Annotated in this window: 40 protein-coding genes and 1 tRNA gene; 27 read left to right on the top strand and 14 right to left on the bottom strand. The window is 55.8% G+C overall.

Features of this window, described 5'->3' with window-relative positions; all coding sequences use genetic code 11:
- Positions 1–9: 9 nt before the first annotated feature.
- On the bottom strand, positions 10–972 hold the full coding sequence (locus ABNH18_RS13375; protein WP_349383309.1) for a carbon-nitrogen hydrolase family protein: 963 nt from the start codon (positions 970–972) through the stop codon (positions 10–12).
- On the opposite strand from ABNH18_RS13375, the gene ABNH18_RS13370 reads away from it, so the two are divergent.
- Entirely contained in the window at positions 952–2,109 is a 1,158-nt protein-coding gene (locus ABNH18_RS13370; RefSeq protein WP_349383308.1) for an AraC family transcriptional regulator, read from the top strand. The two genes, ABNH18_RS13375 and ABNH18_RS13370, sit on opposite strands and share 21 nt — an antisense overlap.
- Before the next feature lie 35 nt (positions 2,110–2,144).
- Here ABNH18_RS13370 and ABNH18_RS13365 read toward each other — a convergent pair whose 3' ends face one another.
- From ABNH18_RS13365 to ABNH18_RS13350, 4 genes are all read right to left on the bottom strand, one after another.
- Entirely contained in the window at positions 2,145–2,666 is a 522-nt protein-coding gene (locus tag ABNH18_RS13365; RefSeq protein ID WP_349383307.1) for an NlpC/P60 family protein, read from the bottom strand.
- Between the two features lie 208 nt (positions 2,667–2,874).
- On the bottom strand, positions 2,875–3,549 hold the full coding sequence (gene rpe, locus ABNH18_RS13360; protein ID WP_349383306.1) for a ribulose-phosphate 3-epimerase: 675 nt from the start codon (positions 3,547–3,549) through the stop codon (positions 2,875–2,877).
- Between the two features lie 166 nt (positions 3,550–3,715).
- Positions 3,716–4,381: an N-acetylmuramate alpha-1-phosphate uridylyltransferase MurU gene (gene murU / locus ABNH18_RS13355; RefSeq protein ID WP_349383305.1), complete on the bottom strand. Its 666-nt coding sequence runs from the start codon at positions 4,379–4,381 to the stop codon at positions 3,716–3,718.
- Entirely contained in the window at positions 4,378–5,382 is a 1,005-nt protein-coding gene (locus tag ABNH18_RS13350; protein ID WP_349383304.1) for an aminoglycoside phosphotransferase family protein, read from the bottom strand. The genes murU and ABNH18_RS13350 overlap by 4 nt, the downstream gene beginning before the upstream one ends.
- A gap of 91 nt (positions 5,383–5,473) precedes the next feature.
- On the opposite strand from ABNH18_RS13350, the gene ABNH18_RS13345 reads away from it, so the two are divergent.
- The 6 genes from ABNH18_RS13345 to ABNH18_RS13320 all read left to right on the top strand — a co-directional run bounded on the left by ABNH18_RS13345 (position 5,474) and on the right by ABNH18_RS13320 (position 12,351).
- Positions 5,474–7,753, top strand: coding sequence for an LPS-assembly protein LptD (locus ABNH18_RS13345; RefSeq protein ID WP_349383303.1), 2,280 nt, complete (start codon positions 5,474–5,476; stop codon positions 7,751–7,753).
- A complete protein-coding gene (locus tag ABNH18_RS13340; RefSeq protein WP_349383302.1) occupies positions 7,746–9,074 on the top strand; it encodes a peptidylprolyl isomerase in 1,329 nt (442 codons plus the stop codon). The genes ABNH18_RS13345 and ABNH18_RS13340 overlap by 8 nt, the downstream gene beginning before the upstream one ends.
- A gap of 56 nt (positions 9,075–9,130) precedes the next feature.
- Positions 9,131–10,126: a 4-hydroxythreonine-4-phosphate dehydrogenase PdxA gene (pdxA, locus tag ABNH18_RS13335; protein WP_349383301.1), complete on the top strand. Its 996-nt coding sequence runs from the start codon at positions 9,131–9,133 to the stop codon at positions 10,124–10,126.
- Positions 10,127–10,192: 66 nt separating this feature from the next.
- Positions 10,193–11,035 (top strand): 16S rRNA (adenine(1518)-N(6)/adenine(1519)-N(6))-dimethyltransferase RsmA, encoded by an 843-nt coding sequence (gene rsmA / locus ABNH18_RS13330; protein WP_349383300.1) that lies wholly within the window; start codon positions 10,193–10,195, stop codon positions 11,033–11,035.
- Positions 11,032–11,448, top strand: a complete 417-nt coding sequence (gene apaG / locus ABNH18_RS13325; protein WP_349383299.1) for a Co2+/Mg2+ efflux facilitator ApaG/CorD — start codon at positions 11,032–11,034, stop codon at positions 11,446–11,448. The genes rsmA and apaG overlap by 4 nt, the downstream gene beginning before the upstream one ends.
- 96 nt (positions 11,449–11,544) lie before the next feature.
- A complete protein-coding gene (locus tag ABNH18_RS13320) occupies positions 11,545–12,351 on the top strand; it encodes a symmetrical bis(5'-nucleosyl)-tetraphosphatase (protein ID WP_349383298.1) in 807 nt (268 codons plus the stop codon).
- A gap of 10 nt (positions 12,352–12,361) precedes the next feature.
- Here ABNH18_RS13320 and ABNH18_RS13315 read toward each other — a convergent pair whose 3' ends face one another.
- Positions 12,362–13,306 (bottom strand): DMT family transporter, encoded by a 945-nt coding sequence (locus ABNH18_RS13315; RefSeq protein ID WP_349383297.1) that lies wholly within the window; start codon positions 13,304–13,306, stop codon positions 12,362–12,364.
- Between the two features lie 580 nt (positions 13,307–13,886).
- Between ABNH18_RS13315 and ABNH18_RS13310 the strand changes: the two genes are divergently transcribed.
- The 4 genes from ABNH18_RS13310 to ABNH18_RS13295 are packed head-to-tail and all read left to right on the top strand — an operon-like array spanning position 13,887 to position 17,243.
- Positions 13,887–15,119, top strand: coding sequence for a multifunctional CCA addition/repair protein (locus ABNH18_RS13310; RefSeq protein WP_349383296.1), 1,233 nt, complete (start codon positions 13,887–13,889; stop codon positions 15,117–15,119).
- A complete protein-coding gene (locus ABNH18_RS13305) occupies positions 15,119–15,856 on the top strand; it encodes a pteridine reductase (RefSeq protein ID WP_349383295.1) in 738 nt (245 codons plus the stop codon). The genes ABNH18_RS13310 and ABNH18_RS13305 overlap by 1 nt, the downstream gene beginning before the upstream one ends.
- Before the next feature lie 35 nt (positions 15,857–15,891).
- Positions 15,892–16,329, top strand: a complete 438-nt coding sequence (locus ABNH18_RS13300; RefSeq protein ID WP_349383294.1) for a DUF4124 domain-containing protein — start codon at positions 15,892–15,894, stop codon at positions 16,327–16,329.
- Positions 16,317–17,243, top strand: a complete 927-nt coding sequence (locus tag ABNH18_RS13295; RefSeq protein ID WP_349383293.1) for a DUF4124 domain-containing protein — start codon at positions 16,317–16,319, stop codon at positions 17,241–17,243. The genes ABNH18_RS13300 and ABNH18_RS13295 overlap by 13 nt, the downstream gene beginning before the upstream one ends.
- Before the next feature lie 300 nt (positions 17,244–17,543).
- Here ABNH18_RS13295 and folK read toward each other — a convergent pair whose 3' ends face one another.
- Positions 17,544–18,065, bottom strand: coding sequence for a 2-amino-4-hydroxy-6-hydroxymethyldihydropteridine diphosphokinase (folK, locus tag ABNH18_RS13290; RefSeq protein ID WP_349383292.1), 522 nt, complete (start codon positions 18,063–18,065; stop codon positions 17,544–17,546).
- On the bottom strand, positions 18,058–18,420 hold the full coding sequence (gene folB / locus ABNH18_RS13285) for a dihydroneopterin aldolase (RefSeq protein ID WP_349383291.1): 363 nt from the start codon (positions 18,418–18,420) through the stop codon (positions 18,058–18,060). The genes folK and folB overlap by 8 nt, the downstream gene beginning before the upstream one ends.
- Positions 18,421–18,615: 195 nt before the next feature.
- Here folB and plsY point away from each other — a divergent pair, with 195 nt between their 5' ends.
- On the top strand, positions 18,616–19,230 hold the full coding sequence (gene plsY, locus ABNH18_RS13280) for a glycerol-3-phosphate 1-O-acyltransferase PlsY (RefSeq protein WP_349383290.1): 615 nt from the start codon (positions 18,616–18,618) through the stop codon (positions 19,228–19,230).
- Positions 19,231–19,386: 156 nt separating this feature from the next.
- Here the strand turns inward: plsY and tsaD are convergent, their stop codons facing one another.
- Positions 19,387–20,412, bottom strand: coding sequence for a tRNA (adenosine(37)-N6)-threonylcarbamoyltransferase complex transferase subunit TsaD (tsaD, locus tag ABNH18_RS13275; RefSeq protein WP_349383289.1), 1,026 nt, complete (start codon positions 20,410–20,412; stop codon positions 19,387–19,389).
- 158 nt (positions 20,413–20,570) lie between these two features.
- On the opposite strand from tsaD, the gene rpsU reads away from it, so the two are divergent.
- The 5 genes from rpsU to ABNH18_RS13250 all read left to right on the top strand — a co-directional run bounded on the left by rpsU (position 20,571) and on the right by ABNH18_RS13250 (position 25,676).
- Complete coding sequence (rpsU, locus tag ABNH18_RS13270; RefSeq protein ID WP_007148705.1) at positions 20,571–20,786, top strand: 30S ribosomal protein S21; 216 nt, start codon at positions 20,571–20,573, stop codon at positions 20,784–20,786.
- 14 nt (positions 20,787–20,800) lie between these two features.
- Positions 20,801–21,247 carry a GatB/YqeY domain-containing protein gene (locus ABNH18_RS13265; RefSeq protein WP_349383288.1) on the top strand — a complete coding sequence of 149 codons (447 nt, stop codon included), beginning with the start codon at positions 20,801–20,803 and terminating at the stop codon, positions 21,245–21,247.
- Positions 21,248–21,415: 168 nt separating this feature from the next.
- Positions 21,416–23,371, top strand: coding sequence for a DNA primase (gene dnaG, locus ABNH18_RS13260; protein WP_349383287.1), 1,956 nt, complete (start codon positions 21,416–21,418; stop codon positions 23,369–23,371).
- Positions 23,372–23,505: 134 nt separating this feature from the next.
- Positions 23,506–25,416: an RNA polymerase sigma factor RpoD gene (gene rpoD, locus ABNH18_RS13255; protein WP_349383286.1), complete on the top strand. Its 1,911-nt coding sequence runs from the start codon at positions 23,506–23,508 to the stop codon at positions 25,414–25,416.
- Between the two features lie 183 nt (positions 25,417–25,599).
- Positions 25,600–25,676 (top strand) — tRNA-Ile (locus ABNH18_RS13250).
- Positions 25,677–25,761: 85 nt separating this feature from the next.
- Here ABNH18_RS13250 and ABNH18_RS13245 read toward each other — a convergent pair.
- Positions 25,762–26,736, bottom strand: coding sequence for a tyrosine-type recombinase/integrase (locus ABNH18_RS13245; RefSeq protein ID WP_349383285.1), 975 nt, complete (start codon positions 26,734–26,736; stop codon positions 25,762–25,764).
- A gap of 14 nt (positions 26,737–26,750) precedes the next feature.
- Entirely contained in the window at positions 26,751–26,963 is a 213-nt protein-coding gene (locus ABNH18_RS13240) for a DUF4224 domain-containing protein (protein ID WP_349383284.1), read from the bottom strand.
- Between the two features lie 260 nt (positions 26,964–27,223).
- Between ABNH18_RS13240 and ABNH18_RS13235 the strand changes: the two genes are divergently transcribed.
- The 6 genes from ABNH18_RS13235 to ABNH18_RS13210 all read left to right on the top strand — a co-directional run bounded on the left by ABNH18_RS13235 (position 27,224) and on the right by ABNH18_RS13210 (position 35,426).
- The gene (locus tag ABNH18_RS13235) at positions 27,224–27,481 is read left to right on the top strand and encodes a type II toxin-antitoxin system ParD family antitoxin (RefSeq protein ID WP_349383283.1); all 258 of its coding nucleotides are present in this window, start codon (positions 27,224–27,226) and stop codon (positions 27,479–27,481) included.
- Positions 27,482–27,533: 52 nt separating this feature from the next.
- Positions 27,534–29,258 carry a type I restriction-modification system subunit M gene (locus ABNH18_RS13230; RefSeq protein ID WP_349383282.1) on the top strand — a complete coding sequence of 575 codons (1,725 nt, stop codon included), beginning with the start codon at positions 27,534–27,536 and terminating at the stop codon, positions 29,256–29,258.
- The gene (locus ABNH18_RS13225) at positions 29,251–30,498 is read left to right on the top strand and encodes a restriction endonuclease subunit S (protein ID WP_349383281.1); all 1,248 of its coding nucleotides are present in this window, start codon (positions 29,251–29,253) and stop codon (positions 30,496–30,498) included. Before ABNH18_RS13230 ends, ABNH18_RS13225 begins: the two co-directional genes overlap by 8 nt.
- A gap of 91 nt (positions 30,499–30,589) precedes the next feature.
- The gene (locus ABNH18_RS13220) at positions 30,590–31,573 is read left to right on the top strand and encodes a virulence RhuM family protein/type II toxin-antitoxin system death-on-curing family toxin (protein WP_349383280.1); all 984 of its coding nucleotides are present in this window, start codon (positions 30,590–30,592) and stop codon (positions 31,571–31,573) included.
- Between the two features lie 29 nt (positions 31,574–31,602).
- Positions 31,603–34,707 carry a type I restriction endonuclease subunit R gene (locus ABNH18_RS13215; protein ID WP_349383279.1) on the top strand — a complete coding sequence of 1,035 codons (3,105 nt, stop codon included), beginning with the start codon at positions 31,603–31,605 and terminating at the stop codon, positions 34,705–34,707.
- The gene (locus ABNH18_RS13210) at positions 34,707–35,426 is read left to right on the top strand and encodes a M48 family metallopeptidase (RefSeq protein WP_349383278.1); all 720 of its coding nucleotides are present in this window, start codon (positions 34,707–34,709) and stop codon (positions 35,424–35,426) included. Before ABNH18_RS13215 ends, ABNH18_RS13210 begins: the two co-directional genes overlap by 1 nt.
- 16 nt (positions 35,427–35,442) lie before the next feature.
- Here ABNH18_RS13210 and ABNH18_RS13205 read toward each other — a convergent pair whose 3' ends face one another.
- Together ABNH18_RS13205 and ABNH18_RS13200 are read right to left on the bottom strand one after the other, a co-directional pair.
- A complete protein-coding gene (locus tag ABNH18_RS13205; RefSeq protein ID WP_349383277.1) occupies positions 35,443–35,628 on the bottom strand; it encodes a hypothetical protein in 186 nt (61 codons plus the stop codon).
- Positions 35,629–35,841: 213 nt separating this feature from the next.
- Complete coding sequence (locus tag ABNH18_RS13200; RefSeq protein WP_349383276.1) at positions 35,842–36,504, bottom strand: hypothetical protein; 663 nt, start codon at positions 36,502–36,504, stop codon at positions 35,842–35,844.
- A gap of 1,123 nt (positions 36,505–37,627) precedes the next feature.
- Between ABNH18_RS13200 and ABNH18_RS13195 the strand changes: the two genes are divergently transcribed.
- From ABNH18_RS13195 to ABNH18_RS13180, 4 genes are all read left to right on the top strand, one after another.
- A complete protein-coding gene (locus ABNH18_RS13195; protein WP_349383275.1) occupies positions 37,628–38,062 on the top strand; it encodes an Xre family toxin-antitoxin system antitoxin in 435 nt (144 codons plus the stop codon).
- A gap of 723 nt (positions 38,063–38,785) precedes the next feature.
- The gene (locus ABNH18_RS13190) at positions 38,786–39,364 is read left to right on the top strand and encodes a recombinase family protein (RefSeq protein WP_349383274.1); all 579 of its coding nucleotides are present in this window, start codon (positions 38,786–38,788) and stop codon (positions 39,362–39,364) included.
- Positions 39,365–39,581: 217 nt separating this feature from the next.
- Positions 39,582–40,172, top strand: a complete 591-nt coding sequence (locus ABNH18_RS13185; protein ID WP_349383273.1) for a TetR/AcrR family transcriptional regulator — start codon at positions 39,582–39,584, stop codon at positions 40,170–40,172.
- Positions 40,169–41,125 (top strand): DMT family transporter, encoded by a 957-nt coding sequence (locus ABNH18_RS13180; RefSeq protein ID WP_349383272.1) that lies wholly within the window; start codon positions 40,169–40,171, stop codon positions 41,123–41,125. Before ABNH18_RS13185 ends, ABNH18_RS13180 begins: the two co-directional genes overlap by 4 nt.
- A gap of 1,707 nt (positions 41,126–42,832) precedes the next feature.
- On the opposite strand, the gene ABNH18_RS13175 is transcribed toward ABNH18_RS13180, so the two are convergent.
- A complete protein-coding gene (locus ABNH18_RS13175; RefSeq protein ID WP_349383369.1) occupies positions 42,833–57,655 on the bottom strand; it encodes a DUF5801 repeats-in-toxin domain-containing protein in 14,823 nt (4,940 codons plus the stop codon).
- Positions 57,656–57,671 lie beyond the last annotated feature (16 nt).

Raw genomic sequence — 57,671 nt, 5'->3', positions numbered from 1 at the left:
ATTACCTCGTTAAAGCTTTTTCACATGTTTTTTGTACCATCGCCTGCCGAAATAGCCATCCAGATGCCATGACAGAGCAGGCAACACTCCCCGCTTGCGCAGCCAGAAACGGGAAGGGATTTGCCTATCCGTTCCGACATAACCAAGAGTAATTAATGCCGTAACAACGCCTTCCCCCTGCGCTTTATTCCTGTGCGCGAGCAGATTACCGTAACCATCAACAATAGCAGTATGCCCTTCAAGGCTGCCACGATAGACAAATCCCGGCATGCCAGGTGAACCCGACTCGATGGAATTGCAATGGGAAGCATGAACAACCGGAACACCAATTAACCTGGCGTTTTCCTTTACTACAGCAAGCAAGTTACTCAAATTATGCGTTTCCATTTTCCGGGTCAGCCAGGACGGCCAATCTTCAGGCATACTCCACCAATGCGAGCCGCCCAATAAAACATCTACCTTGCCCTGCAGGCGGCGGGCCGTCTGGCTGCGCATGAACTCCCAACAAACCGCAGTACCCACTCGAACACCCGCGATCTCACCCAGCTCCCCGGTATCATCGGATTCACCTGGCTCATAAAAAGCGTTTTCCCACATAGTGGGAAGATCCTTGTCATGTGTACCAACCAGTTCACCGTTATTGAAACAGAAATAACGGTTGCGAACCCCACCCTCTGCTACCCGGCACATCAGTGAGCCTCCGATCACCACCCCATGCTGATGAGAAAACGCCTGCAAAAACCTCACTGAGGGGCCATCGTCGGTTTCGATGGCGCGAACCAGTGAAGGATCAAAGTTCACTCCAGTATTAAAGAATTCCGGCAAGGCAATCCATCCCGCGCCCATCTCCACTGCCCGCTCTGACAATCGCCGGCAGGCCGCCAGATTATGTTGCGTATCGCCAACCCGCGTATCCAACTGAATGGCCGCAGCAGTGACCTCATCAGAAACATGTATCGTCTTATTTTCCATGTTCAAACCCTGTCCTTTATCCATATATCCACCCTAAACACCGGCCGGAAACGCCACCATTGCCGGCTCAGACAGAGCCATGGTATTTTCAGACACAATTATCAGGAACGTATCCTTGTGCAGCATATATCCACGATCTACGCACGCTTCATTTGCCGCGAACTCCAGCTGCCAACCTCTGAGATTGATGCACTACTGGACAACTCATCACTGTCACACAGTGATATCGTCAATAGCGCAACTATGCCTTACCTGGACTTTTTCGCATTTCTGGACCGTGTCATTGTTACAAAGTCCGCGGCAGATCTTGGCTTGAAAATCGGTGCCCAACTCACTCCGCCCTCATTGGGTGAACTCGGCAACGCGATGCTTTGCGCACCCACATTTTGGGAAGCATGCAAGCTCGCAGAGACATTTATTTCAGTGCATGTTGGGTACATACGACTGCAAGTGGACCATCATGACAATGGCGTGATATTAAGCTTCTTCGAATTGGCAAATCTTGGAGACACCCGCCGCTTCCAGACAGAAGTGCTTATGCTCTTGGTGCAAAACCTGATTGAAGCGGCCACCTGCCAGCCATTTGATCAGGGCCGTTTATTGTTTCCTTACCCTGCACCTGATAACCATGAACAATACGCCGACTATTTTCATAGCCCGGTGGAGTTTTCTTCCCCCTGTACGGCAATGGAAATCCCCCATCATTATCTGGAGACCTCGTCACCGTTTTATGACCCTGTCGCCTGGAAAAGCACTCAACTCACGCTGAAAACCCGCAAACAACAACTGCAATACACCGAGCGATCTCCTTACACCCAACAGGTCATTCACCTTCTGCACGAACAGGGCGAGCCCTGGCCCAGCGCCAGTCAAACAGCACACCGCCTTAACATGACGGAACGCTCACTCAGCCGACACCTGAAACAGGAAAGCACAAGCTACCGATCCATCCGCAATCGACTCCTGCAAGAACGGGCACAATTCTACCTTCACCACACTGGGCTATCGGTGGATGCCATCGCAAGTCAGCTAGGCTACCGGGACTATTCCAGTTTCAGACGCGCTTTCAAGAAATGGCAGGGGTGTACCCCCAGCCACTTTCGGCAACAGAAAAGCCCCCCCCGCTCAGAAACCTGACGGGGTAAGGTCGCACGAGTAAGACCGAACTTTCGCTACCGATTCACCAACCGCCTGGCCTTCCAATACCGCTGACTCCAATAGGGATTATTAAGCGACGACTGCATGACACCGCTACTCACCGAGGCATGCATAAATTCATCCTCCCCCATATAGATCCCCACGTGGCGATTGCCCGGGCCGGTTTTGAAAAACACCAGGTCGCCCACTTCCAGTTCGTTGCGGGCGACGGGTTCGCCTTCTTGCATCAGGGCGGAGGTGGTGCGGGGGACTTTCATGTTCAGCTGCGAGAGGAAGGTGAGGTAGACAAAGCCGGAGCAGTCCACGCCTTTGGGGCTGAGGCCGCCGTATTGATAAGGCACGCCCTGCCAGTCTTCTTTCTGGGCGAGCAGACTATCGAGTATCAGGGTCTGCCGGGGTGGCAGCTCCTGTGGAGTTTCGGCTATTTCCGGTTGCCGAGATTCCCGTTCGGGGGGCACCAGGCTGCAGGCTGCCAGGCTGGTTAATACCAGAAGCAGGTAGGGAAGCCGGACAGGAATGGCGGTATAGCGGGACATAGGGTGATAGTGATGGCTGACTTAAGGAGTCAGGCAGCCGGGCGGCGGGAAGGTTCCATAAGGCAGTTGAAAGTTCAAAGTGGAAAGTTGAAACGCGCACAAGCTTGCGCCATCCGAACTCGAAGAGACCGCACCCAGCGTTCTGGGCGCGGCCTCCATACGATCGGAATCGAGAACATCCGGCGCGCTTCAACTTTGAACTTTCAACTCACGCCTGGGCCAGCTCGTCGCGCATTTGCTGGATGACGGCGGCGTAGTCGTCTTTGCCGAAGATGGCGGAACCGGCCACGAAGGTATCAGCACCAGCGGCGGCCACTTCGCGGATGTTCTTCTCGGACACGCCACCATCCACTTCCAGACGAATGTCATAGCCGCTGGCGTCGATCAGCTGGCGCACTGCGCGGGTCTTGTCCAGCGTGGAGGGAATGAACTTCTGCCCGCCGTAGCCCGGGTTCACGCTCATCAGCAGGATCATGTCCAGCTTGTCCATCACGTATTCCAGGCAGTCCGGGCGGGTGGCCGGGTTGAGGACCAGGCCGGCTTTGCAGCCGTAGCTCTTGATCAGCTGCAGGGAGCGATCCACGTGTTGGCTGGCTTCCGGGTGGAAGGTGATGTAGCTGGCGCCGGCTTCGGCGAACATGCTGATCAGTTCATCCACCGGGCTGACCATCAGGTGCACGTCGATGGGAGCGGTGATGCCGTGATCGCGCAGAGCCTTGCAGACCATGGGGCCGATGGTCAGGTTGGGCACGTAATGGTTATCCATCACGTCGAAATGGATCACATCGGCTCCGGCCGCCAACACCGCGTCGCACTCCTCACCCAAGCGGGCAAAGTTGGCGGCAAGGATGGAGGGAGCGATCAGATAGTCCTGCTTGGGCATGGGGCATCCTCAGTGTAAAGACAGTTGCGAGTGACGAGTTTCGAGTTGCGAAAACCCAAGATCAAAGGCGAATATTTTGCCTTTCGAAACTCGTTACTCGCAACTCGTCACTTTCGATTCATCGCGGTGGAACCACCGCTCCTACAAAACCGGTTTCGGCTTTGGATCAGGTGCTCTTGAGTAACCGATCCAGTTCATCCAAGCGCTCCGGGGTGCCGATATCCCACCACTGGCCTGTGTGATGCTCGCCGCTGACGGCGTCATCCGCCATGGCGGCCCGCAATATCGGCGCCAGCTTGGCTTCGCCCTCTGGCAGACCTGTAAATACAGCCGGATCAAAACGGCCAATGCCGGCATAGGTGAGCCTAGGCTCGGCATTATCGCGCAAGCGGCCCGCCTCTGTCAGATGAAAATCCCCTTGCGGGTGATGTTCAGGGTTATCCACCAATACCAGATGCACCGGGTCCGGGCGCCCCTGCACCAGCCGAGCAAGATCAAAATCGGTCCAGATATCACCGTTAATCAGTAAAAACGGTTGATCACCCAACAATGGCAGCGCCCGCTTGATGCCCCCGGCGGTTTCCAACGGCGTACCTTCATGGGAGTAAACAATGGGAATGCCGTAGCGGGCACCATCCCCCAGAAAGGCTGCCAGCTTCTCGCCTTGCCAGCCGGTGTTGATCACCAGAGATTCGATACCGGCGTCACGCAGGGCCTCAATGTGGTATTCAATTAATGCTTTACCACCGGCCTGCAGCAACGGTTTGGGGGTGTGGTCGGTGAGTGGCCGCATGCGTTTGCCGTAGCCGGCGGCCAGAATCATCGCCTTCACTCGTTATCCTCGATCTGGTCCAGAATCCATTGCAGGTCCGCCAGCTCCGGGCGGCGAGCAATGACGGTACGCAGATAGGCAAAGAACCGTGGCACATCGCCCAGGTACTTGGGCTTGCCATCGCGGTGACAGATGCGGGCAAAGATACCGATGACCTTGATGTGGCGCTGGGCACCCATCAAATCGCAATCGCGCAGGAAGTCCTCAAAGTAGGATGGCACCGGCAAGCCTGCCGTTGTTGCCTTGTCGAAATACTCGCGCAGCCAGGTAAGCACGCGCTCTTCCGGCCAGCTCAGAAAGGCATCCTTGAACAGGCTGATCACGTCATAGGTGATCGGCCCGGCCACCGCATCCTGAAAATCAATCACGCCCGGATTCGGGTCGGACACCATCAGGTTGCGCGGCATGTAATCGCGATGCACGAACACTTGCGGCTGCGCCAACGCAGAACGGATCAGCACATGGAACACGCGGTCCAACCGTTGGCGCAGTTCGCCAGTGACTACCTTTTCCCGGTGGCGAAACAGGTACCATTGTGGAAACAGCTCCAGCTCTCGCTGCAGCAACGCTTCGTCATACTGCGGTAAGCCGGCGGTATCGGTATGCAATTGCTGGGTGATCAGGGCGTCGATGGCAGCGCTGTACCAATCGTTGGCATTGGCTTCGTTCAAGGCGGTCAGCCAGGTTTCTGTGCCCATGTCGCTGAGCAATAAAAAGCCCTGCTGCAAATCCTGATGAAGAATATCCGGCACATGCAGGCCCGCCAGCTTCAGGCGCCCGGCAATATCCACGAAGGGACGGCAATCTTCCTGTTCCGGCGGCGCATCCATGGCCACCAGGCTGGTATCGCCGTGAAAATAACGGAAGTAGCGACGAAAACTGGCATCCGCGGACGCAGGCTCACCGGCCACTGACTCACCCAGATAAGCGCTTACCCACTGGTCAAGGGCGTGCTTTCTCGGGTCCGGGCTTACTTCGGATTTACTTTTATCAGGCTGCATTGCCTTCCTTGTTCGATTACACTGCCGCTTTTGGTGGACGGAAAGTCCGACCGCGCCATAAAGCGGCCTTTTTACCTGTTCTGAGCAGCTGATGCCACTGCCCATACCTCGATTATTGATTCCTGCCCTGCTGCTTGCCTCAGGGGCCAGCCTTGCGGAAAATGACCTGAACTGGGTTGACCGCGAAGAGATGGCCACGTTCCCTGCCGTGCAACAGCGGCCGATACCCGAGTGGTGCGGCGGCATTTACTATAACCCCCGTGTCGGCATGCCCGTGGATGGCAGCGATACCGTGGTGACCGCGGATCACTCCACCCTGACCCAGGATGGCCTGATCAACCTGGACGGCGACGTACTGATTGAACAGCCCGGCCGTCGCATCACCACCGACATTGCCGAGCTCGATCAAACCACCGGCAAGTTCGAGCTAGAAAGCGGCATGCGCCTGGAAAGCGACAGAGCCACCTTTATCGCCGACAACATGAGCGGCCAGACTCGACGTAAAGAAGGCAGCCTGCAAGGCGTACGCTACTCTCTGTTCGACAACGGCGCCCGTGGCAACGCCGATTATATCTTCCTGAACCAGAACACCACCACCATCACCAATGGCTCTTACACCACCTGTGCGCCCGGCTCCAATGGCTGGGTCATGCAAGGCGACCGTATCTTCCTGGACCGGGACAAGGGCTGGGGCGAAGCCAACAACGTGGTGCTCAAGGTCAAGAGCATGCCCATTTTCTGGCTACCCTGGATGACCTTCCCCATTGATGACCGGCGCAAGAGCGGCCTGCTGTTTCCCACTCTCTCCGTGGGCGATAGCGGTGGGCTGGATATCTCCCAGCCCATCTACCTGAACCTGCACCCACAGTTCGACGCCACCATCGCACCGCGCTATATCGATGGCCGGGGCAGCGGCGTGGACAGCGAATTCCGCTATCTGTCCCCGTGGGGCGAAGGCAGCCTCAGCTATGGTGTGCTGTTCAACGACCGCAAATTCGATGACGAAAACCGCCAAGTGGGCCGCTGGAGCCATAATGGCAACATCAACCGCTGGAGCCTGGAGACCGATTTCACCTACGTCTCCGACGATTTCTACTTCAAGGATCTGGATACCGGCCTGGAAATTAGCTCCCAGACCCACCTGCCCCGGCTGGCGGAAGCCCGCTACTACGGGCGCACCTGGCAAGTCCTGGGCCGACTGCAATCCTGGCAGACCATCGACCCCACCCTGGACGACGCGGACCTGCCCTACCGACGGCTTCCCCAACTGCAATTAACCGGGGACCCGACTCTGGTCGGCCCGGTGAAGGGCCTCTGGCTGTCTGATATTACCGCCTTTGACCGCAGCGATTCCGACGACAGCGGCAAAGCCACCGGGTTGCGCGGCCACATGGCTCCCGCCCTGAGCATGCGCCTGCAAGAACCCTGGGGTTATGTGGAACCCCGCACCCGGCTGTACCATACGCAGTACCGGCTCGATAACGTGGACGCCACTGCCGAGGACAACCCGGACATGACCACTTGGGGCGCCAGCCTGGACTCCGGCCTGTTCTTCGAGCGCCCCGGTAACTGGTTCGGCTCCAGCTTCACCCAGACCTTGGAGCCACGCCTGTTCTTGAACAAGGTGGCCTACGAAGACCAAGACGAACTCCCCAACTTCGATTCCGGCGAACTGACCTTCTCCTACAATTCCCTGTTCCGGGAAAATCGCTTTATCGGTTACGACCGTATCGGCGATGAAGAAAAATTGGCGGTGGGCCTGACCAGCCGCTTCCTGCATGATGGCACCGGCCGCGAGCAGCTGCGCCTGCGAGTGGCTCAAGGCTTCTATTTTGAAGACCGTAAAGTGATCACCGAACGGGCCGTGGAAGACCCCACTGACGACCAGACCCCGGTTGTTGGTGACGCTCGCTGGAACTTTGCGCGCGATTGGTACCTCTACTCAGAGGCCCAGTGGGATACCGAAGAAAACAAACGCGAGCGCTCCAATTTTCAGATTGGCTATAACGACCGGGAGCGACGCGTCATCAACTTGGGCTATCACGACCGCCCGGCAGACGACATCCGCGCATCGGAAGTCAGCGCCATTTTGCCGGTTCACCGGCACTGGCGACTGATTGGACGCTGGGCATACGACTTGGACAACCAACGCTCACTGGAAACCATGGCCGGTGCTGAATACCGCAATTGCTGCTGGAAACTGCGTCTGTTGAGCCAGCGGGAGCTGGTAGACGACAACGGCGACGGCAATCTCGAAGCGGATAGCACCATCTCATTCCAGATCCAGATGATCGGCCTGGGCGGCTTTGGCGGCCAGATAGATTCCCTACTGGAACGCAGCATTCCGGGATACAGGAGAGAATATGATTGATAGAACGCTGCACGCGGCACGTTTCACGCTGCAGGCAAAACACACCCTGCTTGGCCTGTTCGCCATGGCCGTGCTGATGGTACCCGCCTGGAGTCAGGCCAAGGTGCAGATGCTTGATCGCATTGTGGCCGTGGTTAACGATGGTGCCATCATGGCCAGCGAGCTGGATGAGCGGATCAACACCATCGCTTTGCAGTTCCAGGAAAAGGGCCAACAACTGCCCCCTCCCGCCGTGATGCGCGAGCAAGTCCTCGACCGCATGGTGCTGGAACGCCTGCAGCTACAGCTGGCCGAACGAGGCGGCATCAAGGTCGACGACGCCAGCCTTAACCAGGCCCTGGCCGGCATCGCCCGCCAGAACGGCATGAGCCTGGAAGACTTTGCCGCCGCCCTGCGCGAAGACGGCTACGACTGGCCCCAGTTCCGCGAACAGATTCGCGAAGACATGGTGATCTCCCGCCTGCAGCAACGTAGCGTGGCCTCGCGCATCCAGGTGACCGACCGGGAAGTGGATCGCTTTCTGGGCTCCGAGATGGGCAAACAGATGTTCCAGGAAGACTTTCACCTGGGCCACATTCTGGTACGCGTTCCCGCTGAAGCCAGCCCGGAAGACATCACCCAGGCCCGCACCAAGGCCGAAGGCATCATCGAAAAGCTAAAGAACGGCGATGACTTCCAGCAACTGGCCGTGGCCGAATCCGATGGCCCCAAAGCTCTGGAAGGCGGCGACCTGGGCATGCGCTCGGCCGCCCAGTGGCCCACCCTGTTTGCGGAAAATGCCATCGACCTGAACAAGGGCGAGGTTTCCGAACCGCTGCGCTCCGGTGCCGGTTTCCATATTCTGAAAATGATCGACCGCAAAGGCGGTTCAGAGAAAGTCGTTACCCAGTATCAGGTACGCCATGTACTGATCAAAACCGACGCTCTAACCAGCGCCGAGCAAGCTCAGCAAGAAGCTGTTCGCCTTCATGATGAGATTGCGGCGGGCAAGCGCCAGTTCAGCGACACCGCTGCCGAATTCTCTGACGACCCGGGCAGCGCCCGCAGTGGCGGCGAACTGGGCTGGGTCAACGAAGGCGAAATGGTGCCGGAATTCGAGGACATGATGCTCAACACCCCCGTGGGTGAGCTGTCCCCGGTATTCGAAAGCCAGTTCGGGTGGCACTTCCTGCGCGTCGATGACGTGCGCGACGCGGACATGAGCGCCGAATTTCGCCGCATGCAAGCCACCCAGGCCCTGCAGAAGCGCCGCTTTGAAGAAGAGCTGGAAACCTGGGTGCAGGAAAAACGCAGCGAATCCTATGTGGATATCAGGCTATGACGCTTGCAGGCAGCACGCAGCACGCAACATGCCTGCCCGGCAGTGGGCAATAAACCGTGCCTGCTCCTATCGCCATCACCTATGGTGACCCGGCAGGGATCGGGCCGGATCTGGTCCTGACTCTGCCTGATACCTTTGCCGATGCCCCGTTGGTGGTGATCGGCGACCGTCAGGTGCTGGCCGAACGAGCACAACAGCTGGGCCTGACGGTGGCTCTGGCCGACTGGCAACCCGGCCAGCCCCTGCCAGCAGGGAGCCTGCCCGTCTGGCACACACCAGCAGGCGCGCCAGTAATCGCCGGCCAGCCAAACCCGGCCGCCGCCACCGGCACCCTCACCATGCTTACCCGCGCCGCTCAGGGCTGCCTGGACGGCACCTTCTCGGCCATGGTCACTGCCCCGGTCGCCAAAAACGTGATTTGCGAGGGCGCCGATCCGGCCTTCACTGGCCATACCGAGTTTCTTGCCGAACAGGCCGGTGTGGCGCAGGTGGTAATGATGCTCACCGCCCCGGCCCGGACGCAGGATCTTCGGGTGGCCCTGGCCACCACTCATCTGCCCCTGAGCCAGGTTCCGGCGGCGATTACCCCGGCGGGCCTGATACGCACCCTGAGCATTCTCCGTGACGACCTGATCAGCAAATACCGGATTGCCGAGCCTCACATCATGGTACTGGGGCTCAACCCCCATGCCGGCGAAGGCGGACATCTGGGTCGCGAAGAACTGGATGTGATCATCCCCACACTGGAACAGCTACGCGCACAAGGCATGGCGCTCACCGGCCCCCTGCCCGCCGACACCGCCTTCCAGCCACACCTGCTGGAACAGCATGATGCGGTGCTGGCCATGTATCATGACCAAGGCCTGCCGGTGCTCAAATACGCCGGTTTCGGCGAAGCCATCAACATTACCCTGGGGTTGCCTTTCATACGCACTTCCGTGGACCATGGCACCGCCTTCGACTTGGCAGGCCGCGGCACCGCCAGCGCCAGCAGCCTGATCGCCGCCACACGCCAGGCATTGGTGCTGGCGTCACTGCACAGCGGTAGCTGACACTGATTACCGCATTGATAGCGCATTAATTCAGATACACCACCCGGCCCCGACCTGAGACCTGCTATGACAGAACACCGCACCCGTAAACGCTTTGGCCAGCATTTCCTGCACGACCGCAACCTGGTCGACCGCATGATCCGCACCCTGGGCCTGCAAACGGGCGACACCTTGGTGGAAATCGGCCCGGGCCGGGGCGCACTGACCTATCCCTTGCTGGAAGATGTCCCCCATTTGCATGTGGTCGAGCTGGACCGGGACCTGATTGCCCTGCTGCGCCAGGAAAACAGCCCCGAGCGGCTAACCATTCATGAGAGCGATGCGCTGCGCTTTGATTTCCGCAGCCTGAAACCGGCGGACAAGCCCCTGCGGGTGATCGGCAACCTGCCCTATAACATCTCCACCCCGCTGATTTTCCACCTGCTGGCCCAGGCCGACGCCATCAGCGACATGACCTTCATGCTGCAAAAAGAAGTGGTGGAACGGCTAACCGCCAGCCCTGGCACCCGCGACTGGGGGCGGCTGTCGATCATGGTGCAGTACCACTGTCAGGCAGATTACCTGTTCTTTGTGCCGCCAGAAGCGTTCAGCCCGCCTCCCAGAGTGGATTCTGCCGTGGTCAGGTTGATCCCCCACGCCAGCCCACCTCACCCGGCTGACGACGAGAACCACCTGCGTAAACTGGTGGCCCAGGCGTTCACACAACGACGCAAGGCCATCCGTAATGGGTTAAAATCCTGGGTGAGCCTCGAACAATTCGAAGCACTTGGCATCGATGCCGGCTTGCGCCCGGACCAACTGTCCGTGGCCGACTACGTGGCCTTGGCCAATATCAGTCGCCCGGTATCAGATGCTGAACAAGCCGAGACACCAGACACCCACGAAGGCAAGGGAGACAGCACCCCATGAGCGTCACCGAACAAGGCAGCAGCGACACCGCCAACGACGACTCCCGCCACGATATTCAAGTGTCTGTGGAAACCGAATTCCTGCCAGATCAGAGCGACGCAGAAGGCGAGCGCTGGGTGTTTGCTTACCATATCAGCATCCACAATCAGGGCTCCGTTAGCGCACGCCTGCTCACCCGTCACTGGGTGATCACCGATGGCGAAGAACGGGTACAGGAAGTCCATGGCGAAGGCGTCATTGGCGAACAACCGCATATTGCCCCCGGCCAGACCTTCCGCTACACCAGCGGCGCCATACTGGAAACCGAAGTCGGCAGCATGCGCGGCAGCTACCAGATGATCGGCGAAGATGGCATCCACTTTGACGCACAAATCCCCGCCTTCACCCTCGCAGCACCGCATGCATTGCATTAACGCCAGCACGCTTCACGTACCACGCAACACGCAAACTGCGCCTCTGAGCGTGCCGCGAGTGGCGTGCTGCATGCAAGCGGGCGCCGGAGGCGCCTTGTGACTGATTATGCGATTGGGGATCTGCAAGGCTGTCTGGGGGCGTTTGACTGTCTGCTGGAGAAAATTGGCTTCAACGCTGACTGCGACCGTCTGTTTCTGGCCGGGGATTTGGTCAATCGCGGGCCGGACTCGCTGGGCACCCTGCGCCGGGTCCACGCCCTGCGTGACAACGTCCATACCGTGCTGGGCAACCACGACCTGCATCTGCTGGCGGTGGCCAACGGCACCACCCGCAGCAAACGCAAAGACACCCTCAGCGAGATCCTCGACGCCCCGGACCGGGCCGAATTGCTGGGCTGGCTGCAACAGCAACCCCTGCTGATTCCCCTGCCGGAACACAACGCGGTAATGACCCATGCGGGCATCCCGCCACTGTGGTCACAGGAACAGGCCAGCCAGCGGGCAGCAGAAGTGGAAACCGTGCTGCGCAGTGACCAGGCGAGCGCCTTTTTTGCCCACATGTACGGCAACACCCCCGCCGGCTGGGACAAACAACTCAGCGGCCCGGATCGCTGGCGCGTCATCACCAACCATTTCACCCGCATGCGCTTTGTGGATCAGGCCGGCGAACTGGACCTGACCAGCAAAGGCGAGCCCGACCAGCCCCCCGCCGGCTTCATGCCCTGGTTCCAGCACCCCCAACGGGCACTCACCGGCACCCGTATCCTGTTCGGCCACTGGGCCGCCCTGGAAGGCCACAGCGGGGTCGATAACGTAGAGGCACTGGATACCGGATGTGTTTGGGGTGGTTCATTAACCGCGCTACGGCTGGACGACCTGGTCCGCGTCGCCTGCGACTGTTAGCTACGCCCGCTCACCCAAACGAATCCCGTGCTCCCCTGGTATCAGCTTCCGCCAGTTGTTTCAGCTGGCGACGCACCTTGTGGTCCCCCAGCAAAAAAAGCGACAACGCGAGCACAATCAATGCGGCGCCCGCCAGCACCAGAGCCCCCAGGCTTTCGCCATTGAGCACGCTACCCAGCGAGAGCGCCAGTACCGGTGTTATCAGCGTCACCAACGCCACGGTGGCGGCGGGCAAGCGAGCCAGCACCTGGTAGTAACAGTAAAAGCCCAACAGCGAGCCAAACACCGCCAGATACAGGATGGCGGACAAACCCCGATAGTCACCGCTAAAACTCAACGTCTGCCCGGTAATCAACATGCCAACGGCATAGCAGGGTAACGACAACAGCAAGCCGCCCACAGTCTGCTGCATGGGCTGAAGCCCGGCGCCAACCCGTTGCACCGCTATGCCACTGCCAGCGAACAGAGTCACCGCACTTAGCATCCACAGCAAGCCCACGCCACGGTCCCCCATGCCTTGCCCTGCGGCCAGCACTTGCAGGCTGTCATCGAACACCAACGCCAACCCGACCAGACCGATCAGGCAGGCACTCCAATGCCAGCGGTTAAGGCGCATCCCACCCGGCAATGCTTGTAGCATCAACCCGGATAACAAAGGGGCCAACCCAAAGATCACTGAAATCAGCCCGGAAGGCAGGTGGGCCGCCGCCATGTAGCTACAACCCATGGCGCCAAAAATACCCGGCAGGGAAGCCAAATAACTGAGCCGCGCCCGAGCATGCAACGGTAAAGACTGGCGCTTGACCCATAACCAACACAGCCCCAGCAGTGCAGCGATACCCATACGCACACCGGCGGCGGCCAGCGGCGCCATCGCATCACCACTCCATTTAATCCCCAGCGGCGTGGTTGCCCACACCGCCACCACGATCAAATACGCTGCCAGGGTTGGCATGCCGTTCTCCTTGGTTAAAAAGGAGCGAGTTTCGAGAACCGAGTCACGAAAGGCAGAAAACACGACGGTTAAAAGCTCTTCGCAACTCGAAACTCGTTACTCGCAACTAAAACAGACCTGCAAACCCCATAAACGAAAAAAGGCCGCAGGTCGGGGGACGCTGCGGCCTTCTTGCAGAACTGAAACTTTCAGTCACACAGCCGTCGTCCCTGCGCACGCCATTTGCGTGCACAGCGGTCGACGACCAGCATGAGAGGGGCTGAAGACGGTGCATACTCGCCTCTGTTGCGCCTGAAAGAGCGGCAATCTAGGCGCGAGGCGCGATGTTTGGCTTGCCCAAATGAGTAACGAGCAACAACGAGTGCCGCTCTTTCAGGCGCAACCCGAAGGGCTGGGCCCCTTTTTCCATCTGACTGCGCTGACTGAGGCTCACATAGATGACTATGCCACGCATCATTCAACGCATTCAGACAAAAAAATGAACTCCAGCAGAGACGAGGATGCACCGCCTTTAGCCCCTTAGTTTCAGTACGATAGAAAGCATGCGACCATTCTGCTCAAGAACTCATAGGTAAACAAGATGAAAGTGTATCTGGTGGGCGGCGCGGTGCGGGACTCTCTGCTCGGCCTCCCCGTGATGGAAAAGGACTGGGTCGTGGTCGGCGCCACACCGGAAGAAATGGAAGCTGACGGGTTTCGCCCCGTAGGTAAGGATTTCCCGGTATTCCTGCATCCAAACACGCAAGAGGAATACGCCCTGGCCCGAACCGAACGAAAATCCGGCCATGGCTACGGGGGCTTTACCTTCCACGCCGCCAGTGATGTTTCTCTGGAAGAAGATTTGATTCGTCGCGATCTGACCATCAATGCCATGGCAAAAGCCAAGGGCGGCAAGGTCATCGATCCGTTCAGTGGCCGGATTGATCTCAAGGCCCGGCTGCTGCGTCATGTCTCTCCCGCCTTTGCGGAAGATCCGTTACGCGTCCTTCGTGTCGCCCGCTTTGCGTCTCGCTATCACTGGCTGGGGTTTCGTGTCGCCGAGGATACACTAACGTTAATGAAGCAGCTGACCGATTCCGGTGAGCTAGGCTACCTGGTTCCCGAGCGAGTTTGGAAAGAAACCAGTCGCGCACTCATGGAACGCGATCCACAGGTGTTCTTTCAGGTACTTCACCGCTGCGGCGCCCTTCATGCCCTGTTTCCTGAAGTCGCCGCTCTGGACGGTGTACCGCAACCGGAACAGCACCATCCCGAAATCGACACACTGGTTCACCAGTACCTGTGCCTTGAACAAGCCGCCAAGCTTGGATTAAGCCTTCACGCCCGCTACGCCCTGCTTTGTCATGATCTGGGCAAAGGGAAAACCCCGAAGGAAGAATGGCCTCGTCATATTGCCCACGAAATACGCAGTGCGAGAATGAGCAGCAAGGTTTCCAAACGTCTCAAGGTGCCGAGAGAGGCCGCGACGCTGGCAGCGCTGGTTGCTGAGTTTCATACTCACTGCCACCGAGCACTGGAGTTAAAGCCGGCCACGGTCTGGAAACTGTTCAAGGCGCTGGATATTCTTCGCCGCCCGGAACGGCTGACGGATTTTCTGGGCGCCTGCGAGGCCGACGCGCGCGGGCGCACCGGCTTCGAAGATCGAGAATATCCCCAGGCCAATTACCTGCGCGGAGCGGCCGATGCCGCCCGGCAAGTGGATGTACAAGCACTGCGAACTCAAGGCCACGAAGGGCCCGCATTAGGTGAAGCCATTGAAAGCGCCCGCATTGATGCCATCACCACCTTTAAACAACAGGAGCAGCCCCTCTGATGACCGCCCCCGTCGCGCTGGTTACCGGCAGCGCCCGCCGTATCGGCGCCCAGATTGTCCGTACCCTGCATCACCATGGCATGCGGGTGATCATTCATTACCGTGGCAGTGAGCACGACGCCGAAAGCCTTGCCTCCGAACTAAACCAAACGCGCCCGAACAGCGCGGTCACCCTGCAAGCGGATCTGGACCAGCCCGACGCCGTACGCCAACTGGCTAGCGACACCCTCGCCTGTTTCAACCAATTGGATTTACTGGTCAACAATGCCTCCAGTTTCTACCCTACGCCCATTGATCAGGCCGACGACGCCGACTGGGAAAAACTGATTCACAGCAACCTGCGCGCGCCCTTTATTCTTAGCCAGCAACTGACGCCCGCACTACGTCAGCAACAGGGCTGCATTATCAACATTGTTGATGTTTACGCAGAAAAACCGCTGCAAACCCATACCCTGTATTGCATGGCCAAAGCTGGGCTTGCGATGATGACAAAAAGCCTGGCTCGAGAGCTCGGCCCGGCAATCCGCGTCAATGGCGTGTCGCCTGGCCCGATCCTGTGGCCGGAAGCCGGGCAGATGAACCAGCAGGCCATTCAGGACGCCACCGCCTTAAAACGCAGCGGCGAGCCGGATGACATTGCCAACACGGTTTACTGGTTGGCCACCGCCGCGCCCTTTATTACCGGGCAAATCTTGGCCGTGGACGGAGGGCGCTCACTGGCCTTGCAAGGAAGCTGAAAAACAGAACACGAGAAGGACTCTCGGGGGAAAAAATGAAAATTATCGGGGTAATACTACTGTCACTGGCCGCCATGTCTGCCAGTGCGGAAATTTATCGCTGGAAGGATGCCAATGGTAACTGGCAATTCGGGGACAAGGCGCCCGAAAGCCAGCACGAAACTATAGACGTAAAATCACCGCCGAAAATCGGCCAGGACGAGGCGCAAGCCATTCACGCCCGCACCCAACGCTTGCTAGAAAGCCAGAGAACCCAAGTACGAGAAAAAGCCCAGGCCGAGGAAGAAGCACGGCGACGACACCAGGAGCGTTTTGCCAAACCCTGTCAGGAAGCGCAGGACCGCCTGCAAATGCTAAAAGGCCCTTTCGAATATATTGAAGAAGACGGTTCACGGCGTGGCGCATTGCCTGACGAGGTTGCCGCAGACCAGAGAAAAACCCAAAAGTGGATTGAAGAACATTGCGATTTCTAGCGCTTTTTCTCACCTTCAGTCTCTTGCTTGGCGGGGTTGCCCGGGCAGAAATTTTCCAGTGGCGTGACGCCAACGGCAAACTGCACTTTGGCGACCGGCCACCGGAAGATGTGCAAACCCAAACGGTCACTCCGGATATCAGCCCGCAACTCAAAGAACTCGAGATCAACGTCAAACGTCAGGATTTCACCCTGTCCGGTGACTTGCAGCAACAAACACTGGATAACATTCGTCACATCTACCAGCGCTACCGCCGGGACTTCGGCCTGGACCTGCATGGCACCGCAGAAGTTAGCCTGTACCTGATTGAAAAGCAGGACGATTTTCAGCAATGGATGGTAGACCGGATTGGCAGCAGCAGCCGCCATTATGCCGGCGTCTTTATTCCTGCCACCAACGAAGTGGCCGTCTGGCAATGGGCCGATAATGAGCGACAAGTGGCCCAAACGATTTTGCATGAATCCAGCCATGTACTGCTCTACCAGCTGTCACCTTCCGCCCCGGTATGGCTACAGGAAGGGCTGGCACAGTATTTCCAGACACTGGAAACGCAACCGGATGGTCGCCTGAAAATTAGCGCCCTTCCCGATGCCCAAGAACGAGTGCAGACCTGGATTGAACAGCAGCGCCTGATCACCCTGCGACAATATCTATCCATGGATGATGCTCAATGGCGAAAAATGGCTCATCAGCTTAATGCCATTCCCTACACTGTGGCCTGGGCCACCACCGCCTTCCTTATGTCCAAACCCGTGGGCCGCTCCACCTTGCGGCAGATGCTCCAAGACCTGGAAAAAACCCACCAACGCCCAACGCTGCAGCGCATCGAGCACCTTTACCCTGGTGGCATCTCACGATTGGAATACGATTTCTTTCGTTGGGCGCAAAGCGACATGACGCCGCATTGGTACTAAGAAAGACGCAATACGCTTCACGCCACACGTGGCAACGCGGGCAAGGCTGGATGTCGAACGGTGGCCACACTGCCCGCGAAACAGCAGTTGAATCCAAGAGTGAAAAGGACAATCCAGGGGCTAACCCCCTGCGGCCCTATGCCGAAACACAAAAATCTCGCTATTTTCCCATCTAAAGGATCGCTCACAGCAGGTCGAATTAGCCTGAAAGGCGTAATCCGACGCGCTGCGTTACGGGGTTCCATGGCCGGCTGTCGGGTTACGCCTCTTCGCGGCTAACACGACCTACAAAATTCACCATTAATTATCCCCGAACGGCACGACCCACAATTTCTGATCGCTGAAATTCGCTGTTTCCAGAAGCGTGCGGTAAGAGGTTTTCGTTTCAGGATGCAACGCATCCGGGGCCAGATCCACCAGAGGCTTCAGCACAAAAGCATGTTTGAGGATTTCGTCGCGGGGCAACTGAACTCCATCCACCTCGCCCACACAATCATTGTAGGTAAGAATGTCGATATCCAGGGTTCGGCTGGAAAACTTCTTCTCACCTCGCACCCGGCCATGATCCTTTTCAATGTCTTTCAGGCAGGCAGCCAGCTCACCCACGCTCAAGGCCGTTTTTAGCCCCGCCACCAGGTTATAGAATGCATCGCCGTCAAAACCCACCGCTTCGCTTTCATACACCGGGCTGATCGCCAACGGGCCGAACGCATGGATCAGGGCATCCAGCCCGGAGCGAATGTTGTGCTCTCGATCAATATTGGAACCCAGGCTGAGAAACACCTGACCCTGAGACGCTTCAGTCTCCACCGTTTCACCCATCGGGACGTTCACCCCGCTCAATAATCACACCCACATCCCGGGCGCCACGCAGGGCGCCCGGCTTACTGAGCCGCAACTTCAGCCACGGCACATGGAATTCGTTGAGCACCAGCTGTGCCACGTTTTCGGCCAGGGTCTCAACCAGCTGAAACTCACTGCTTTCGATAAAGGCGATCAACCGTTTACCGATAGACTTGTAGTCTAGGGCGTCGTCAATGTGATCCGACGCGGCCCCTTTGCGGATATCCGCCGCCATTTCCAGGTCCAGGCTCACGGTCTGGCGGATACGGCGCTCCCAGTCAAAAATGCCGATCACGGTATCCACTTTCAAATCATTGATATAAACAATATCCATACTCGATCTCTTGCGTGGCATTCATCGGCAACAACTACGCTGACACATAGGGCACCTGGCGGATGAATCCCATTTCAGGTAATCAGATGTTACGCTTGCAGCGCAGGCAATAATGCCGTGCTGTGTACAATGTCAGCCCATGAATTACAGGGCGCATATTTCGCTGCCTCAGCGATTGAAGGGAGATTATAGCCGGTGCAAGCAGGGACATTACAGGACGTCTGGTTTTGGCTACTGCCATTGTGCGTAGCCGGCTATCTGATGGGCTCCATTTCCAGTGCCATTCTGGTGTGCCGATTGTTCGGTTACCCGGACCCGCGCACCGAGGGCTCCAACAACCCCGGTGCCACCAATGTGCTGCGTATCGGCGGCAAACCGGCGGCCGCCCTCACCCTGCTCGGTGACGTACTCAAAGGGGTCATTCCCGTGGTTCTGGCCCGCGCTCTCGATATGGGGCCCTTTGTTGCCGCGCTGGTGGGCACTTTCGCCTTTCTGGGCCACCTGTATCCGGTTTTCTTCCATTTCCAGGGTGGCAAAGGCGTCGCCACCGCGTTCGGGCTGTTATTCGCTCTGCACTGGCCCAGCGGCCTGGTGGCCGGCGGGACCTGGTTGCTGGTCTTTGCCCTCAACCGTATCTCCTCCATCGCCTCACTCAGCGCATTTGTGGTGGCCCCGGCCTGCCTCTTCGCCTGGCTACCCCAGGCCTTCTGTCCCATGCTGGCTCTATCTCTGGTGATGATTGCCCGTCACCGCAGTAACCTGCAGAAAATCCTGCGGGGAGAAGAGCTGGGATTCAGAAAGAAGGATTGATTCGCAGTTTAAAGTTAAAAGTTCAAAGTTGAACAGCGCATCTAGCAGCCTCGGGCTTGGGCAGGCCGTGCCCGCGACATTACCGTTAATCGCGGACAGAGCATGGCAAAACAGGTCAGCCTGGTCCGCGTTTAAACTTTGAACTTTCAACTGGGTTTACAGCGCCGCCAATTCCGTCAACGGCCAACGGGGGCGGATTTTGATGGGTAGGTCGGCCTGCTCCCCGGCCTGCAGGCGCAGAGCGCCCGCAAAGGCGATCATGGCGCCGTTGTCGGTGCAATACTGGGGGGCCGGGTAGTAGACGTCCACGCCCCGTTTCTTCATCTGCTCAGCGAGTTTCGCGCGCAACGCCCGGTTGGCACTGACGCCGCCGGCCATTACCAACCGCTTGTGCCCGGTCTGTTCCACCGCACGGCGACATTTGATCACCAGGGCATCCACCGCCGCTTCCTCAAACGCACGGGCAATATCCGCCCGGTCCTGCTCGCTCAGTGCATCCTTGCCGCCCAGGTCGTTAATGGTATTCAAGGTAAAGGTTTTCAGGCCGGAAAAGCTCATATCCAGACCCGGGCGATCCGTCATCGGGCGAGGAAAACGAAACCGCCCCGCCGTGCCCTGTTCGGCCAGTGCAGCAACGCGAGGCCCACCCGGATAGCCCAGCCCCATCATCTTGGCGGCTTTATCGAACGCTTCACCAGCGGCGTCATCCACCGATTCGCCCAGAATGGCGTACTCACCCAGCGACTGGGCATCCAGCAGCAGGGTATGCCCGCCACTAACCAACAGCGCCACAAACGGAAATGCCGGCGCATTGGGCTCCAGCAAGGGCGCCAGCAGATGCCCTTCCATGTGATGTACGGCCACGGCGGGCAGCTCCCAGCCAAATGCCAGTGAACGGGCAACCCCAGCCCCCACCAGCAAAGCACCTGCCAACCCTGGGCCTGCGGTATAGGCGATACCATCGAGCTGCTCCGCGACGGTATCGGCGGCATCCATAACTTCGCGTACCAGCGGCAATACCCGCTGTACGTGGTCGCGGCTGGCCAGTTCCGGCACCACCCCACCATAACGGGCATGCATCTCCACCTGACTGTAGAGTGCCTGCCCCAGCAAGCCCTGCTCGGTGTCATAGATGGCCACGCCGGTCTCGTCGCAGCTCGATTCAATACCCAATACGCGCATGGTGCTCAACCCTGTGAAATTGCGGCGCCATGATAGCGCCAGACGCCCGGATTTGCATTTATTCCCCACTCAGGTAGAATCCCCGCCTCGCCGCACCCCGGGACCACCTGAGCCCGCGGCGAACCCATAAACTCTAATTTCTAGGAAGGTGATTCTTCATGCCTCAGGTGAAGGTGAAAGAAGGCGAACCGTTTGACGTGGCCCTGCGCCGTTTCAAGCGTGGCTGTGAAAAAGCGGGTATTCTCTCTGAAGTGCGTCGTCGCGAGCAATACGAGAAGCCCACACAAGAGCGTAAGCGCAAGCGTGCCGCAGCCGTCAAGCGTCACCTTAAAAAACTGCAGCGTGAGCAACTTGCACGCAAACGTTTGTACTAAGGTATAGACGTCTGATGAGTGCGCTCAAAGAGCAGCTCACTGCAGCCATGAAAGACGCCATGCGTGCCAAAGAAAAGGCACGTCTTGGCGTTTTTCGTATGGCGCTTGCAGCGATCAAACAAATCGAAGTGGACGAGCGCATCGAACCCGATGATGCCCGTGTACTTGCGTTGATTGATAAACTGATCAAGCAACGCAAAGACTCAGCCACTCAATACCGTGACGCAGACCGCCCGGAACTGGCGGAAACTGAAGAAGCGGAAATCGTGGTGCTTCAGGAGTTTCTCCCTACCCAACTTACCGATGCAGAAATTGACTCGCTGATCGATGAGGCCATGGCTCAAACCGGTGCTTCTGGCATGCAGGATATGGGCAAGGTAATGGGCATTCTCAAACCGCAATTGCAGGGTCGTGCCGACATGGGCGCAACCAGCGGCAAGGTGCGCGCCAAGCTAGGCTGACATCAGCCCATTGGACGTCAGCGCTTTCCAAGACTCTTTTCTGACAAAGATAACCGGGAAGAAGACAACCCCGCGGCTACCATCTAAAACAGATCAATTACCCCTGATCGCTACCACCACTGCATCCTTTCTGTTTGAATAGCCCACCGTTCTGGCAGAATCACTCTCATGGCACGCATTCCGGAAAATTTCACGCATGATCTGTTGGCTCGCACCGATCTGGTGGAGCTGATTGATGCCCGTGTGCCCCTGAAAAAAACCGGCCGTAACTACAGCGCCTGCTGCCCCTTCCACCAGGAAAAAACGCCCTCCTTTACCGTGGCCCCGGATAAGCAATTTTATTATTGCTTCGGTTGCGGCGCCTCCGGCAATGCGGTGGGCTTCCTAATGGAATACGAGCACCTGAGTTTCCCTGAGGCGGTAAAACAACTGGCCAGCCGAGCCGGCATGGAAGTGCCGGAATCGCGCCCGGAAACCCCCGCCGACCGGCAAAAGAAAGACCGCCTGCAATCGCTCTACGACCTGCTCAGCCGCGCCGAAAAGTTTTATGCACAGCAACTCCGCCAGGCCCCAGAGCGACAAAAAGCGGTTAACTACCTTAAAAATCGGGGATTAAGCGGCGAAATAGCGAAAACCTTCGCCATTGGCTTCGCCCCTCCTGGTTACGATAATTTGATCAACGGCCTGTCACTCACCGAAACCAGCTTGGAGCACGCCCTCACCGGCGGCCTACTGGTACGCAAGGACGACACCGGCCGCACCTACGACAAATTCCGCGATCGCATCATCTTCCCGATTCGCGACAGCCGCGGCCGCACCATCGGCTTTGGCGGCCGGGTGCTCGGCGACGGCAAGCCGAAATACCTGAACAGCCCGGAAACGCCCGTCTTCCACAAGGGCCAGGAGCTCTACGGGCTATGGGAATGGCGCCAGAGCCGCGACCGCAGCGACCGGCTCTATGTGGTAGAAGGCTACATGGACGTGATCGCCCTGACCCAGCATGGCGTACCCAACGTAGTCGCCACCCTGGGCACCGCCACCACCGAAGATCACGCTCGCAAGCTGTTTCGTCAGGTTAATGAAGTGATCCTCTGTTTCGACGGCGACAAGGCCGGTGTTCGTGCCGCCTGGCGCGCGCTCGAATCACTGCTGCCGGCACTGGATGACGGCAAACAGGTGCGCTTTCTGTTCCTGCCAGACGGTGAAGACCCGGACACACTCGTGCGCCAGCAAGGCCCCGAAGCGTTGCGAGCACTCACTGACAAGGCCGACGCCCTGTCCACTTACCTGTTCCGGCACCTGTCAGAAGGGCTCGACCTGAACACCGTGGACGGCCGTGCTCGCCTGGCCCGGCTGGCTCTGCCGTTTCTGGATAAACCCGCCGGTCCGGTGTACCGCGCCCTGCTCACCGAAGAGCTCAGCCGCCTCACCCGGCTGGACAAAGAATCCCTGATTCAGCTCAAGCCCGCCCCGGCATCACCTCGCCCGACCGCACCGCCTGCGCCCTCCGAGCCAAGCCAGGACGCCACTGCATACGGCTACGAAGATGCAGGCTACCCGCCGCCCGGCGACGACCCCGGCATGCCCTACCCGGAAGACTTTGGCTTCCCGGACGACGGCGCCCAAGGCAGCGGCAACACGGGCTTCAGTGGCACCAATGCCAATCGCACACGCCCTAATCCACGCCAAAGTGGCGGCCGCAAAGGGCCTCTCACCCTGGCGGAACGGTTAGTGCTGGTACTGCTGGATTACCCCTCACTGGTTGACCAGCACCCGCTCCCGGACGGCATCGAGCAGCTACCGCTGCCGCATATCGATCTGCTGACTCAAGTGGCCAGCCTCTGTCGCCAGAACCATAGCGCAGCTGCATTGCTCGGCGCCCTGATGGCGCTGGAACAGGGCGAAACCCTGTCTCGCTTGCTCAAGGCCAGCCTCAAGCCACCCATGGCCGAAGAAATGGCCACCCGGCTATGGCTCGATGCACTGTCACAACTGGAAGTCACCCGCCTAGAAGTCGCCCTGCTGGAAGTGGAACAAGCCGGCATGCCCGACCCGGCACACTGGCAGGCACTGCATAAAGCCCTGGCCGAAGCGCGCCAACACGCCCGCAAACCCTTCGACTAGCCCGCAGTCCGCGCCATGCTGGGGTTGCATTGACTGGCCGTGGCCCCCACATCCCGGTATAATACGCCGTTTTCCCACGCCACCATCACGCTGGCCAGCGCAAGCTTCCAGCACGACGTTACGGGCTTTATTGCATGACGACTCAAAAGCAGCAGCAACAATCTCAGCTGAAGCAGTTGATCGCACTGGGTAAGGAACAGGGCTACCTTACTTACGCTGAAGTGAATGACCACTTGCCGGATTCCATTACCGACACCGATCAAGTGGAAGACATCATTCAGATGATCAACGACATGGGCATCACCGTGGTGGAAAAAGCCGCCGATGCCGACCAGTTGACGATCGATGAAAGCGCCGACAGCACCGACGAAGTCGCCGCCGAAGAAGCCGCTGCCGTGCTCGCCTCCGTAGAAAACGAACCCGGTCGCACCACCGACCCGGTGCGGATGTACATGCGCGAGATGGGCACCGTGGAGTTGCTTACACGCGAAGGCGAAATTGAAATCGCCAAACGCATTGAAGAAGGCACCCGTGAAGTCCTGCACGCCCTCGCCTTCTGGCCCGGCGCCGTCGACATGGTGATCGACGAATACGCCCGCGTGGAAAACGAAGAACGCAAGCTCACCGACATCATTGCCGGCTACCTGGATCCCAATGACGATGGCGCCGCGGCGACCAACGCCAATAGAGATCCTGCCTTCGCCGAAAAAGCAAAAAAAGCGGCGGAAGAAAAAGCAGCAAAAGCGAAAGAAAAAGAAAAAGCCAAAGAAGAAGGCACTGATGACAAAGACAGTGATGACGATGACGAAGAAGATGAAGGCGGCCTGGATCCAATCCTGGCGGCAGAGCGCTTCGAGACTCTGAAAAAACTGCACGAAAAAGCCGAACGCTCTCTCAAGCGCAATGGCCGCGACCACGCCTCTAGCGCCAAGGCTCTGGAAGCCCTGGCCGAGCATTTCACCTTGTTCAAACTGGTGCCGCGTATTTTCGACGGCATGCTGGTGGGTGCCCGTGACAACCTGGACCTGGTGCGTAAATTCGAGCGTCAGATCATGTCCGCCACCATCCGCCGCGGCGGCATGGAGCGTAAAGATTTCATCAAGGTTTTCCCCGGCAACGAAACCAACATGGATTGGATCGATGGCCAGCTGAAAACCAAAAAAGGCAAAGCCATCGCCGATAAACTCGGCGCGGTTAAAGAAGACGTTCAACGGGCCCAGCGCAAAATCGGCACCATCGAAGATATCATTGGCCTGCCCGTAGGCGACATCAAGGAAATCAATCGTCGCATTTCCATCGGCGAAGCCAAGGCCCGTCGTGCCAAGAAAGAAATGGTGGAAGCCAACCTGCGTCTGGTTATTTCCATCGCCAAGAAATACACCAACCGCGGCCTGCAGTTCCTCGACCTGATTCAGGAAGGCAACATCGGCCTGATGAAAGCCGTGGACAAGTTCGAATACCGCCGTGGTTACAAGTTCTCCACCTACGCCACCTGGTGGATTCGTCAGGCCATTACCCGCTCCATCGCCGACCAGGCGCGCACCATCCGTATCCCGGTACACATGATAGAGACCATCAACAAGATCAACCGGGTACAACGTCAGATGCTGCAGGAAATGGGCCGCGAACCGACCCCGGAAGAGCTGGGTGTACGCCTGGAAATGCCGGAAGACAAAGTTCGCAAGGTACTGAAGATCGCCAAAGAGCCGATCTCCATGGAAACCCCCATTGGTGACGATGAAGATTCCAGCCTCGGCGACTTTATCGAAGACGGCAACATGGAATCACCGGTGGACTCTGCCACCTCGCTGGGTCTGGAAGAAGCCACCCGCGACGTGCTGGCCAACCTGACCGCCCGGGAAGCCAAAGTCCTGCGCATGCGTTTCGGTATCGACATGAACACTGACCACACCCTTGAGGAAGTGGGCAAACAGTTCGACGTGACCCGTGAGCGTATTCGTCAGATAGAAGCCAAGGCGCTGCGCAAGCTGCGCCACCCGAGCCGCAGCGAACACCTGCGCAGCTTCCTGGACGGCGATCTGTAATTGAAAGCGCCGGATGCTTGAGGCCGGCCGCAAGACGCCACCCGGGCTGCGATGCAGCCCGGGTTAATAATAAAAAAGGAACGGCCTTTCCCTGATTCAAATACACGTTATAATCTTCGCCCGCGCAACAACAGCGCTGGCAAACGTCAGACGTCCGGCACAGGGCGCCAGGCGGTTTCTCAAGGGCCTATAGCTCAGCTGGTTAGAGCAGTCGACTCATAATCGATTGGTCCCAGGTTCAAGTCCTGGTGGGCCCACCAATTTTCACCATTAATTCAATGGTTTAGCCAACTCCTCAGATCACCTCTTCCCAAAACGCTTCCAAAAAAACCCGCTTTTTCCAATTCAGCGCAGCGGCTTAACCACCGCAGCCTTCCTTCGATAATGCCGTTTCGTCACCTTGGCATCAAGATGTGCCAACAGCGCAGTTGCATGCTCCAATTCCGCATCACTGCCCGTTTTGGCTCTCAAGTCATGATCAGTAAACCGCTCTTGCAGAACGCCCTGATCCAGCGCTTTGACCATTTTCCTCTGCCAGATCGATGCAAACCCACTTGCGCTATAAGGCTGACCTCGCCTGGTAGAAAACAAGTACATGCTGTTAACCGGCCGAGGGAGATTCTTTATCTGCTGGACTGCCGCTTCCAGATGGTCAGTCCACGAGATAATGATCCTTTGCTTAGTCTTACTGATTTCCACATAGATACCATCTGGCTTTAACACATCACGTCGCAGTTGCAGAATGTCCGCTTTCCGAAGCCCTGTAAGCAGTTTGAAATCCATATAGGCAGCAATGAGAGGCCCAGAGAAGTCATGGAACGCTTTATATTCTGCGTCACTGATATAGCGATCTCTGGGCTTTTCTTTGAAACGCATAACATCACGACACGGATTTTGATCAATCACCCCCCAACGGATTGCATACTTGAGCATGTGGGACAGCATTGCCAACTCACGATTCGTCTGCGTTTTACCTCTCTGGCCCCGAATATCCATGTAACGGTAAATCTGCCTAGGCCCCAAATCCTCAACTCGAATCTCCCCCAAACCAGTTCGTAAATATTTGGCCTGAACGATATTACCCTTATAGGTCGCCTGCGCTTTAAGAGGAGCTACCTCTCTCAGGTATCTATCAATTAGGTCCCCAACCGTTACGACACAACCTAAATCACCAACCAGTTGTGCGTATTTGGCCATCGCCGCCGGATAGTCACCACCCAACCGAACCCACTTGGCATTGCTATCCACCAAGTAATAACTCCCTGAGCGCAGGTAAACGCGTGAGGGCAGATGGTGATCTGTTTTCCGTTTTCGTCCCATATTGCTCTCCCTAGCTATAATCGACTCAATGCCTTCACATTAACCTCCGCGTCACGGCGGACGCGCCCACCAAGCCTCTTAGCTACAACCTCGCGAAGAATTTTCGGCTTGCCAGTCCGGCCCACCTCAAACGAGAGGCCCATTTTTCGCAACTGCCGGCATTGAAGCGCCGGCTTCTCGTAATCAGTCAACATGACCACCTCTTCGTCCGTTAGAAAAAAAGTCATAGCAAGGCCTCCTGGGCATCAAAACTGGGCGCACCGGAAACGCCCAGCGTAAAAGCACCTAATTCCGTGAAAATCATAAAACCTCTCTTGTCGAACACAGACATAACAACCGCGTACAACCCATTTAAACGAACCTAAACAGAAAGGCGTTAGCAAGTTTTACAATTGAGAACCAGCCGGTTCTGCACCCGCTTTCTTGCGATTGAACCAGGCCCGCCAAGTGGTATGCTGTGTTAATAATCCACACAGGAGACGATGTCATGGCCAGAACCACTAGCGTGACCATCGGCCCACAGCTTGATGACTTTGTTGCAACGCTGGTTGCCTCAGGTCGGTACGGCTCAACCAGTGAAGTGATACGCACAGCCCTACGGCTGCTAGAGCGTCAGGAAAGCCAGACAGCAGCCCTTAAAAAGATAATTGAGGTAGGGGAGCAAAGCGGACAAAGCTCGCTTTCATTCAGCGACATTGCTGCCCATATAAAACAGCTCCGCAGCAATGACTTTATCGAAGAATAAACCCAGGCCATCGTTACCCGCCTCTAAAAAAAGACATTAAAGAGAAGCCTCAATGCCCCAAAAACTCACCCTGCAGCAGCTCGAATCCTTCCTCTGGGAAACCGCCGATATCCTGCGCGGCAATATGGATGCCTCCGAGTTCAAGGATTACATCTTCGGCATGATGTTCCTCAAGCGCCTGTCCGATGCCTTCGAGGAAGCCCGTGAAACCGTGGTGCAGTACTACCTGGGCAAGGGCAAGAGCCAGCAGCAGGCCGAGGATCTGGCCGATGACGAAGATGAATACGACAAGACCTTCTACATCCCTCCTCAGGCCCGCTGGGAAGCCCTAAAAGACCTCAAACACGACATCGGCTCTGAACTTAACAAGGCCACCGAGGCCATTGAAGAATACAACGGCTCCCTGGAAGGGGTGCTGGTGACCATCGACTTCAACATCAAAAACAAGCTCACCGACAAAAAGCTGCGCGACCTGCTCAGCCACTTCAGCCAGCACCGCCTGCGCAATGAAGACTTCGAGCGCTCTGATCTGCTCGGCACCGCCTACGAATACCTGATCAAGATGTTCGCCGACAGCGCCGGCAAGAAGGGCGGCGAGTTCTATACCCCGTCGGAAGTGGTGCAGTTGCTGGTGTCCCTGCTCAAGCCCCACGCCGGCATGCGCATCTACGACCCCACCGCCGGTTCCGGCGGCATGCTGGTACAAACCCGCAACTACCTGGCCCGCAACGGCGAGAACCCATCCAACCTGTCCCTCTACGGGCAAGAGATGAACCTGAACACCTGGGCCATCTGCAAGATGAACATGTTCCTGCACGGGGTCTACAGCGCCGACATCAAGAAGGGCGACACCCTGCGCGAACCGCAGCACACTGAAGCCGGCGCGCTGATGACCTTCGACCGGGTGATCGCCAATCCCCCCTTCAGCCTGAAGAAGTGGGGCAAGGAAGAGGCGGACAGCGATGCCTATGGCCGCTTCCCCTACGGCACCCCGCCGAAAGACGCCGGCGACCTGGCCTTCGTCCAGCACATGATCGCCAGCCTCAACGCCGAGGGCATGATGGGCGTGGTCATGCCTCATGGTGTGCTGTTCCGGGGCTCCAGCGAGAAGGCCATCCGTCAGGGCATTCTCAATGATGATCTGCTGGAAGCCGTTATCGGCCTGCCCGCCGCCCTGTTCTACGGCACCGGCATCCCCGCCTGCCTGCTGATCATCAACAAGGGCAAGCCTGCCGAGCGCAAGGGCAAGGTGCTGTTTATCAACAGCGAGCTGGAATACGAGGAAGGCAAGAACCAGAACAAACTGCGCCAGCAGGATATCGACAAGATTGCTCAGACCTTCGAGCACTTCGAAGAGATCAAGCGCTACTCCAAAGTGGTGCCGCTGGCCGAGATCGAGGAAAACGACTTCAACCTGAATATCCGTCGCTACGCCGACACCAGCCCGCCCCCGGAAATCTTCGACGTGCGCGCCATCCTCCACGGCGGCATCCCGGTGCGGGAGGTGGAAAGCGAATATATCCGCGAAGAGATACTGGAAGACTTTGATGTGTCTGCGGTGTTTGTGCGCCGGGACGAAGCGTATTACGGCTTCAAGCCGGAGATCGACAGCAAGGAAGCCATTCGGAATGCCGTGGGTGAAGTGGATGCCAAAGTCATTACCCAGCTCGAGCGCTGGTGGGACAAGTATCGGGTTTCACTCAGTGAGCTGGATGCCCAGGTGGCGGAAGCGGAAAGCGTGATGAAGGGGTATCTACAGGAGCTGGGCTATGAATAGCTCTTTTCCGGAGGGGTGGTCTGTTGCTAAAGTTGGTGAACTTTCCACAGTTAAGCGCGGCGCGTCACCTAGGCCAATACAAGACCCTAAATGGTGGGGAGGAAAAATTGGCTGGGTCAGGATTTCTGATGTCACATCTTCGAGAAAGTATTTAACCAGGACGACACAATACCTCTCGGATGAAGGGGTATCAAAGAGCATCCAGATTCCCGTTGGCGAGGTGATATTAAGTATATGCGCTACCATCGGTAGGCCAATTATCGTCGGTGTAAATGCCTGTATCCACGATGGATTTGTATGGTTCGATAGGCTTAAAGAGTTTATTGACCGCGAGTATTGGTACTACTTCCTTGCTAGTAAAGAAGAGTATTTAAGTGGGCAGCGTCAATCAGGAACACAGGGAAACCTTAATACCAGTATTGTGGCCGAGCTGGAATGTCTTCTCCCCCCTCTCCCCGAACAACAAAAAATCGCAGCCATTCTGTCCTCCGTCGATGATGTGATCGAAAAAACACGCGCACAGATCGACAAGCTGAAAGACATGAAAACCGGCATGATGCAGGAGCTGTTGACCAAAGGCATTGGGCATGCCGCGTTCAAGGATTCGCCGGTGGGGCGGATTCCAGAGGGGTGGGATGTTGTGTTGCTGGATGACGTGGCAACACGAGGAAGTGGTCATACTCCCAGCAAGTCAAAAGCGGAATACTGGAACGGTGGTATTGATTGGGTTTCGCTGTCAGACACTAACAAATTAGATCGGCTGTATATCTCCGCAACCGCAAAGAGTATTAGTGAAAAAGGGGTAAAAAACTCTTCTGCTGTGATTCATCCGCCTGGGATAGTGGTGCTATCCAGAGATGCAGGCATTGGGAAGAGCGCAATCACGACCAAAGAAATGGCTGTAAGCCAGCACTTTATTGTATGGCATTGCTCGGATCGGCTGGATAACCACTTCCTCTATTACGTTATGCAGTTCTTGAAACCCTTGTTTGAGAATATAGCTATGGGAAGTACGATCAAGACTATCGGGTTGTCTTTTTTCAAAAAGCTAACGGTGCCTTTGCCCTCTTTGGATGAGCAAAGAAAAATTGCTGGCAGCCTCAAATCGATCGACCAAAGGATTTTTGCAACAGAGCGAAAGGTCGCCCAAAACTGCAAAATGAAAAAAGCCCTAATGCAAGACCTGCTCACCGGCAAGGTCAGAGTCAACGTCGATAACAAGGAGAACGCAGTCGCCTGATCGGCTTGACTGCCCGTTATGTTTCAGGACGAAGCCGAAAAAGTCGAAAACCCTGCCATTAAGCCGCTAACTCGGCGGGAGGGGTAAGCGTATGGATACGCAAGCCAAAATCGAAATTTACCAACACGATGCTCAAAGCCCCATTGAGGTGCGGTTGGAGCAAGACACGGTGTGGCTGAATCGCCAACAGCTCGCCGAACTCTTTGGCAGAGACGTGAAAACCATCGGCAAGCACGTGAATAACGTGTTTAAAGAGGGCGAATTGCCCAAAGAGGCAGTTGTCGCAAATTTTGCGACAACTGCCGATGACGGGAAAACTTACCAGGTTGATCACTACAACCTCGATGTCATTATCTCTGTGGGCTATCGGGTAAAGTCTTTCCAGGGCACGCAGTTTCGCATCTGGGCCACCCAGCGCTTAAAAGAGCACCTCACCCGTGGTTACACCATTAACCAACAACGCTTTGAGCAAAACGCCCAGGAGCTGGAGCAGGCGCTGGCGCTGATCAAAAAGGCCGCGCATTCCGAACGGTTAGGGCTGGAAGAAGGGCGCGGGCTGGTAGAGATGGTTAGCCGCTATACCCAGACCTTTTTGTGGTTGCAGCGCTACGATGAGGGCCTGCTAGACGAGCCCGACGGTGAGGCCGGCGGCCAGCTGGCCACGCCAGCGCAGGCCATGGCCGATTTACACGCCCTAAAAACGCAACTGATAAAACGCGGTGAAGCCACCGCCCTGTTTGCCAACCCGCGTGCAGAGGGTTTGAGCGGCATTTTCGGCAACCTGGAGCAGACGGTGTTTGGTGAGCCCGCCTACCCCACGGTGGAAAGCAAAGCGGCCCATCTGCTGTATTTTGTGGTGAAGAATCACCCCTTTAGCGATGGCAATAAACGCAGTGGCGCCTGGCTGTTTGTGGATTTCTTGCACCGCCATGGTCGCCTGTTAAACGACCATGGCGAGGCGGTGATCAACGACACTGGCCTGGCGGCCCTGACCTTGCTGGTGGCGGAATCTGATCCGGCTCAAAAAGACACGCTGATTCGCCTGATTATGAATATGTTGGCGCAGGCTAATTAGGGAGAGCGTGATGAGGGAGAGCAACCATAGTGTTTTATGACGAGCTGAATAAGGTCGAGCAGCCTGCGCTGGCACAGCTACAGCAATCCGGTTGGCAGTATGTGCCGGGGGAGGCGCTTAGCCCGGCGTCAGGTGAACGCAGCTATTACCGCGATGTGGTGCTGGTGAAACGGCTTGAGGCCGCCCTGCGCCGCCTGAACCCGTGGATAAGCGACGAAAACCTGCGCAAGGTGCTGCGCGAGTTTACCCACCCGAATTTTGCCGGCTTGATTGAATACAACCAGGCCCTGTGGGAAAGGCTCTGCTGCACCGGCGATCACGCGCTTTCCGTGGAGCAGGATCTGGGCTCGGGCCGTAAGGGTCAGACGGTCACCGTTATCGATTTCGACAACCCGGCCAATAACGACTTTCTCTGCACCAGCCAGTTCAAGGTGGAAGGGCCGAACCAGAACGTCATTCCCGACATTGTCTGTTTCGTGAATGGCTTGCCGCTGGCGGTGATTGAATGCAAGTCGCCCTATGTGGCCGATGCCATTGGCGAGGGCATCAACCAGCTACGCCGCTACGCCAACCTGCGCCGCCCGGAAGATTTTGAGGGGGCGCAGAAGCTGTTCTGGTATAACCAGTTGATGGTGTCCACCTGCCGGGACCAGGCCCGGGTCGGCACTATCAGTTCCATGGCCCAGCATTATGGCGACTGGAAGGATGCCTACCCCTATACGGATGCGGATATTCGTGGGCTGCTGGCGAAGCCGGTGGCCGATAACGGGGTGGCTGGGGCGAACTATAACGTTGCAGATATTCCCTCGATCGCTTACCTGGAGCACGTTAAGAAGGTGGCCGCAGGCGAGGCGGGGCAGAGTGACATCACCGCCCAGCAACGCCTGCTCATGGGCATGTTCAGCCGCGATACCTTCCTGGACTTGATTCGCAACTTCATCCTGTTCGAACCGGTGGAAGGCCGCTTGATCAAGAAGGTGGCCCGTTACCAGCAGTACCGGGCGGTGAACAAGGTGATTGAGCGGTTGAAGCATGGCACCACCCGCAAAGAAAAGTCCGGGGTGGTGTGGCACACCCAGGGCTCGGGCAAGTCGCTCACTATGGTGATGTTGGCGGTGAAGATGCGCCGCGACCCGGAGCTGCAAAAGTACAAGCTGGTGTTCGTCACTGACCGTACCCAGTTGGACAGCCAGCTCTCCGCCACTTTCCGCGATGCCCAGAACGAAACCATCCATAACGCCAGTTCGGTGACCAAGCTCAAGGAACTGCTGACCAAGGATGCCTCTGACATTGTCACGGCCATGGTGCAGAAGTTTCAGGACGCGGAGGCCGAGGGCGACTTCACGGATCTAAATGCTAGCGACAACATCATCGTGCTGGCTGATGAGGCTCACCGCACCCAGTTTGGTGGCCTGGCCGCCACCATCAACGCGGCCCTGCCCAATGCCCCCAAGATCGGCTTTACCGGCACCCCGTTGCTGAAGAACCAGAAGATGGATCAGGCCTTTGGCGGCTACATTGATCAGTACAAGATCAATGAGGCGGTGGAAGACGGCGCCACGGTGCGCATCATCTACGAAGGCCGCCAGGCCCAGACCCAGGTGGTGGGCGAATCCCTGGACAAGCTGTTCGACGAATACTTCAAGGACAAGAGCGACGACGAGAAGCGCGAGATCAAGAAGAAGTACGGGGTAGAGCGGGCGGTGCGTGAAGCCCCGGCACGGATTCGCTGGGTGTGCCTGGATCTGCTCAAGCACTACCGGAAGCATATCCAGCCCAACGGCTTCAAGGCCATGGTGGTGGTGGGCAGCCGCCATGCGGCCACGCTGTACAAGAAAACCCTGGATGAACTGGGCGCGCCGCTGTCCGAGGTGATTATCAGCGGCAACCACAATGATCCGGGCTATATCGCCCAGTACACCGACAAGACCCAGCAGAAGCAGGCCATTGATGCCTTCAAGAAGCCCCTGAACGAGAACCCGCTGGCCTTCCTGATAGTGAAGGACATGCTGCTCACCGGCTTCGATGCCCCCATTGCCCAGGTGATGTACATCGACCGCAGCCTGAAGGATCACACTCTGATGCAGGCCATTGCGCGGGTGAATCGTACCTACAAGGGGAAGCAGGCGGGCTTTGTGGTGGATTACTACGGCCTGTCCGATTACCTCACCGAGGCGCTGGAGCAGTTCAGCAGTGATGACGTGGAAGGCACCTACGTCACCCTGAAGGACGAGATCCCCAAGCTGAAGGCGGCCCATACGCGGGTGGCGCAGGTGTTCGCTGGCCTCAAGGGCTCTGATATCGATGACTATGTCCTGTTCCTCAAGGACGAAGACATCCGCCAACAGTTCGAGCTGGCCTACAAGCGCTTTGCCCGGCAGATGGATGTAGTGCTGCCCGACCCGGCGGCCAAGCCGTTTATTTCTGACCTGAAGCTGTGGGGCAAGGTGCAGAATGCCGCGCGCAACCGCTACCGCGACCCGGGCCTGAATATCGCCGATGCCGGCGAGAAGGTACGCCAGCTGGTGGATGAACACATCATCAGCACCGGCGTCGACCCGAAGATCCCACCCGTGGACTTGATGGCGGCTAACTTCCGTGAATCGGTGGAGCAGATCAAATCCCCGGAATCCCGCGCTTCGGAAATTGAGAGCGCCATCAAGCATCACATCACAGTGAATCTGGAAGAAGACCCGGAATACTACCGTTCTTTAAGCCTGCGCCTGCGCGACATTATCGAAAAGAATAATGGTAAGTGGAAGCAGCAGCTGGAGCTGCTGCTGGATATGGTCGGCACCCTGGAAAGCGAGCATAAACAGGCCGCGGAAGATCTGGGGCTGACCGAAACCGAGCTGGCGTTCTACAACATCTTGATGGCAGAGGTGATCGAGCACGGAGGTGAAGAGGTAGTCAGCGATACCGTCCACGACGAGATCAAGACTACCACCCAGGCGCTGGTGGAGATGTTCGACGAAGCCACCCAGATCGTGGATTTCTTCAAGAAAGGCGAAGAGATCAAGCGCATGAAGAAAGCCATCAAGCGGGCGACCCTGGACTGCAGCTTTGGCGACAAGGCGATTGTGAATGTGGTGCAGGAGCGGTTTATGGATTTGGCGAAGACGAAGTTTCGGTGATGGCCAAACCTCAGACCCCTGAATACCGTGACGCCAACGGCTTTATTGCCGAGGTGACCCGAACCAGCCGCCGCAAGTCCGCGGACATCCGGGTGGAAGAGGGGGCCGTGTCGGTGGTGGTACCGGTTGAGACCTCGTTAGAGCGAATCGATGAGCTTCTGGCGGCCAAACGCCGCTGGATCAAGGAAAAGATAGCGCTCCACCAGGAAATGTCCCCACCGAGCAGCAAACGCTACGTATCTGGCGAATCCTTCTCCTATCTGGGGCGGAACTATCGTTTGAAAGTGGAAAAGGGCCCCTTCGCCCCTGTGAGGCTGTTACAGGGCCGTTTGGTGGTATCAGTGCCACAAGGCTCAGAACAACCCCACATGATCCGCAATGCTTTAATCCGTTGGTACAAACGCCAGGCTGAAACGAAGTTGAGGGAGAAGGTTACCCGATGGGCTCCTCAAGTTGGTGTCGAGCCATCGGGTGTGGCCATAAAGACCTTCAAGTCCCGCTGGGGCAGCTGCACTGCCAAGGGTGAGCTGCAGTTCAACTGGCAGATCATGATGACACCGAACCGCATGGTGGATTACGTGGTGGTGCACGAGCTGTGTCACCTCATTCGTCATGATCATTCACCGGCGTTTTGGGCGGAAGTAGAGAAAACGCTGCCTCGTTATGAGGAAAACCGGGAATGGTTGAAACAAAATGGCCATGTGGTGGCAGCACTATAAGCCCCAAACGCCTCCCTCACTCATCAGCATCATCACCCTCACTGCCCCCCCGCTCTTCCAGCTGCACACTGCTAACGGGAAACAACGGAATAATTTGAGCGGGCTCATCTTTGCGCTCAACAAGATCCCAAAAGATATGATCTCGCGGAAATTCGTGAATCGTGGCCATCACACAACCTTTAAGTAGTTGATACTTATTCACTCATGGCTCGGCGCAAAACCCGTTGAGGTCCTGCCACCAAAAGCCCTTTCCTGCCCTTATTCAAACAGCATATGGAAATAAATTTCCCACCAGTTGGGAAATTTCCACAATTTCCATCGCTTGGAAATATAGACAATAAATTTCCAAACAAAATCACTAACCTATTAATTAATAAGTAATTTCCATCATGGAAATTCAGGAAACAGGCGGAAATCAGGCTAGTGGGCGAGTTTTTGCCTGCTTGTAGCGTCCCTGCCACCCCAATGCGATATCCGGAACAGGAAAATTTCCACGACGTGCTCGTTTCCACTCGGATTTGGTGAATGCGGCGAGAGAATACGCTTGAGACCGAACTCCTGAAAACGTTGGAACCCTGCGCAAGCTATGCATTATCTGTCGAACACCATCATCGCGCTGACTGCGGGCAGATTTGCGAATTTTGTCTCGCCATTGCGCCAATGTCACATCCTGCATTCGCCAGGTCCAGCGAGGCTTGTCTGCACCTTTTTTCGTTTCCCTTACAAGTTCATAGCCGCTATACGCCACCCTACCCGCTTTAGATTTGGCATCTGATAGCGTTTCAAGCTGGGTTACCAGGCCCTCACCCTCCTCTCGGACCAGTAGCCACCAATGGATCTGCTCTTGCTCTTCCAGAAGCACTAGCCTCGCGGGAGCCTCCCCTTTTTTAGTTGCACGCCAACGCTGTTGCGATGTTGAACAGACACCGTAGCGATCATGCATTTTGAGGACGAACGCGAGCGTTTTTCTGGGAGACAAGCTCCCTGAGGTATAACGACTATAGCCACGGGATATCTGGTTCAAGAGCTCCCTGAAAGCACCGGTGCGAGTTAGATGAACCGGGGTTAGATTTTCCATGAAGAGACTCGCTCTTGTAGATAACGTCGTATAAGAATGTAGCATTTCGGTAGAGATTGTTGAAAGAGATTCCGGGGAGGGCGTCACGCCCTCCCTATATCTGCATGAACCCATCCAACTGGATAGTGCGGATCTGTGAAATCGGCGACAGCCGGTGACAGATCGAGATCCATGATGGGTATGCCTTGTGTTTGATAAGGAGGATTGCCAATCCTCCAGGCTGACCAGGCCGCCAACCTGGCCAGCCAAGCTGCCGCCGAAGCCGGATGCCCGTAATTGGGCTCGTCCGGCTACGACGGGCGCTCGGGGCTGCAATGCCCCGTTCGACCCAATCCCATGGGTGATTGGGCGACACGGAAACGGGAGCCACGGCGACGTGGCCAACCCTGTTACTGGCAAAGAGGTGAGAATCCTCATTGAGGGGTGCTGGAAACGGTACAACTTGATCCTGGCCTGTGGGCTGCTGAGGGCATCGTGAGGTGTCAGGGCGCTGAGGAGAAATCTAGAAGCGTTGGTACTGTCTGGGGCAACCTGGGCAGATCGCTGTATAGCTCAAGCAGGTAAGTGCATCGGCAGACGATGCATCCGGGTAAGTCTGTGTAAGCCGTGACTTTGTGAGTCTGGCTATGCGCAATGAAGCACCATGTTCGGTAAGAGAGCTGCTTTGGAATCTCGGGCCTCTGAAATCTTGGAGACAGGTAAAGAAAAGCATGGTGTGGAGTGCAGCGGCGTACACAGCCGATGTGGGTAACTAACGTGGGAATCTCTCATTTCTGATACCGGCTGGCACTGGTATCACACGGAATTGAGAGAGGGAGAGTGAGTGAGTAGGCGCGAAAACGATCAGGTGATATAGCCGAATCCTGGTTGTGAGAGGGATCCAGCGGTTGGCCCCGCCCCTCCAGAAGCTGAAAGCTCGCGGTGAGCAGCGTAAACACGTTGAAAGGCAAACAAACCCCGGCAGTTGGCGCTGCCGGGATATCCATTAAACCAACTCGATCTATCGCTAGTTCGAAGGAGTGTCATTGAAGCCCCTACCAAGGGGAATCATAAAGGCCAATACGGCCAATTCAGCCGCCCCACTGGGGCGGCTTTCTATATCCACCTCAGTTAAGATATCCATATGGAAAACAAAACGAAATCTAGTCCTTCGCTGGTAGAGAAAATCATAGGCGCAGAAAACATCAATCACTCTAGCGTGATTGATGTGGCAAAGGCAGGCCTACCCTTCCGCGCCATCATCACTCTTGAAAAAGCACTAAAGGTTTCTCGAAGAGAAATTAGTCAAGCCCTTCAGATTGAACTCTCCTCAATGAACCGTCGGGAGAGTAGCGGGAAATTGCGTGCAGAAGAATCTGATCGTGTACTGAGACTAGCAAACATCTTCGACCAAGCTACAGAACTGATGGAGGGAAACGGAGACTCTGCAGCTCAGTGGATGGTCACGCCGAGAGAAATATTAGATGGCGAGAAACCGCTCATGCACTCGAAAACAGAGACTGGCGCCAAAGAGGTTGAAGACTTGATTAATCGTATCCGATATGGAGTTTTCAGCTGATCCCGCCCCCCCAATTCAATATTCTTTTCGAACAATGTATTACCCCATCCCGCCCAACCCCCTCTTGGCAAGCAAAAGCATTCCCAGGAAACTTTTTCCCTTACAGCATACCTGCACCGCTCCCGGATGAAGCCTTGCTACTAAGCTCCCAACCACCATAGATAAATGTTCTCAGATAAAGTCCTTATAGAAATAAAAAATAAAGCCACTCGTTTACAGTCAAACTCAAAGTATCAAGTCTTAATTTTACTACACATTATGTAGTACATATTCTGTAATACACATTGTGTAGTTTCATATTTTTATGTGTATATGCCGATTAGGCAATCCAAAACATCCCTGGGCGGGCAAAAGTTTCCTCAGGAAACTTTTAGGAGTTCTGGCATCGTAACCACACCTCTCTAAGAATAACCTGGGGGTCTATTTGAGCCGCCTGCCCTTCTGAATCACCCAGAGCTCCACCGCGCTCATCAAGCGCTGAAAAGTTTCCTCAGGAAACTTTTTGGGTTTATAGCGTCAAAAAATCACCATTATGCGATATCGCTTTTAACTGATCGCACCCTGTACCTTATTTATCATTTGTATAAATGCACCGTTTTGGCTATACCCAATAGATACACTTATTTAAATACGAAAAGCGTACCTTTATAGGTCCATTATTAATAATCGGAACACCGTACACCCAACCCCTTAGATTTATATCGGTACACCGAAGAGGAAAGCATGGCAGAAGTAGGATATATCCGCGTCTCTACCGTCGACCAGAGAAGTGAGCGCCAGTTAGATGACGTCGAGCTGGACAAGGTCTTTGAGGACAAGTGCTCAGGAAAGGACACCAACAGACCTCAACTACAAGCTTTGATGAACTATGTCAGAGAAGGTGATGCAGTCCACGTTCATGACATCTCTCGCATGGCTAGGAACCTGGAGGATCTAATCTGCATAGTTAATGAACTGACAAAGCGAGGAATCCAGGTGTCTTTCCACAAAGAAAGCTTAACCTTCACAGGAACCGCAAATCCTATGCAGGACTTGATGTTGAACATGCTTGGAGCTGTGTATCAGTTTGAGCGTTCTATGCTCTTGGAGCGACAGCGGGAAGGAATCAAAAAAGCAAAAGAAGAAGGGAAATATCAAGGCAGAAAGGCCAGCGTGGATAGGGAAGAAATTATGGCTTTGCTGGCATCAGGCTTATCTATAAGGAAGACAGCTGAAGCAGCTGGTGTTGCGGCATCTACAGTTCAAAGGGTAAAGGCCGAATCAGCCGCAAGGATAGATCGGGAATTAGGAATAAATGGTTGACGCCCCCCCCTTCCCGTCAATCTCGCAATCTTTCAAATGTATGATAGACCTACGCCTCAGCTGCTTAGGCGATCGAGAGCCTGCCTCCAGCAAGTAACAACTTCACTGTCTCGAATCTCCTGTTTTATTGCCGTCATGGCATCGGTATATGTCATGCTTGACGTTACACCATGAGTAGGTAGACTGGTCTACATACCTTTAATGTCGAGGCTTCACCGTGACCACACCTCCCAAGCAAGCGCCCAAGAGCGCCCATGACCGTCTGCTCGATGCGGCTGCAACGCTATTCTACAGCGATGGCATCACGGCAACGGGCATCGACACCATCGTGAAGCGGGCGGGGGTTGCTAAGAAAAGCCTCTACAACAACTTTTCTTCGAAGGCCGACCTAGTGGCGTCCTATCTAGAGCAGCGCCATGCGGAGTGGCTCATGTTGTATGAAACTCGTCTACGCCAAGCAACTAACACTCACGACAAGGTGATGGCGGTGTTCCTGGCCTATGAGGACCATGCCGAGCACGCCTATGAACGTGGCTTTCGCGGCTGTGGGCTACTGAATGCTGCGGCAGAGCTACCTGCAGGAGATGCGGGCAGAGCAGTGGTTCGAGGCCACAAAGAGCAAGTGGAAGCGCTGCTGGCTCAGCATGTCAGCGATATGCTTGGCGATAATCCGCAGCGAGCCGCCCAACTGGCACATCATCTCGCCTTCCTACTCGAAGGTGCCATGGCGCGCGCTGGCTTGGAGGGGCGCAGCGACTGCCTACGTCAAGCGCAAGGCATGGCGGCGGCCATGCTGAAGGCGTTATGAACCGCACAACCCACGAGCGCCTGCTGGGGATCACCGCAGTACTTATTGCTGCCGTCCTGTGGGGAACCACCGGTACTGCGGCGACCTTTGCCCCGGACGTCAGCGCCGTGGCGATCGGTGCCGTGGCCATGGGCGGCGGAGGCATGATGCAGGCTGCCCTCTTTGCCAGAGGAATCCACCGCCATGCCGACCTGCTGCGAGCACAGTGGAAACACCTGCTGCTGGGCGCCGTCGCCGTTGCGATCTATCCGCTGGCGTTCTATGCCTCGATGCGACTGGCCGGGGTCACCATCGGCACGGTGGTCTCCATCGGCTCAGCGCCCCTGCTATCGGCTCTGATTGAGTATCACCTGGATGGACTTAGGCTCACTCGCCGCTGGATGGCCGGCGCGGGGCTCGGGATAGCAGGCATGGTGTTACTGTGTCTGGCCGAAGGAAGCGGCCATGTGCCGATCGGAACGGCATCGGCCGTAATCCCAGGTGTGCTGTTGGGGCTGCTGGCCGGCCTCACCTATGCCCTGTATTCGTGGACGGCACGCCGCCTCATGCAGCGTGGCATCGCTCCCAGGGCCGCCATGGGAGCCACCTTCGGGTTGGGTGGCCTGATGCTGATGCCGGTGCTTATGGTTACTGGAGCCTCACTGCTGGACTCATGGGAAAATGCCACAGTAGGGCTCTACATGGCTCTGGTGCCGATGTTCCTGGGTTACCTCTGCTTCGGGCACGGCCTCGCGCGTATTCCTGCCAGCACCGCCACGACGATAACCCTTTTCGAGCCCGTGGTGGCAGCGGGCTTGGCCGTGATCATTGTCGGCGAGCGCCTACCGGGACTGGGCTGGGCCGGCATTGTGCTGATTCTGGCTTGCCTAGTATGTATCAGTTCCCCTGTTCAGGTGACCAAACAGCAGCCAAAATGCTCAGTACCAAATAGAAGCGTATCCGGCTCAGGTTGAAGATGATGTTTATATCAACCCGTTAATCCGGATACCCAATAGATCCAACCAAAAAACTGGCGACTCACACATAAACACGGCACATAATGGGTATCCATGCGTGGCTGTTGAAACTATGCAATAAAGCAAATTTTCTCTCACCGCGTAGCGGCCAACCCCTGGCTGGCGCAGTCATTCCCCTAGCTCCCCAAACCCCCATTACGGCAGGAATTTGGTTCACTAAGAGAATGACTGCGCCATTTAATTTGGCATTACAGCCTGCCGGTACTGTCACCCACGGCCAGATATGTCCCTCACGACAGTCAGTAACGGTCCTGGCTTATTCCAGGTGCTCTGCTCTCTCTCTGGTCGACCATGGTGGCTCCGCGCTCCGGCAACGCCTCTCAACCCCTAAAGCTGCGAGTAGGCGCATAATCCCGCGCGACCCCCTGAGCATCCTCTGTCCAAACCACAAGCCTCAGCAGCCAAGCCAAAGCGAGGGTCGTCCGGTTGTTACGCCGGAAGGGGCGATTACAGCGACAAGCCCAGCGATACAGCCCCACAGGTTGCGGTGCGACCCGCTCTGTATGGGGAGGACGTGCAAACAAGCCGCCGGACCCGGGGGCTTGCGTTGCCGCATTCCTGACCGGGCCGGCGACTCACTGGTAATTTGCGGTTACGGGGGTTCAGCATTACACTAACCTCGTCAAACCGTGCTTACCTATGTGAGCCGCCAAAGCCCTCGAAAGACGTCCGCCAAGACAAGAATTTCGAGGGCTTTTTTCTTTCCGGCAGGAAAGTTTTTAGACACAGAACTGCTTTCCAAAATCAGGTTTTGGACGCAATTGAATCAATGACTTACCTACCGGATCGGCAGGTTTTTTTGGAAGGGATAAAAATTAGAAAGAGCTGCAAAATCAGCAGCTTAAGTGTTTTCTGAGAAGCAGACTCATAATCGATTGGTCCCAGGTTCAAGTCCTGGTGGGCCCACCAATTTTTCGCACGCTGCAAACAAAAATTCCCACAGCTTTCTGCAGAACAAGCTCTGCTCAGACCCATTGAGGCACTGATCCGGTCGCCCCCACGAGCAGCCCGATAAGAAACATCGTTATCCTCAACCGCTTCGTGTTTTTTTATATTTTTTCTTACGCTTTATTCCATTATGGATAACTACCCATCTCTCCCCACCAATCTACACAATAAAATTCCCAACCTGCTGGGCAAACCTAATCTCTAAGCCACCCCCGAGTTGAATTCGATAGCATCCCCAACAATACCGACGACTTCGTCCGCTGCAGCATCCCCTCACGGGCTGCGGCCTCCTTGGCCGTTTTCGATTCCTGTCAGAAAGCCTGGCCGAGAAAGAAGGCTTTAATCCTGTCGACCTGATGCCCCGTTCTCGAAACTGGTGGCACTGGGGTTACTTGAACTTCATCGCCAGCTGTTTCGAGATCCGCAGCACCCTCAGGTCAGCACTAACCCGGCTTCAGGACATTGGCGAACCATACTCAGAATCCAGCGACCCATGGTCTAACGGCAATGGGCCTGTATGCGGCTAGCCCCAGTCGTGCTATTTGCTGATGGATCTCCGAATGAGCGGCAATCTTCAGCTTACATCCAGAAGTAAAGGAACGTTTTTACTGCCCCCCCCCTGACACCTCGACCAGGCGGCAACGCTGGCCTTCCGGTTCATGAAAGCACTACATTGCCGCTCAACATCTCCCACCTTTAATCAATCACGAGGAGGACATTCATCTGCTCTGACACATTTAACGTAGCACCATCAACCGCACTGGTATAAACCGTGTAACCACCACTGCTTCCAGTATTCGTCCAGCTATCACTGATATAAACGTCATCGCTAGAGTCCCCTTCTATTGTCAAAGTGCCACGCGCATCAGTCATATCTAAAACATCCTGGATACTAAGACCTTGAGAGGCATCGCCAATGCTATTGCTACCCGTTATGCCCGCATCCAGAACCTCTACATTATCAAGGTTCGTGGCTAAATCGCTGGCGGAGACGTCCTCACTAAAGCGCAACTGAATGGTATCGTCACCAGCATCGGCATCGATCGCCAAGCCACCATACAACAGAACGTCATTACCCGCGGATGGTGCCACCGTACTAACCGTAGCGGTAAAACTATCCGTAGTCGCTGGGCTGACATCCAGGCCATCTACGGTTTCGGCGCTGACGTTTACGGTATAAGTCCCTGCTTTTTGGACAAAGCCCAAGTCACCTAACTGGCCTTCACTTAAACCGCTAATGCTGTAGGTGTCATTGAGCTCATCGTAGTTCACCTCCGTTGTTAGCAGGCTCCCCTCCGCATAAAAGCTCGCGAATTCGCCTAATCCCGACAGCTCCAGATTCACCAGCTCGTCTTGATCGATTAAGGAAGGGTTAACATCAATCGTGATGACATCCCCTTCTGCTCCTGCAGCATTTTCAGGAGTAATGGATAAACCATCAGCCACAGGATCAATTGTGACGTCAAAATCGATACTCGAGGACTCGACATCAAGCAGCGCGCTTTCACCTGTTAAGGCTGTCAGCGTCAACGCGAGTGTCACGCCACTAACGTTCAGTGGCGGACGTACACCAATAAATGCCGGCAATTGCCCACCCACTATTGGAATGGACCAGCCGTTGGCCCCAGCATTATTGGCTAAAACCGCTGAGCCTGAGTCGGTCCCGGTATATACCAAATAGCCTGTCGGCAGACCAGCAAGAAGAACAGAGCTAATCGTTTCGGATCCGTCTGTATCAACCAAACCGGTACCGGAAACATCCAATTCGATTAGCGTATCTTCATCACCAGAAACATCATTTGCGGCCAGATTAAAGCCGTCGTTGACTGGGTAAACCGTCGCTGCACCTTCTCCGTCATCGGCTGCTCCAGAAGAGCTCGACACAATATTCGCAGCGCCCGTTTCCTGCGTTTGAACCCATGCTTGCAACGCAACCGAGCCGGTTTGATTCTCTGGTGGTTGATACGTTAAGGCTATGCTACTGCCATCGCCGTTTCCGGCAACCTCCCCGATATCAGCGATATAGTAGTTACCATCCGGCACACCAACCACGCCACTAACGGCTTGAGACGTTAGAGCCATGCCTTGATATGACAAAGTGCCGCCGCTCATACCTGTTTCAGACAGCTGCAAATACAAATTGCCATCTACCACGCTACTGAAGGAACCGTCTGAGGAGTTATCAATGTCTACAGTAAAATTAACCGGCGAATCTTCTCCCACTGCCTCATCATTGCTGATGGTTAGCACTGACGGGTCAGTCACCGGCGCTACCGGCTGCTCAACTGTCGTCGTACTGTCATTACGCTCACCGCTCGCCGCATATGTAGTCAGCGTAGACTGAAAATCAAAATCAGGTTCAGTATTGTCATTCCAGTCCTCAGGCAGGTTGACTTGTATAGCATCGAGAACCGCCTGCAGCGCAGCATCACCACCCGTTCCCGATACAGTCCAGGTCTCTACTCCATCTGCGACGGTAAGGGTCATCCCTGAAACAGTGGTCCCCGCAGGGAAACCCGTAATGGTAATAGCAAAGTCGCTGCTACCTGTTATCTGGGCATTGAGTGCGTCACTCAGATTGAAGGAGACATCTTCCGTAGCATTGAACGCGGGGTCATCCTGCCAAGTATCAATGGTAGCGGGCTGGTCAACTTCAGAATTGGTGTCATCAAAATTTGCCGGGGTGGTAAGCAGAAAATCATCCGATGAAACCTGCTCACCACCGTCCGCGTCTTTGGTAACGACATTGAACGACAGCGACTCACTCAGGTCACTTAGATTCGCGGCGGTACCGGTGAGTGAAAGCTTCATTTCAAAACTGGTTGCACCACCAGAAAGGCTCGTTCCTGTTGCCCCCCCTGATAACAACCATCGACCGGTATTAGGATCTCCAGGTATGTTGCCAATATAAACCGCGTTTTCAACGGTCACACCAGCGGGCACACCATCCACATAAATCTCAGTAATAACCTCGCTGCCATCGTAATCACTGCTATTGCCTGCGTTAGCATCAGGATTCTTGCTCAACGTAGCATTGATCGTTAGTTCAGTATTTTCGGTGGCATGAACGGCAGTGGTGCCCGTGATCGTAGCGGCACCTGCAGGATCGGAAGTGATACTGTCAATAACCAGGGTCGCGGGATCAGTAACTGCTTCAATACTCAAGGTATGTGTGGTATCCGTCCGCTCGGACACAACCGGCAACGATCCGTCTGATGAAGGGTCTGTAATTTCATAACCCACATCAAAGGAGAAGTTTCCGTGAAGGTTAGCGGCGCCCTGCACGTAAATATTATCAATCGCCGAGCCAGTGACTTTATACTCGGTACCATCAAGCACGATACCAGGCTCTCCATCAGCTAACGCCTGCGCCAAAGTTTTTCCGCCGGAACCTAAATACAGCGTGTAATCACCCGTCTCTGCCGCACTCAGGTCAATCCATATTGACGTGAGCGTCTCGTTACCATCGACAATCCTGTCATCATCTTCACCTGGCACCGCCAAACTAAAGTCCACTTTGCCCAGGGTGTCTTCCTGCAGGTTATTGGTACCGGCTTTAATGGCTTCATCGATGCTGGGTGTAACGGTAAACTCTAAATCAACCCCCGGATTAGACTGTGAATCCCCGTCATTTTCAGTGGTAATTGCGACCACATTGGCGGTGACCGTTCCACTAAAGTTAATCGGCAATAGCACTTTCGCTGTAGCCAGCTGATCTTCTGTTAGCAGCCAAGTCCTACCCTCGCCGACGCCGCCGATAAAAGCGCCACCACTGAGGCTAAACTGAGAATCCAGACCACTAATGCTAAGGGTTAGCTTTTCTGAGCCATCGTCGTCAGTCAGTGCAGACGCTGTTAGCACCTGATTAAGCGAGACACTACCAAGCCCTTCAAAGCTTGAGCCTGCGGCATCAGTTGAAGCTTCCGTAAACGCAGGGTTATCTGTCGTTAATACTGCTTCGTCTGCCACCCCTTTGACGATGACATCAATACTTTCAGCATCCGGACCGGAAGTACTGACGAAAGCCCCCAGCTCATCAACGGACACTGCCGACACGCCAATAGTAAAGTCTTCATTACTATGCTCGGGTGGGCGTATTGTCATCGGGGCAGTCCGGTCAAAATCTTGTATTTCCACCCCAACGGTACCATTCCCCAAGCCGTCATCGGTTAGTACCAGCTCCGCACCGTCATAGGTAAGCACCGCATCCGCCGGAATACCCGACAGGGTGACCGTAAAGGTTTCCGATGCGTCGCTATCAGAACTTACCGGACGAACAGATAACGGGATATCTGTATCTTCATCCCCTCTTGCACGCCCGGTTACTGACAATCTTACATCGTCAGCGACTGGGTTTATTGTCCCGGTTAACACCGAGCTCCCGCCTGACCATGTTGATTGATCATTAGTGTCGGGATCCGTATCGATGGTTTTAACCGACACATTCACCTCGAAATAACCAGAAAAATGATCAGGCCCCCTGAATCTGAGTGTATCTAAAAACTCTTCGGGGATTTCAACAGCATCACCGTTAAAGGTTTTGGTGATGAGCCCCGTACCGTCGTTATATTGGAACTGAGATCCAATCGCGCTGACGGAGCCACCAGACGCATCCGTCAATGTCGGGGTGAACAGGGCTAATGTTTGCTCACTGCCATCCTGGTCCTGGTTATTCCAGCCATCCAATGCAGCTTCCTGGCTCATATCGAACCATACGTCTTCCGTAGCGGTAACCGTATAATCATGGTCACCGCTCATGGTCAGATCATCATTGCCATCAACATCACTATCACCAGCCAGTTCCTCCGCGACGGCAGTCACCTCCACCGGAATAGTCAGCTCAGTCTCTACTGGATCACTGGTAACGGCAGCCCCGTCAACAGTGTTACTGTCTTCGGTGGTAACCGTTACGGTAATGTCTTGATCTACGCTGCTATGGGGAGGAGGCGTGATGGTGAAATCTCCCAACACGTCTTCCAGGTTGTAAGCACCCACGGCGGTAATGGTGTAGTTCGTTCCATCCGTCGATACATCCCAGTCCGCGCTAGCGGCAGGTGCGGTTACTTCCCATCCTACTGGTATTTCGAAGGTGGCCTTGGTAATCACTTCAGTGCCCGTCCCAGGGTCAGTGATTTCAATATCGTCCATGAAGGCAACAGCGGTGTCTTCAGGCGTTGCCACATCCGACCCGGCAACAAGCCCCACATCCCCTGCGACAGGCGTGACATGAAGATTCAGTGTGACGGTATTGTTCGAGGTATCGGCTTCGGCCACACCATCGACCGTGCTACCACTATTGCCTGCATTAAACCCGTCACTATCTTTATCTTGTGCATTGATAGTGATGCCAATGTTCTCCAGGTCGCCACTGAAGTCTGCCTCGGCTCCAATGGTGATATTGGGAAAACTACCGATCTCTCCTGTTTGGCCATTTGTGCCGTTCTTGTCCTGCACGGTGATATCAGCACCGGCCGCCACCTCCGTGCCATTAACCAGGATCACGGCACCACTGTTATTTGAGATAGTAATAGAACGCTCTTCTGAGCCATCCAAATCTGCAAATGCCGCCTCAAGAATATCGTTAACCACAAAGGCGGTATCTTCCTTAATGGTTACATCGGCATTAGTTTGTCCGCCATCGAAGGAGAGAGCATCAACATTGGCAACATCTCCTGGCACCTTACTATCATCAAAGGTGAGCGCTGCATCATCTGTCACCGCCTGGACATAGACCAAGACAGGGGTAGTGGTGGTTTCCGATCCCGCTGCTGGAATGGGATCGCCGCTATCATCGACTTCATAACTGGTGACAGCCCCTTCCACCGTGAAGTTTTCATGGCTATCCGATGGCGGAAGAATTGTTAAACCTGCAAATTCAGCGGACGACATGGAAAGGTCGCCAATGGCTCCGTTGATGTGCGAACCGTCATTGAGCGTAATGGTGATACTGCCATTATCGCCGCTGACGAACTCATGCCATACCGTTGTGCCATCGGCTTGCAGCAACGTCGCCCCGTCCGGAATACCACTCAATGTGATAACACTGAGCAACTCTGGATTGTCACCCGCATCCAAGCCATTCCAATCTGACGCATCGGTTACCACAGGCGCGTTAAAACCTAACGACACGGCGGTATCTTCATCCGTCTCAACCGATCCCGCAGTAGCCATAAAGGTGGGGGCATCAGCAATCGGGTTGACCGTCACCGTGACAATGGTATTCGTTGCCACGCCACCATTTTCTATAGTGGTGTAGGTAAAGCTGTCTTCACCACTATAGTTGGAACCCGGTGCCGGCGTGTAGGTGATAGTGCCATCGAGATTAACCTCAGCGTTGCCGAACGTAGGCCCGCCGGAAATACTGGTGTTGCTTTGATCCGCATCTGCTGATGAGTTGAATGTGACGGATGTGTCTTCATCTGTTTCAACGGCCTGCGTGCCTGCAGGCACATCATCCACCACTGCAACGTTAAAGCTGCTCGTGGCCGTATCCCCATCGCTATCGGTTACGGTGAAGCTAAACGGCAAGTCGATATTAGCTGCTGATGGATGATCCAAGGCACGATCCAACGTGAACGTATATCCGGGACCGCCCCCCCCTGGGAGCTCACCTTTGGGGTCAGTGATGGTAATGGTAAAGACGGTTGCATTAGTGCCGTCGTCGGTGGCTGTCAGCCTATGGCCATCCTGGTCAATGACATAACTCAGGCTTTCCCCATTAGACGTTAACCCCAGAGCGTCAAGCACACCCCTGGTAGCCGTTGTAAACTGAGTCTCAATGCTGTCTTCGGCTTTGGTTACGTCTAGCGAGCCAGTGGCTGTTAGTGAGCCAGGATGCGGAGCTGCACCGGTCGGCAAATTCTCCTCATCGACACGGGCATTATCCGGCGTACCCACCTCGGGCACCGTATCGGTCACGGTAATTTCTTGCGTAGCTGAGCCGGCGCTTATATCCCCGTCGTTATCAATAACGCGATAACTAAAGTCATCGCTCAGTTCTGTGTCGCTTGCGGGTTGCTCATGGTCCGCAGAGTCAATGGGCGTGTATGACCAGCTACCGTCTTGTTGAACGCTGAGCTCACCGAACTGGGTGCTCACCGTCAGCCCGCCATTACCGACCGCTACATTGGTTTGCGCATTCCCGGAACGATCGGTATAGCTGATGTCGTAAACAACACCGCCATCTGCACCTAACGTATCGTTAGCCAACAGGTTATCGCCGCCATTCGCCGAGCCGACCGCGTCCGCGCCTTCGACGACGCTGACCGAGGTGTCGTTGATGGGTATCGCGGGCTCATCATCTTTGAAACTAAAACGATCGCCGATCGCAACACTGCTGGTAACGGTATCGGCATCACCATCCGTAGCAGCGGCCACGATGCTGATGGCATTTTCAGCGATGGTGATTGCATCGTCCGGGTTATTGGTATCCGCGTGCTTCACCGCCCGCTGTTGATCCAGAGTGATCTCGCCGGTGGCGGCATCAATGCTGATCGTTAATACCGTTTGCCCATCTGCGGTGCCGGTAATCAAGGTGCCATCACCATTGGCCGTCAGCACCACCGCCTCATCAGAGGCGGTATCAACCAAACCGCTGGCAATACTACCGTCCACTTCCAGTGTATAAATCAACGCGTCAGTGGCAGCGGCGCCATCAGCACCATAATCCACGTTTGAGAATAGCCCGCTGAAATCAGCAGTATCATTGTTGGCCAGTGTGGTTTCATCGACCTCCAGCGCCACCGCGTTACCAGTGTCCTGAGTGATTACTGGAATATCATCGATGATGCGCACCGCCAGGGTGTCGCTGGCCGTGTCGCCATCTTTATCTTCAAGGCTGACCACAAAGCTCTCGAACACATCATCCCGGCCAGCATCTGGATGGTTCTCATCATCGTTCAGGGTATAGGTATAGCTAACCACCCCGGTGTTTGCATCATAGCCCGTGATCTCCAGCGTATTACCCAAAGCGGTGGTAATCGTCGGTAACGCCTGGGTGACGTTATCATCAACCAGGTTATAGGATGCCCCATCATGGCTAATCGCTAGTGACTCAATCCCATCCGGTGAATTGATCGTAAAGGTACCGTTGGCAGTGACATCACCCGCACCCACTCCGGTGCCATCAACAAGCTTGCTTTCGTTAACCAGAACGTCACCACCGCTTGCCTCTGGCGTTAGGTCAGAAATGGTCACATCTGCATTATTGATGCCCACGGTCAGCGTCGCGGTGCTCCAGTCTCCATCTGAATCGGTGAGGGTGTAGCTGAAGATGTCCTGCACATCACCGGGCGTACCGGGATTACGGCTATAGGTGTAGCTGCCATCGGCGTTTAGCTGCAACGTGCCATAGGTACCATTAATGACACTCCCTACGCTGCCGGAAATTTCCGTATTGACTGAGCCTGCCGTCGCACCGGAAATGGTGGCGCCATCCGCCCCGGTTTCATCCTGCCCCGCCGCATCCGTGATGACATTGCCTGCTATAGGCGCATAGGAGCCTTCCGGTACGGTATCGGTATCGTCAACGGCTGAAGGCTGATCATCATCAATGTTTACGGTAAAACTGCCTGTGGCCGTATCACCATCGCCATCAATCGCCTGATAACTGAAATTCAACGCATGTGTATCCAGCACCAAATGCTGCATTGAACCTTGCAGCTCAAAGGTGTAACTGGCCTGTCCATTACCATCAACCTGGAGCGTAACGGTAAAGACTGGATCCCCAGCCCGCGAGGCGGTGAGGATATTGTCATTAACGGCAACAGCAATATCGCCATTGCCACTGGCGGTGAGCACCCCTGCGAGGGCCGCCTGATCGGCGGTGAAAATGAGCGCATTCCCATTCGCGCCACCGTCAGCACCCAAATCCACATCAAGATTGGTGGTTACAGTCGACGCGTTTGCATCTGGGTTGCTGCCTGTTGGCAAGTGCTCTTCATTGAGAGTGGCAACTGCAGGCGCAGCGCCAATAACCGGCCCATCGTCTGTGAAGACAAATTTATCGCCTATATCAATTGTCTGGCTGCTACTGGCGCTATCACCATCAGCATCCGTAATGGTTGCGGTACCGGTCAGCGTGATAAGACCCGCTAACAGGGCTTGCGTATCACTACTGAAGTCCGCGCTATTAGACTCTGCCGTATCATGATCAATGACAGCGTTTTGCGTGAGTGTCACCACGCCAGTCGCCGCATCCACGGTGATGGTGAACACCGTATTTCCATCCGCCTGTGCCGTAATGGTATTACCGGACAGGGCCACCGTAATCGGCTCTCCATTACTGCTCAGCCCGGTATTTGGATCGGTAACCGCCAATGCATAATTCCATACGGTGCCACCATCACCGTCTTCACCTGCATTTGAAGCAGTAACGGAGAAGGCGCCGGAGAAGTTCGCCGTATCGGTGCTGGTGCCCGAAGCCGTATCGGCATCATCGGTTGTTAGCGCATTTGGTAACGCACCCGTAACGCCAGTTGTAATGCTCGGCCCGTCATCCTTGAAACTAAAACGATCGCCGATCGCAATGCTGCTGGTAACGGTATCGGCATCACCATCCGTAGCAGCGGCCACAATGCTGATGGCATTCTCAGCGATGGTCACTGCATCGTCCGGGTTATTGGTATCCGCGTGCTTCACCGCCCGCTCTTGATCCAGAGTGATCGCGCCGGCGGCATCAATGCTGATCGTTAATACCGTTTGCCCATCTGCGGTGCCGGTAATCAAGGTGCCATCACCATTGGCCGTCAGCACCACCGCCTCATCAGAGGCGGTATCAACCAAACCGCTGGCAATACTACCGTCCACTTCCAGTGTATAAATCAACGCGTCAGTGGCAGCGGCGCCATCAGCACCATAATCCACGTTTGAGAATAGCCCGCTGAAATCAGCAGTATCATTGTTGGCCAGTGTGGTTTCATCGACCTCCAGCGCCACCGCGTTACCAGTGTCCTGAGTGATTACTGGAATATCATCGATGATGCGCACCGCCAGGGTGTCGCTGGCCGTGTCGCCATCTTTATCTTCAAGGCTGACCACAAAGCTCTCGAACACATCATCCCGGCCAGCATCTGGATGGTTCTCATCATCGTTCAGGGTATAGGTATAGCTAACCACCCCGGTGTTTGCATCATAGCCCGTGATCTCCAGCGTATTACCCAAAGCGGTGGTAATCGTCGGTAACGCCTGGGTGACGTTATCATCAACCAGGTTATAGGATGCCCCATCATGGCTAATCGCTAGTGACTCAATCCCATCCGGTGAATTGATCGTAAAGGTACCGTTGGCAGTGACATCACCCGCACCCACTCCGGTGCCATCAACAAGCTTGCTTTCGTTAACCAGAACGTCACCACCGCTTGCCTCTGGCGTTAGGTCAGAAATGGTCACATCTGCATTATTGATGCCCACGGTCAGCGTCGCGGTGCTCCAGTCTCCATCTGAATCGGTGAGGGTGTAGCTGAAGATGTCCTGCACATCACCGGGCGTACCGGGATTACGGCTATAGGTGTAGCTGCCATCGGCGTTTAGCTGCAACGTGCCATAGGTACCATTAATGACACTCCCTACGCTGCCGGAAATTTCCGTATTGACTGAGCCTGCCGTCGCACCGGAAATGGTGGCGCCATCCGCCCCGGTTTCATCCTGCCCCGCCGCATCCGTGATGACATTGCCTGCTATAGGCGCATAGGAGCCTTCCGGTACGGTATCGGTATCGTCAACGGCTGAAGGCTGATCATCATCAATGTTTACGGTAAAACTGCCTGTGGCCGTATCACCATCGCCATCAATCGCCTGATAACTGAAATTCAACGCATGTGTATCCAGCACCAAATGCTGCATTGAACCTTGCAGCTCAAAGGTGTAACTGGCCTGTCCATTACCATCAACCTGGAGCGTAACGGTAAAGACTGGATCCCCAGCCCGCGAGGCGGTGAGGATATTGTCATTAACGGCAACAGCAATATCGCCATTGCCACTGGCGGTGAGCACCCCTGCGAGGGCCGCCTGATCGGCGGTGAAAATGAGCGCATTCCCATTCGCGCCACCGTCAGCACCCAAATCCACATCAAGATTGGTGGTTACAGTCGACGCGTTTGCATCTGGGTTGCTGCCTGTTGGCAAGTGCTCTTCATTGAGAGTGGCAACTGCAGGCGCAGCGCCAATAACCGGCCCATCGTCCAGGAACGTGAAACGGTCGCCGACATTAACGTTGGCGCTTTCCTCATCACCGTCACCATCTGTCGCGGTGGCCACAAGCTGGATAGCGTTGCCGGTCAGGCTCAGCGCATCGTTGTGAGAAGCCGTGTCTGGATGTTGTAGCGGGCGGCTTTGGGTGAGGGTTGCAGCCCCAGTATCCGGGGCAATTTCGATACGTAACGCTTCTGCACCGTTAATATCGCCGACACGGCCAACCACATCGTCGCCGTCCATAAACAGGTAAATATCGGTGCCGGTAGCCACATCAGTGACACCACTAGCCGTGCCATCGGTGACCGCCAGGCTGTAAACCAGCGCCTCTGTATCCGCCGCGCCATCCGCTCCGTAGTCGGGCCCAAACACGCCATCGACAAACTGCGCATTGCTACTGCTGACAGTGCCACCAGCCATATCACTTTCATCAACGGCCAAACTGCCAACCGGTGTCCCTGTGAGACTCACCGTCGGTTCGTCATCGACAATGCTAATGACGACCGTGTTTTCTACGGTATTGCCGTACTGATCTACCGCGGTGTAGGTGAAGGTATCGGTTTCATCTGCACCATCAATATCGTCAACCGGCGTCGTCAGGGTATAGCTATAGGAGCCATCACCGTTGATCGTCAGGGTGCCGTGATTGCCAACCTGATTTCCGGCACTGCCCGGATCCAGGCTCCAGCCGGTCTGTAAATTCAGGCTGCCTGCAGTGGACTCCCTGTCAGACGCTTCATCAGAACCACCGACAAGCCCGGCCTCATCTACGGCGCCGGTCGTACTCACCGGCGAGCCCGTTACATCTTCGACATTGATGGTCAGCGTGGTGGTAGAACGGTCGCCATCCGCATCTTCGACCGTGTAAACAAACACATCCTGTTCATCTGCACTGATCTCGTCCGCATTGGCCGCGTAGGTATAGCTGCCATCGGCAAGCAGGGTCAGGCTGCCGTATTCACCCGCTATAACGTTACCTGTATCGGTGGTGACTTCACTACTGGTGTCCCCACCCGCAGCACGCACGCCGATGACGGCACTACCCGAATTAGTCCAGCCGTCAGCTCCCGCGATATCGTTGGTTAGCACGCCGTCATTGGCATCCACATTCAGAATGGCGCCCTCGGTAACCGTGTCGCCCGCATCCGCTACCGCTACTGGCTCATCATCAACAATGTCGACGGTCACGGTATTAATTACCGTGTTGCCATCCGCATCGACCGCCGTGTAGCTAAAGCTGTCGCTGGCGTTATCTCCTGATGTGGCTTCCGTTAGCGTGTAACTGTAGGTGCCATCGGTGTTGACCTGCCAATCACCATGGGCGCCAGTCCCACTTTGCAAAGCTTCTACCGACCAACCGGCCTGCAAATTGAGATTGCCGCTGGCCGTTTCACTGTCCGCTGCCTCATCAGAGCCTCCAGTGAGTCCGGCCTCATCCACAATGGTTGCGGTGTCCGACGGAGTGCCCGTCACATCAGCCACATTGATGGTCAACGTATTAAACGTTTCGTCTCCATCACCATCGCGCGCCGTGTAGGTAAAGACGTCTTCCGCATTCGCAGTAATCGCATTCGCAGTAGCCACATATTCATAGCTACCATCCGCATTCAGGACCAGGTAACCATATTGACCGTCGATACGGCCCCCGACCCCGCCACTGGACGTACTGCCCGTATCTCCGGCCTCAATCCCGACAATCGCGCCACTAACCGACCAGTCATCCGCTCCAGCAGTATCATTGACCAGCACACCGTTTGCCGCAGCCACTGTCAGGGTGGCGCCTTCGCTAACATTACCGCTATCGGCAACCGCCTCAGGGCTATCGTCAGTGATGTTGATGGTTACCGTATTGATGACTGTGTTGCCATCCGCATCCACCGCCGTATAGCTAAAGCTGTCGCTGGCGTTATCTCCGGAGGTGGCTTCCGTTAGCGTGTAACTGTAGGTGCCATCGGTGTTAACAAGCCAGCTGCCATGGGCACTACTGCCGCTTTGCGCCGCCCCGACCGACCAGCCAGGTTGCAGGCTGAGGTTGCCACTTGTTGTTTCACTGTCGCCTGCCTCATCAGAACCTCCAGTGATCCCGGCTTCATCCACTGCGCCAGTCGTGTCCGTCGGTGTGCCCGTCACATCAGCCACATTGATGGCCAGCGTGGTGGCCGACAAATCACCATCCCCATCCTTCACTGTGTAGGTGAACACGTCTTGCGCATCCGCGCTCACCCCATCGGCAGTGGCGACATACTCGTAGCTACCATCGGCATTTAACGTGAGCGTGCCATACAGACCGACAAGGGCCTGACCGACATTGGCATTCTCAATCGAACCGCCGCCTCCGGCGATCACACCGACTACCGCGTTGCCGTTATCAGCCCAACCATCGGCACCTGCGCTATCGTTAATCAGTACACCGTTCGCCGCAGCCACCGTGAGTGTCGCGCCTTCGCTAACCGCGCCACTGTCTGCAACTGCAGATGGACCGTCATCCTGGAAGATAAAACGGTCGCCGACATTAACGTTGGCGCTTCCCTCATCTCCGTCACCATCTGTTGCAGTCGCCTGCAGGCTAATCACACCATTAGTGATTTTGACTTCGTCATTGGGGGTCAGAGGGTCTTGATGTTGCAGAGCGAGCAGTTGAACCAGTGTGACTTCACCGGTTAATTCATCAACCGTTATAGTAAACGCCAAATCGCCATTGCTATTACGGCCTTCAACCACACCGTTATTATCAAAAAGACTAACCGGGTCACCACTGGCCGTCTCCACAAGGCCCGAATTAACGCTATCGATGACTAATTCATAAACAACGCCATTATCACCATCAGCCCCGTAGCCAATGTCAAAAGCCCCGGAGAAATCAACGGTGGCCTCTGCACCACCCGGAGATCCCAACTGTGTTTCATCAACTTCAGCTTCATCCAGTTTGACGCCGGTAAGGGCTACTTCCGGGGTGTCGTCTGTCACTAAAACACCGAGGGTGCCAGAGCCTGTGACGCTAGTGACTGGATTTTGCGGATCAGCCGCAGTAACGGCCAAGGGGATATCTTTGAGGGCATCATCTGTGCCTTGGGCGCTATGGATTTGTTCGTCAGTTAATTCATAATCGAAAGCCACTTCCCACACAGCAGGTTGTCCATTGGCCGTTTCCACCATGGTGGCACCGTTCAACGTGATCTCACCGTGCCCGGGAACAGTGACGGTTTGAGTGCCATCAAAGGCTTCTATCTCCGCCAAGGTGAACGGTTCACCTCCGATTTCAATCGACTCAAGCCCTGACGGCGCGGTAATACGCAGCACCGCACTGACGGTGTTAGAACCATCGCCAGAGTCCAAACCTTGCTCGTACACAGTGACTTGGCCATCTGCAGTGCCATTATCGTCCACCACCTCGATGGTAGGCGCATCCAACACCTGGGAAGTCGCACTGTTACCGCTAGCTTCGACCTGCAGACTTTCAAAGCCAGGATTGACTCCGCCGTTATCGACAAGGCTGTCAATGGTGACGGTAAGCGCCTCGCTCAGTTCAGAAACAGCGTCGGCATTGCTCGTCACAACAAAGGACGTTGTGGCGTCGCCGCCAGTGATTGTCACATTTGCCGGGAGTGCGGTTATATCACTGCCATTGGCGGCTGCTCCGGTCCAATTAAGGTTCACCGTCACATCTTTACCTACTACTGCCGGTGCCGGATCACCGTTTCCATCGACCAAACTCACGGTGTAGCTGAGGGAACCACCTTCAAGAACCGCCGCGCTATCGACTTCAATAATGGCGTACACGGAGTCAACCGTATCGGTCACCATCACTGTCGACGTCGCGCTGGTGTCCAGGTCTTCATAGTCACCACCGGCTGAACCGGTGATGCTGTAGCTTTGGGTGCCGCCATCGACGTAGACGTCGTCAACGTTCGGGTTCGCGAACGTCACGCTACCCGTGGTTTGGCCCGCCGCGATGGTGATCGTCTCACCATTGCTCAGCGTCAGTACCAGATCACTGTTGCGCGGCGCGTTGTCCACCGTCGCCGTCAGCGTAATGTCAGATCCTTCCGCCACCGTCGGGTTGTCCAGGCTCACCGTGCTGGTGTCGTCCGTGTCGCTCACCACCACCGTCGAGGTCGAACTCGTATCCAGCGACTCATAGTTGCCGCCGCTCGACGCCGCTACGCTGTAGGTCAGCGACTCGCCATCAACGTAAACGTCTTCACCATTCGGGTTCGTGAACGTCACGCTTCCCGTGGTCGTGCCCGCCGCGATGGTGATCTGCTCACCGTTGTTCAGCGTCAGTACCAGGGCACTGCCCTGCGGTGCCGTATCCACCGACGCATTGATGGTGATGTCCGCACCT

Source organism: Alcanivorax sp. (assembly GCF_040118815.1).
In the GTDB taxonomy this organism is placed as follows: Bacteria; Pseudomonadota; Gammaproteobacteria; order Pseudomonadales; family Alcanivoracaceae; genus Alcanivorax.
Note: the sequence above shows the minus strand (reverse complement) of the source record. Positions and strands in the feature narration are given on the sequence as shown.

What these genes read in the sequence shown, in the direction of transcription:
- ABNH18_RS13370 (WP_349383308.1), top strand. Translation starts at nt 952, where the DNA reads ATGTATCGTCTTATTTTCCATGTTCAAACCCTGTCCTTTATCCATATA.
- ABNH18_RS13375 (WP_349383309.1), bottom strand. Translation starts at nt 972, where the DNA reads ATGGAAAATAAGACGATACATGTTTCTGATGAGGTCACTGCTGCGGCC.
- ABNH18_RS13365 (WP_349383307.1), bottom strand. Translation starts at nt 2,666, where the DNA reads ATGTCCCGCTATACCGCCATTCCTGTCCGGCTTCCCTACCTGCTTCTG.
- rpe (WP_349383306.1), bottom strand. Translation starts at nt 3,549, where the DNA reads ATGCCCAAGCAGGACTATCTGATCGCTCCCTCCATCCTTGCCGCCAAC.
- ABNH18_RS13350 (WP_349383304.1), bottom strand. Translation starts at nt 5,382, where the DNA reads ATGCAGCCTGATAAAAGTAAATCCGAAGTAAGCCCGGACCCGAGAAAG.
- ABNH18_RS13345 (WP_349383303.1), top strand. Translation starts at nt 5,474, where the DNA reads ATGCCACTGCCCATACCTCGATTATTGATTCCTGCCCTGCTGCTTGCC.
- ABNH18_RS13340 (WP_349383302.1), top strand. Translation starts at nt 7,746, where the DNA reads ATGATTGATAGAACGCTGCACGCGGCACGTTTCACGCTGCAGGCAAAA.
- rsmA (WP_349383300.1), top strand. Translation starts at nt 10,193, where the DNA reads ATGACAGAACACCGCACCCGTAAACGCTTTGGCCAGCATTTCCTGCAC.
- apaG (WP_349383299.1), top strand. Translation starts at nt 11,032, where the DNA reads ATGAGCGTCACCGAACAAGGCAGCAGCGACACCGCCAACGACGACTCC.
- ABNH18_RS13315 (WP_349383297.1), bottom strand. Translation starts at nt 13,306, where the DNA reads ATGCCAACCCTGGCAGCGTATTTGATCGTGGTGGCGGTGTGGGCAACC.
- ABNH18_RS13310 (WP_349383296.1), top strand. Translation starts at nt 13,887, where the DNA reads ATGAAAGTGTATCTGGTGGGCGGCGCGGTGCGGGACTCTCTGCTCGGC.
- ABNH18_RS13305 (WP_349383295.1), top strand. Translation starts at nt 15,119, where the DNA reads ATGACCGCCCCCGTCGCGCTGGTTACCGGCAGCGCCCGCCGTATCGGC.
- ABNH18_RS13300 (WP_349383294.1), top strand. Translation starts at nt 15,892, where the DNA reads ATGAAAATTATCGGGGTAATACTACTGTCACTGGCCGCCATGTCTGCC.
- folK (WP_349383292.1), bottom strand. Translation starts at nt 18,065, where the DNA reads ATGGGTGAAACGGTGGAGACTGAAGCGTCTCAGGGTCAGGTGTTTCTC.
- folB (WP_349383291.1), bottom strand. Translation starts at nt 18,420, where the DNA reads ATGGATATTGTTTATATCAATGATTTGAAAGTGGATACCGTGATCGGC.
- tsaD (WP_349383289.1), bottom strand. Translation starts at nt 20,412, where the DNA reads ATGCGCGTATTGGGTATTGAATCGAGCTGCGACGAGACCGGCGTGGCC.
- rpsU (WP_007148705.1), top strand. Translation starts at nt 20,571, where the DNA reads ATGCCTCAGGTGAAGGTGAAAGAAGGCGAACCGTTTGACGTGGCCCTG.
- ABNH18_RS13265 (WP_349383288.1), top strand. Translation starts at nt 20,801, where the DNA reads ATGAGTGCGCTCAAAGAGCAGCTCACTGCAGCCATGAAAGACGCCATG.
- dnaG (WP_349383287.1), top strand. Translation starts at nt 21,416, where the DNA reads ATGGCACGCATTCCGGAAAATTTCACGCATGATCTGTTGGCTCGCACC.
- rpoD (WP_349383286.1), top strand. Translation starts at nt 23,506, where the DNA reads ATGACGACTCAAAAGCAGCAGCAACAATCTCAGCTGAAGCAGTTGATC.
- ABNH18_RS13245 (WP_349383285.1), bottom strand. Translation starts at nt 26,736, where the DNA reads ATGGGACGAAAACGGAAAACAGATCACCATCTGCCCTCACGCGTTTAC.
- ABNH18_RS13240 (WP_349383284.1), bottom strand. Translation starts at nt 26,963, where the DNA reads ATGACTTTTTTTCTAACGGACGAAGAGGTGGTCATGTTGACTGATTAC.
- ABNH18_RS13235 (WP_349383283.1), top strand. Translation starts at nt 27,224, where the DNA reads ATGGCCAGAACCACTAGCGTGACCATCGGCCCACAGCTTGATGACTTT.
- ABNH18_RS13230 (WP_349383282.1), top strand. Translation starts at nt 27,534, where the DNA reads ATGCCCCAAAAACTCACCCTGCAGCAGCTCGAATCCTTCCTCTGGGAA.
- ABNH18_RS13225 (WP_349383281.1), top strand. Translation starts at nt 29,251, where the DNA reads ATGAATAGCTCTTTTCCGGAGGGGTGGTCTGTTGCTAAAGTTGGTGAA.
- ABNH18_RS13220 (WP_349383280.1), top strand. Translation starts at nt 30,590, where the DNA reads ATGGATACGCAAGCCAAAATCGAAATTTACCAACACGATGCTCAAAGC.
- ABNH18_RS13210 (WP_349383278.1), top strand. Translation starts at nt 34,707, where the DNA reads ATGGCCAAACCTCAGACCCCTGAATACCGTGACGCCAACGGCTTTATT.
- ABNH18_RS13200 (WP_349383276.1), bottom strand. Translation starts at nt 36,504, where the DNA reads ATGGAAAATCTAACCCCGGTTCATCTAACTCGCACCGGTGCTTTCAGG.
- ABNH18_RS13195 (WP_349383275.1), top strand. Translation starts at nt 37,628, where the DNA reads ATGGAAAACAAAACGAAATCTAGTCCTTCGCTGGTAGAGAAAATCATA.
- ABNH18_RS13190 (WP_349383274.1), top strand. Translation starts at nt 38,786, where the DNA reads ATGGCAGAAGTAGGATATATCCGCGTCTCTACCGTCGACCAGAGAAGT.
- ABNH18_RS13180 (WP_349383272.1), top strand. Translation starts at nt 40,169, where the DNA reads ATGAACCGCACAACCCACGAGCGCCTGCTGGGGATCACCGCAGTACTT.